This is a genomic window from Mechercharimyces mesophilus (genome assembly GCF_059818345.1).
This window is the reverse complement of the sequence record NZ_JCBAPH010000006.1, coordinates 171,532-229,202: the sequence shown is the minus strand read 5'-3', so window position 1 is coordinate 229,202 and position 57,671 is coordinate 171,532. Positions and strand designations below refer to the sequence as shown.

Annotated in this window: 47 protein-coding genes (2 of these 47 only partly in view); 34 read left to right on the top strand and 13 right to left on the bottom strand. The window is 45.3% G+C overall.

What is annotated here, in order from left to right; all coding sequences use genetic code 11:
• Positions 1-1,846, bottom strand: partial view of an SBBP repeat-containing protein gene (locus AC6RGY_RS14975; RefSeq protein ID WP_499864299.1) — the 5' portion only. Its footprint begins 11 nt before the window's first position; only the first 1,846 of its 1,857 coding nucleotides appear in the window; the start codon lies at positions 1,844-1,846; the stop codon falls past the left edge of the window.
• A 476-nt stretch (positions 1,847-2,322) separates the two neighbouring features.
• On the opposite strand from AC6RGY_RS14975, the gene AC6RGY_RS14970 reads away from it, so the two are divergent.
• Together AC6RGY_RS14970 and AC6RGY_RS14965 are read left to right on the top strand one after the other, a co-directional pair.
• Complete coding sequence (locus AC6RGY_RS14970) at positions 2,323-3,555, top strand: NADH:flavin oxidoreductase/NADH oxidase family protein (RefSeq protein ID WP_499864297.1); 1,233 nt, start codon at positions 2,323-2,325, stop codon at positions 3,553-3,555.
• A gap of 66 nt (positions 3,556-3,621) precedes the next feature.
• Entirely contained in the window at positions 3,622-4,380 is a 759-nt protein-coding gene (locus tag AC6RGY_RS14965; protein ID WP_499864295.1) for a MerR family transcriptional regulator, read from the top strand.
• Positions 4,381-4,490: 110 nt separating this feature from the next.
• Here AC6RGY_RS14965 and AC6RGY_RS14960 read toward each other — a convergent pair whose 3' ends face one another.
• The 3 genes from AC6RGY_RS14960 to AC6RGY_RS14950 all read right to left on the bottom strand — a co-directional run bounded on the left by AC6RGY_RS14960 (position 4,491) and on the right by AC6RGY_RS14950 (position 7,123).
• The gene (locus AC6RGY_RS14960) at positions 4,491-5,252 is read right to left on the bottom strand and encodes a YheC/YheD family protein (RefSeq protein ID WP_499864293.1); all 762 of its coding nucleotides are present in this window, start codon (positions 5,250-5,252) and stop codon (positions 4,491-4,493) included.
• Between the two features lie 252 nt (positions 5,253-5,504).
• On the bottom strand, positions 5,505-6,209 hold the full coding sequence (locus AC6RGY_RS14955) for a YheC/YheD family protein (RefSeq protein ID WP_499864327.1): 705 nt from the start codon (positions 6,207-6,209) through the stop codon (positions 5,505-5,507).
• Positions 6,210-6,340: 131 nt separating this feature from the next.
• Positions 6,341-7,123 carry a YheC/YheD family protein gene (locus AC6RGY_RS14950; protein WP_499864291.1) on the bottom strand — a complete coding sequence of 261 codons (783 nt, stop codon included), beginning with the start codon at positions 7,121-7,123 and terminating at the stop codon, positions 6,341-6,343.
• Between the two features lie 236 nt (positions 7,124-7,359).
• Here AC6RGY_RS14950 and AC6RGY_RS14945 point away from each other — a divergent pair, with 236 nt between their 5' ends.
• Positions 7,360-7,980 (top strand): histidine phosphatase family protein, encoded by a 621-nt coding sequence (locus AC6RGY_RS14945; protein ID WP_499864289.1) that lies wholly within the window; start codon positions 7,360-7,362, stop codon positions 7,978-7,980.
• Between the two features lie 61 nt (positions 7,981-8,041).
• On the opposite strand, the gene AC6RGY_RS14940 is transcribed toward AC6RGY_RS14945, so the two are convergent.
• A complete protein-coding gene (locus AC6RGY_RS14940; RefSeq protein WP_258840054.1) occupies positions 8,042-8,248 on the bottom strand; it encodes a cold-shock protein in 207 nt (68 codons plus the stop codon).
• Between the two features lie 343 nt (positions 8,249-8,591).
• Positions 8,592-9,155: a PadR family transcriptional regulator gene (locus AC6RGY_RS14935; protein ID WP_499864287.1), complete on the bottom strand. Its 564-nt coding sequence runs from the start codon at positions 9,153-9,155 to the stop codon at positions 8,592-8,594.
• Between the two features lie 208 nt (positions 9,156-9,363).
• Between AC6RGY_RS14935 and AC6RGY_RS14930 the strand changes: the two genes are divergently transcribed.
• The 3 genes from AC6RGY_RS14930 (at position 9,364) to AC6RGY_RS14920 (ending at position 13,953) form a co-directional block, all read left to right on the top strand.
• Positions 9,364-12,456 (top strand): efflux RND transporter permease subunit, encoded by a 3,093-nt coding sequence (locus AC6RGY_RS14930; RefSeq protein ID WP_499864285.1) that lies wholly within the window; start codon positions 9,364-9,366, stop codon positions 12,454-12,456.
• A 217-nt stretch (positions 12,457-12,673) separates the two neighbouring features.
• Positions 12,674-13,579 carry a hypothetical protein gene (locus AC6RGY_RS14925; protein WP_499864283.1) on the top strand — a complete coding sequence of 302 codons (906 nt, stop codon included), beginning with the start codon at positions 12,674-12,676 and terminating at the stop codon, positions 13,577-13,579.
• A gap of 182 nt (positions 13,580-13,761) precedes the next feature.
• The gene (locus AC6RGY_RS14920; protein WP_499864281.1) at positions 13,762-13,953 is read left to right on the top strand and encodes a hypothetical protein; all 192 of its coding nucleotides are present in this window, start codon (positions 13,762-13,764) and stop codon (positions 13,951-13,953) included.
• Positions 13,954-14,176: 223 nt separating this feature from the next.
• Here AC6RGY_RS14920 and AC6RGY_RS14915 read toward each other — a convergent pair whose 3' ends face one another.
• Positions 14,177-15,103 carry an NAD(P)/FAD-dependent oxidoreductase gene (locus tag AC6RGY_RS14915; RefSeq protein ID WP_499864280.1) on the bottom strand — a complete coding sequence of 309 codons (927 nt, stop codon included), beginning with the start codon at positions 15,101-15,103 and terminating at the stop codon, positions 14,177-14,179.
• A 114-nt stretch (positions 15,104-15,217) separates the two neighbouring features.
• Here AC6RGY_RS14915 and AC6RGY_RS14910 point away from each other — a divergent pair, with 114 nt between their 5' ends.
• The 16 genes from AC6RGY_RS14910 to AC6RGY_RS14835 all read left to right on the top strand — a co-directional run bounded on the left by AC6RGY_RS14910 (position 15,218) and on the right by AC6RGY_RS14835 (position 35,559).
• Positions 15,218-15,997 carry an enoyl-CoA hydratase/isomerase family protein gene (locus AC6RGY_RS14910; RefSeq protein WP_499864278.1) on the top strand — a complete coding sequence of 260 codons (780 nt, stop codon included), beginning with the start codon at positions 15,218-15,220 and terminating at the stop codon, positions 15,995-15,997.
• Positions 15,998-16,104: 107 nt separating this feature from the next.
• Positions 16,105-17,982, top strand: a complete 1,878-nt coding sequence (locus AC6RGY_RS14905) for a terpene cyclase/mutase family protein (protein ID WP_499864276.1) — start codon at positions 16,105-16,107, stop codon at positions 17,980-17,982.
• 13 nt (positions 17,983-17,995) lie between these two features.
• Positions 17,996-18,481, top strand: a complete 486-nt coding sequence (gene rraA, locus AC6RGY_RS14900) for a ribonuclease E activity regulator RraA (RefSeq protein WP_499864274.1) — start codon at positions 17,996-17,998, stop codon at positions 18,479-18,481.
• A 489-nt stretch (positions 18,482-18,970) separates the two neighbouring features.
• Positions 18,971-20,746, top strand: coding sequence for an aromatic amino acid hydroxylase (locus AC6RGY_RS14895; protein ID WP_499864272.1), 1,776 nt, complete (start codon positions 18,971-18,973; stop codon positions 20,744-20,746).
• Between the two features lie 120 nt (positions 20,747-20,866).
• The gene (locus AC6RGY_RS14890) at positions 20,867-21,763 is read left to right on the top strand and encodes a GNAT family N-acetyltransferase (RefSeq protein WP_499864270.1); all 897 of its coding nucleotides are present in this window, start codon (positions 20,867-20,869) and stop codon (positions 21,761-21,763) included.
• 180 nt (positions 21,764-21,943) lie between these two features.
• On the top strand, positions 21,944-22,735 hold the full coding sequence (locus tag AC6RGY_RS14885) for a sulfotransferase family 2 domain-containing protein (RefSeq protein WP_499864268.1): 792 nt from the start codon (positions 21,944-21,946) through the stop codon (positions 22,733-22,735).
• A 78-nt stretch (positions 22,736-22,813) separates the two neighbouring features.
• Positions 22,814-23,671: a DUF72 domain-containing protein gene (locus AC6RGY_RS14880; RefSeq protein ID WP_499864266.1), complete on the top strand. Its 858-nt coding sequence runs from the start codon at positions 22,814-22,816 to the stop codon at positions 23,669-23,671.
• Positions 23,672-23,869: 198 nt separating this feature from the next.
• Complete coding sequence (locus tag AC6RGY_RS14875; RefSeq protein WP_499864264.1) at positions 23,870-24,694, top strand: sulfite exporter TauE/SafE family protein; 825 nt, start codon at positions 23,870-23,872, stop codon at positions 24,692-24,694.
• A 21-nt stretch (positions 24,695-24,715) separates the two neighbouring features.
• Positions 24,716-26,152 (top strand): bifunctional metallophosphatase/5'-nucleotidase, encoded by a 1,437-nt coding sequence (locus AC6RGY_RS14870; protein WP_499864262.1) that lies wholly within the window; start codon positions 24,716-24,718, stop codon positions 26,150-26,152.
• 40 nt (positions 26,153-26,192) lie between these two features.
• Entirely contained in the window at positions 26,193-26,450 is a 258-nt protein-coding gene (locus tag AC6RGY_RS14865) for a DUF6154 family protein (protein WP_499864260.1), read from the top strand.
• Between the two features lie 91 nt (positions 26,451-26,541).
• On the top strand, positions 26,542-27,363 hold the full coding sequence (locus AC6RGY_RS14860; RefSeq protein ID WP_499864258.1) for an undecaprenyl-diphosphate phosphatase: 822 nt from the start codon (positions 26,542-26,544) through the stop codon (positions 27,361-27,363).
• 65 nt (positions 27,364-27,428) lie between these two features.
• On the top strand, positions 27,429-27,731 hold the full coding sequence (locus AC6RGY_RS14855) for a YunC family protein (RefSeq protein ID WP_499864256.1): 303 nt from the start codon (positions 27,429-27,431) through the stop codon (positions 27,729-27,731).
• A gap of 714 nt (positions 27,732-28,445) precedes the next feature.
• Positions 28,446-31,079, top strand: a complete 2,634-nt coding sequence (locus tag AC6RGY_RS14850) for a transglycosylase domain-containing protein (RefSeq protein ID WP_499864255.1) — start codon at positions 28,446-28,448, stop codon at positions 31,077-31,079.
• Positions 31,080-31,254: 175 nt separating this feature from the next.
• On the top strand, positions 31,255-32,823 hold the full coding sequence (locus AC6RGY_RS14845; RefSeq protein ID WP_499864253.1) for a cation:proton antiporter: 1,569 nt from the start codon (positions 31,255-31,257) through the stop codon (positions 32,821-32,823).
• A gap of 198 nt (positions 32,824-33,021) precedes the next feature.
• Positions 33,022-34,116, top strand: coding sequence for a hypothetical protein (locus AC6RGY_RS14840; protein WP_499864252.1), 1,095 nt, complete (start codon positions 33,022-33,024; stop codon positions 34,114-34,116).
• 147 nt (positions 34,117-34,263) lie between these two features.
• Complete coding sequence (locus AC6RGY_RS14835; RefSeq protein WP_499864250.1) at positions 34,264-35,559, top strand: CDP-glycerol glycerophosphotransferase family protein; 1,296 nt, start codon at positions 34,264-34,266, stop codon at positions 35,557-35,559.
• A gap of 37 nt (positions 35,560-35,596) precedes the next feature.
• Here the strand turns inward: AC6RGY_RS14835 and AC6RGY_RS14830 are convergent, their stop codons facing one another.
• From AC6RGY_RS14830 to AC6RGY_RS14820, 3 genes are all read right to left on the bottom strand, one after another.
• Entirely contained in the window at positions 35,597-36,622 is a 1,026-nt protein-coding gene (locus AC6RGY_RS14830; protein ID WP_499864248.1) for an alcohol dehydrogenase catalytic domain-containing protein, read from the bottom strand.
• Entirely contained in the window at positions 36,619-37,329 is a 711-nt protein-coding gene (locus tag AC6RGY_RS14825; RefSeq protein ID WP_499864246.1) for an IspD/TarI family cytidylyltransferase, read from the bottom strand. The genes AC6RGY_RS14830 and AC6RGY_RS14825 overlap by 4 nt, the downstream gene beginning before the upstream one ends.
• Positions 37,330-37,599: 270 nt before the next feature.
• Entirely contained in the window at positions 37,600-38,571 is a 972-nt protein-coding gene (locus AC6RGY_RS14820; protein ID WP_499864244.1) for an aldo/keto reductase, read from the bottom strand.
• 159 nt (positions 38,572-38,730) lie between these two features.
• On the opposite strand from AC6RGY_RS14820, the gene AC6RGY_RS14815 reads away from it, so the two are divergent.
• Complete coding sequence (locus AC6RGY_RS14815; protein ID WP_499864242.1) at positions 38,731-39,381, top strand: TetR/AcrR family transcriptional regulator; 651 nt, start codon at positions 38,731-38,733, stop codon at positions 39,379-39,381.
• A 59-nt stretch (positions 39,382-39,440) separates the two neighbouring features.
• On the opposite strand, the gene AC6RGY_RS14810 is transcribed toward AC6RGY_RS14815, so the two are convergent.
• Positions 39,441-39,908, bottom strand: a complete 468-nt coding sequence (locus AC6RGY_RS14810; RefSeq protein ID WP_499864240.1) for a DUF2621 family protein — start codon at positions 39,906-39,908, stop codon at positions 39,441-39,443.
• Positions 39,909-39,970: 62 nt separating this feature from the next.
• Positions 39,971-40,780: a delta-lactam-biosynthetic de-N-acetylase gene (gene pdaA / locus AC6RGY_RS14805; RefSeq protein WP_499864239.1), complete on the bottom strand. Its 810-nt coding sequence runs from the start codon at positions 40,778-40,780 to the stop codon at positions 39,971-39,973.
• 218 nt (positions 40,781-40,998) lie between these two features.
• On the opposite strand from pdaA, the gene fumC reads away from it, so the two are divergent.
• From fumC to AC6RGY_RS14790, 3 genes are all read left to right on the top strand, one after another.
• On the top strand, positions 40,999-42,387 hold the full coding sequence (gene fumC / locus AC6RGY_RS14800) for a class II fumarate hydratase (RefSeq protein ID WP_499864237.1): 1,389 nt from the start codon (positions 40,999-41,001) through the stop codon (positions 42,385-42,387).
• A gap of 210 nt (positions 42,388-42,597) precedes the next feature.
• Complete coding sequence (gene yfkAB / locus AC6RGY_RS14795) at positions 42,598-43,719, top strand: radical SAM/CxCxxxxC motif protein YfkAB (RefSeq protein WP_499864236.1); 1,122 nt, start codon at positions 42,598-42,600, stop codon at positions 43,717-43,719.
• Positions 43,720-43,868: 149 nt separating this feature from the next.
• The gene (locus AC6RGY_RS14790; RefSeq protein WP_499864234.1) at positions 43,869-44,102 is read left to right on the top strand and encodes a hypothetical protein; all 234 of its coding nucleotides are present in this window, start codon (positions 43,869-43,871) and stop codon (positions 44,100-44,102) included.
• A 52-nt stretch (positions 44,103-44,154) separates the two neighbouring features.
• On the opposite strand, the gene AC6RGY_RS14785 is transcribed toward AC6RGY_RS14790, so the two are convergent.
• The gene (locus AC6RGY_RS14785) at positions 44,155-45,279 is read right to left on the bottom strand and encodes an AI-2E family transporter (protein WP_499864233.1); all 1,125 of its coding nucleotides are present in this window, start codon (positions 45,277-45,279) and stop codon (positions 44,155-44,157) included.
• 538 nt (positions 45,280-45,817) lie between these two features.
• Here AC6RGY_RS14785 and AC6RGY_RS14780 point away from each other — a divergent pair.
• The 8 genes from AC6RGY_RS14780 to AC6RGY_RS14745 all read left to right on the top strand — a co-directional run.
• Positions 45,818-48,106, top strand: coding sequence for a DUF8726 domain-containing protein (locus AC6RGY_RS14780; RefSeq protein ID WP_499864231.1), 2,289 nt, complete (start codon positions 45,818-45,820; stop codon positions 48,104-48,106).
• Positions 48,103-49,038: an ABC transporter ATP-binding protein gene (locus AC6RGY_RS14775; protein WP_499864229.1), complete on the top strand. Its 936-nt coding sequence runs from the start codon at positions 48,103-48,105 to the stop codon at positions 49,036-49,038. Before AC6RGY_RS14780 ends, AC6RGY_RS14775 begins: the two co-directional genes overlap by 4 nt.
• Positions 49,035-49,919: an ABC transporter permease gene (locus tag AC6RGY_RS14770; protein ID WP_499864227.1), complete on the top strand. Its 885-nt coding sequence runs from the start codon at positions 49,035-49,037 to the stop codon at positions 49,917-49,919. Before AC6RGY_RS14775 ends, AC6RGY_RS14770 begins: the two co-directional genes overlap by 4 nt.
• A 100-nt stretch (positions 49,920-50,019) precedes the next feature.
• Positions 50,020-51,612, top strand: coding sequence for a DUF8809 domain-containing protein (locus AC6RGY_RS14765; RefSeq protein ID WP_499864225.1), 1,593 nt, complete (start codon positions 50,020-50,022; stop codon positions 51,610-51,612).
• A 40-nt stretch (positions 51,613-51,652) separates the two neighbouring features.
• Positions 51,653-52,651, top strand: a complete 999-nt coding sequence (locus AC6RGY_RS14760; RefSeq protein ID WP_499864224.1) for an AAA family ATPase — start codon at positions 51,653-51,655, stop codon at positions 52,649-52,651.
• Positions 52,648-53,541, top strand: coding sequence for a DUF58 domain-containing protein (locus AC6RGY_RS14755; RefSeq protein WP_499864222.1), 894 nt, complete (start codon positions 52,648-52,650; stop codon positions 53,539-53,541). The genes AC6RGY_RS14760 and AC6RGY_RS14755 overlap by 4 nt, the downstream gene beginning before the upstream one ends.
• 79 nt (positions 53,542-53,620) lie before the next feature.
• Complete coding sequence (locus AC6RGY_RS14750; RefSeq protein ID WP_499864221.1) at positions 53,621-55,420, top strand: vWA domain-containing protein; 1,800 nt, start codon at positions 53,621-53,623, stop codon at positions 55,418-55,420.
• Positions 55,410-57,671, top strand: partial view of a VWA domain-containing protein gene (locus AC6RGY_RS14745; protein WP_499864220.1) — the 5' portion only. It continues 687 nt past the right edge of the window; 2,262 of the gene's 2,949 nt are visible here — the first part of the coding sequence; it begins with the start codon at positions 55,410-55,412; its stop codon lies beyond the right edge, outside the window. The genes AC6RGY_RS14750 and AC6RGY_RS14745 overlap by 11 nt, the downstream gene beginning before the upstream one ends.

The window sequence follows — 57,671 nt, the reverse complement described above, 5'->3', positions numbered from 1 at the left end:
TGGTTCCAGAGATCCCTCTTGCCCCTCTGGGACCACGCGGGCCGCGTCGTCCTCGTGGCCCGCGAGCTCCTGTCGCTCCTGTGGGACCGGTTGCTCCAACGGAAGTGAGTGGACCCACTTTAACAACAAAGGAATTTGATGCACCACGAAGTTGCTTTTGGAAGGCTTGGGATGTTACAGGGAAGTTAGTCGAAGCTGTGGACCCTGTGAAAAACACTTCTTCCTTATTGTTAATGGTAATATCAAAGGCGGCTTGGGCCAGTGTTCCGCCTAAGAAAGTGGAGAAGGCCAATCCGCGTCCAGAGTAGGTTAGTTGGGCTAAAAACACAGAAGAAAAACCTAAAAACTGTCTTTGAAAAGCATCAGGGGTAAGGGGAAAATTGGTTGATGTTGTCCCGCCGACAACCCATGCTGCGCCGAAGGAATCGACGGCAATTCCTTGACTTGCGTCAAAATCACTACCCCCAAGATAAGTAGAGTAAACGAGGGATTGTCCGGTTGGGTCCAGCTTGCTGACAAACGCATCAAGTACCCCAGAGAAGGCTGTTTGGAAGGCTCCCACTGATGTCGGGAAGTCTGTGGAACTCGTTTGCCCTGTCACATAGGCAAAGCGGCGATTGTCAAGGTCGATACCAGTGGCAACGTCAACACTACTTCCCCCGAGGTAGGTAGAATATTCAAGGGAAGAACCAGCAACATTGATCTTGGTAACGAACGCATCGGTACTACCGGATAGAAGGGTTTGAAAGGCGTTGGGGGTGATCGGGAAATCCGTTGAGTCCGTAGCTCCTGCGATATAGGTATTTCGGGTAGAATCAAGGACAATGCCCGCTCCGGTACTTTTGCCCATTCCGCCGAGATAGGTCGAAAAAATAAGGGAGGAGCCAGTAGCATTTAGTTTGGAGGCAAAAGCATCTTGGATGCCTCCCAAGGTTGTTTGGAAAGCAGCTAAAGTGATGGGGAAGTTGGTTGATTCTGTTGACCCCGTTACATAAGCTTGTTGGTCGGTATCAATGGCAATACCCAATCCATTATCATTCCCATTTCCACCGAGAAAAGTGGAGTAGATAAGCGAAGTTCCACTCGCATTGATATGTGTGATAAAAGCAGCTTGCGTGGCGCCGGGCAACGTTGTTTGCAAGGCATTTGCTGTAATGGGGAAGTTGGTGGAAGGTGTATTTCCTGTGACAAATGCTTGCCCGGATGAATCAACAGCAATGCCATTTCCCTCATCATTGCCACTTCCACCGAGATAAGTGGAATAGAGGAGCGAGGAACCCATAGGATTCAGTTTACTAATAAAGGCATCATCTGAGCTGCTATTAGCGATCATCGTTTGAAAGGCACCCGATGTGACGGGGAAATTGGTGGCATCTGTTCTGCCTGTTACATAGGCATTTCCAAGGGAATCGACGGCAATGCCATTACCTAATCCATCGTTAGCATTCCCACCGAGATAAGTTGCATAAAACATGATAGGGTCAATGGTGAGTGGTAGAGAGGGAGAGTATGGCTTTTCTAAATGAAAACGGATGGTTCCATCCTTGCATAAGGAAAAGCGGGTGGGAATGGTCTCAACGATTTTCCCTGTTGGTTGAAAGCTGATGGGTTTCTTTTCGCACAGAACGCCAGAAGATGTCCAGACCAAGAGATCCCCCTTCTCATTCAGGGATATTTCTTTGACGGATTCATAGCGCAGATGGATGTCATCGATCTGTGCCCCGGGCTGTAAAATGAACTCATATTTTAATTGTGATGAATTCCCTGTTATACGCATATCAATGCCTGACCATAGCTGACGGTAGATTAGTTCTGCACAAGATGGGGGTCCGTTCTTGTTTTGCATTGAGGGAGTTTTCTGAAGATGGATGGTAGGTGTGGGAAGGGCATTAAGAAATCGTAGAGTGATCGGTGGTGAGTGAGAGAAAAGTGGGTTTTCCATGGCAAGAGGAAGGATTTGTAGTCTGTCTGAGTAAAAGAGATAGCAGCAATATTTTCCGTATGATAAGTAGTGGATTCCATGTTCGAAGGCGTCTGGTTCTTTACAAGGATGAAATTGGAGGGGAAAAAGAGCTTTTTCAGTGGGACTAGAGACGGTCCGTTGTTCTTTCGGGTAAAAACCAGGTTGTTTCATGATGATACCCCATTTACTGATTTCACTCATTTTTGTTGATTATATTCTTCTCTTTTTGGAATATGAATTCTTGAAATGAGGACATTGATTTATCACTACAGACATAGAGGGCAATAAATGATATCCTTCAATCATAGCGTTTAAATGTATAAACAGATAAACATTAAGGCAGAGAGGAAGGATGTATGATGAAAAAGGAATCGTTGTTTGAGCCTATAACGCTCGCATCGGGGGTAACCATTAAGAATCGCTTCTTTAAATCGGCGATGAGTGAAGCTTTAGGGACGGTGGATCACCGTCCTAGCCCTCTACATGTAGCGCTGTACCGTCAATGGGCTGACGGTGGAGCGGGACTGGTCATGACGGGGAATGTGATGATTGATCGCAGGGCATTGGGTGAGCCGCGCAATGTGGTGGTTGAAGATGAACGGGATTTCGCCCTGCTACAAGAGTGGGCGGCTGCAGGAACCAAGGGTGGAGCGAGTCTATTTATGCAGATCAATCATCCCGGAAAACAGGTGCCAAAAGCGTTGAGTAAAGAGCCTGTTGCCCCTAGTAGCATCCCACTCAAAGGGAAGGTGGGAAAGTATTTTGCTCCACCTCGTGCATTGGAAGAGTCAGAGATCATGGAGTTGATCCAACGTTTTGCTACTACTGCCGGTATAGCCAAAAAAGCAGGTTTTACAGGCGTACAGATTCATGCTGCGCATGGCTACCTACTTAGCCAGTTTTTATCTCCTCATCATAATCAGCGGGCAGATGACTGGGGAGGATCTTCGGAAAAGCGAATGAGGTTCTTGTTGGAAGTGTACCAGGCGGTTAGAGAGGAAGTAGGTGCTACCTTTCCAGTAGGCGTAAAGCTTAACTCAGCCGATTTTCAGCGAGGAGGCTTTACGGAAGAAGAATCAATCGAAGTGGTGAAGATACTTTCTGTGCAGGGCATTGATTTTATCGAGGTTTCGGGCGGAAACTATGAGAATCCGAAAATGATGCAGCGTGATGTGAAAGAGAGTACGAGAAAGCGCGAGGCCTATTTCTTATCTTTTGCTGAAAAGGTTCGGAAACAGGTGGATACACCCTTGGTGTTGACCGGTGGCTTCCGCTCTGTAGAGGGGATGGTTTCTGCTTTGGAGAGTGGTGCGGTGGATCTAATCGGCATGGCACGCCCCTTTGCTCTTCATCCAGCGATTCCACGTCAGATTGCCACAGGTGAATTTCAATCCCTACAATTGGAGCCGATCCGAACGGGAGTAAAGAAATTAGATGAAGTTTCTCTGCTAGAGAATATGTGGTATGAACATCAGATGAAACGGATTGCCCAAGGGAAAGAAACGAAGCAGACTCCGCAAGGATTCCTGTTTCTCCTACAAACCCTTTATACACAAGGATTGCAGGTATTTCAAAAAAGAAGGAGTAAATAAGGCGCATTTCCCCTTGACCCTGACGTTATGTCAGGGTCTACGCTATAGAAGAGAGGAGGAGAAAGGGTGTATCAGGTAAGAGAGGTGGCACAATGGGCAGGAATCAGCATCCGTACCCTACACCACTATGACCGAATACAATTGTTAACGCCAGCAGCCAAAACAGACGCAGGCTATCGCTTGTACACTGATGAAGACTTGGAGCGTCTACAGCAGATTTTGTTTTTTAGGGAAATGGGGTTTGCATTAGAAGAGATTAAAGTGATTCTAGACCGATCGGATTTTGATCGCGAAGAGACGCTTCGCCTTCATCGTGAAAGCTTGCTAGCAAAGAAACAGCGGATGGAAGTCATGATACAAACGGTGGATAAGACGCTATTAGCCATAAGAGGGGGCAAGGCAATGAAAAAGGAAGAGATGTTTCGCGGGTTGGATCAGCGTGCGATCGAAGAGCATCAAAAGAAGTATTCAGAAGAGGCCAAGCGGAAGTATGGAAGGGAGATCGTAGAGAAAACGGAACAACGAACCCAGAAGTACAACGACGCAGATTGGCAAAACATCATGGGGGAAGCGGATACGATCTATCGAGAAATTGCCGCACGAATGGAAGCAGGTCCACGTGATCCAGAAGTGCAACAGCTGATCGATCAATGGCGAAACCACATTACTTCTCACTATTATGATTGTACGCTAGGCATCTTCCGTGGACTAGGTGACCTGTATGTAGAAGATGAACGTTTTACGAAGAACATCGATCGGTATCAAACAGGATTGGCCCAATTTCTACAAGAAGCGATGCATTACTATTGCGATGAACGGGTGTGAGCGCGACGGAGGAATACAAGAATCTAACTAGCGACAAATCTACCTGTGCAAGAATGACGTGAGGATAGGAGAAATAAAAGCTACCCTTTTTATGGGTAGCTTTTTGAACCTTATGCATATGCCCGTCGGTGTAAGCGTACAACGCGTTTGAACATTTTCTTATCAGGAGATTGCCGGAAAACACAAATGCCCGGAGCCGAATTAATCTCATAAAACCACACCCGTTTATCGCCGTCAATACCCACGTCAATACCAAAGGCGCGGGTTCGGTTATAGAGACGGCCCATCACTTTGGAAGCCTCGACTGCGAACCGCTTTACATCTTGAAAGACCCGCTCTTTCTCTTCGTCCGAACATTGAAGATGTTTGGTTAAGATTTTGTTCATAGGAGTCGGCTTTCCTCCTCGGTGTCGATTGGTAACAATATAGTTTGCAGGGGCTATCTTTCCTACCATTCCAGCAACTACCCACCTTTTTCCTAATCGAACGGTATGAATGCGCAGGTCAAACGGCTCTCCCGTGTGAGTAACACTCTTAATTCCCTGTTGAATAATATAAGATTGGTTAGTCATGTTTTCTTGGAGAGATCTCTTTAACCCTTTTTGATCTTTGCAAATATAGGATCGATCAATGGATCGTAATCGATACTGAGAGGGATGTTTGTCAATACGGAGAATGCCTTTTCCTTGAAAACCGACTTCGGGCTTAAGATAGACGAATGAAAACTTGTCTAACATTTTCATTAGATTTGCCCAAGAATAGGGATAGACAGCAGGAATATATGGACTAGTGGAAGAATTTTCAGATAGTTTTCTGTTCTGATACATTTTCCCGCGCCATTTTCGCTGCTGCTTACTTATAGTCTTATCCATCCACCTAGCTCCTTTGGGTGCTTGTTTACCATTATGCTATTCAAGGTAAAGGATAGTTGTATAGGGGGAGCACGGAGGATGGAAGACCATTTTCGGAAGGTTAAGAGGCGTCTATCTAGAAGAGGGGGCTGTAGGATGGTTAGGGGTATTTAGGTGATTATAAATGCCTAAAATAGTAACGATAGATTAGCATTTTGCCCTTGCTATTATTCAGATATGGAGTCTGGATTCTTTAGTGAGGAGAGGGGGAGATTATCTTTTTTGCCTTTCTAGACGAAGGACTTTGTAGTAAGCCCTTTTATCGGGCAATACACGAAAGACATGAATTCCAGGTGTTGTATTGATTTCATAAAACCAAACTTTCCCCTGTCGGTCGATCCCCATGTCTATCCCTAAACGTTTAACGGTGGGATAAGCTTTCCCCATTTCTTTCGATGCTGTGACGGATAGTTTCTTGATTTGCGAGGTCAATTGTTTTCTTTTCTTAGGTGAATAACCTAAATGTTTCTTAAAAAGATCTGATACGGGAATAGGCTTTCCCCCGCTAGAACGATTGGTTACAATTTGATGACGCCGAGTAGCTATTTTGGCTACGATACCTGCAACAATCCATTTCTGACCTTTTCGTATCGTGTGAATACGTAGATCAAAAGGGTATTTCTTCTTTGTCAGGCTTACAATACCTTGTTGCAACATTTTTTTTCTCCGAGAGGCACTGAGGAATTGATATAACTTTTCTTTATCTTTAAATCTCCTTTTTTTACTTTTTGTCTGAACGCGATAAATACCTTGCTTGTCCCGAGAGATACGAACGATACCTCTCCCTTGTCCCCCGCCATTTGGCTTTAGATAGATAAATCTATATTTTTCAAGCATATTGGTAAGGTTCCTGCGATTAAGTGGTAGAGATTCGGGAGTGTAGGGGCGAGTGGTAGATTGGCGGGAGAGAAGACTCATTTGTAATAGCTTACTCTTTTGCCTGGCTTTATATCGTTTTTTTTGTGTCATTGCTTAAATCACCTCCATATCTCTTTCTACTATTCTACTCATTATTAGTAGAAAAGGTGTAGGTGGTGATCCTCTATCTATCAAAAAATTTTTCTAATAAAGGGAGGTTGCTTCGCCCGACGGTGCAGGGTTTGGATGCGTTCATACATCTGCTTTTCTTTTAATGCGCGAAAGACGAGTGTGCCAGGTGTCGTATTGACTTCGAAGATCCAGATATGGTGATTCTCATCAATGCCTGCATCAATTCCTAAGCGATTATTTCTTTGGTAGACGGTATGGATTACTCTGGAAACCTCAAGAGAAAGTGATTTTAGCTTGCGAAACAAGGCGACTCGTTCTTGCACTGAACAAGCAAGGTGTTCGATAAGGATGTTCGTAATGGGGACGGGGAGTCCTCCACTGTGTCGGTTGGTGACGATGTGGTCTATAGAAGCGACCTTTCCGACAATTCCCCCTACCACCCATTTATTCTGAACTCTCACCGTATGCATACGTAAGTCAAAAGGTTTTTTCTCTCGTGTTAGACTCTTGATTCCTTGCTGAATGACATAAGGGGTGAAACCCATGTGGTCATCGAGCGTCTCTAGTAGTTTGGGAAGCTTAGGAGAGTGGACAGATTGTGTGGGTGTGCGCATCAAGTACTGATCATTCCCAGATTGGACACGATCGACACGTATAATGCCAGCTCCTCGTCCACCGCCATCAGGCTTAATATAGATAAACGGATAAGTTCTTAGCATCCTGATGAGATTCTCGCGGCTATAGGGCAACGTTTGAGGGATATGAGGAGCTGTAATCGGATCGCTGGACAATAGTTGATGTTGCAATTGTTTACTTTTATAAAAGGGACCTTTTGTCGCCATCTTTTTTCTCCTCTTTTTCGTTATACGGACATTTCTATATCTTACTCAGAGAGAAGATTTCCCGTATAGGTAACTATCGAATGAGGAAAGTAGATTTTTGTCCCTTTATAGCGCGTAAAGCTGTCCTTTTATCTTCGGTAAACCATAATTTTCAGACGATGTTCCCATATACTTAAGAGAAGGATCAGAAAGAGGGTGGGATATCTTTCGATGCGGAGGGGAAATGAGGGAAGGGGATGCGATTTATCTGGGTTAGGCATGGACAATGTGAAGACGATGAGCAAGGAAGGTATGGAGGTCAACGTCAAACTGGACTAACGACAAGAGGGATGCAACAAGTGGAACGCATCGCGGCCACATTTACTGAGATTGAAGTAACAGGGTTATATTGCAGTGATTTAGTTCGAGCAGAACAGACAGCCGCTGCCATTAAGCGAATTCATCCTCACTTGATACTGCGAAAAGCTTCTCAATTACGTGAATTCTCGCTGGGTGAGTGGGAAGGGTTAACTGTAGAAGAGATTGTTCATCGTGATCGAGAGTGGCTTATTTGCTGGATGGATGATCCGTGGCATGTCTCCCCACCACGGGGGGAAACACTGGAGGAGATGGCGACGCGACTGTCCCAATGGTTGGAAAGCGTTCTTACCGCTCATTCGTTAAAAGAGACGATTATTGTTGTCAGTCATGGAGGGCCTATTCGGTGGTTTGCATCCGCTGTGCTTTATCGGGACCCACTCACGTTTTGGAACTTCTCTATTCCCAACGGAGACAAGGTGATTGCGGATTGGGATGGGAGTCAATGGGAACTCATTTCCTCCCCAATGGAAGAAACAAACTCAAGTGATCCATTATGAAAAAGAGAAAATGAAAAAGGGCGACTGACATAGAGTCAATCGCCCTTTAGTGGTTTAAGAATTAGCGGCCGAGCTTTGTAACATTGGCTGCTTGGTCACCACGGTTCCCTTGGGTGATTTCGAAGCTGACGCGCTCGCCTTCTTCTAAGGTTTTGAATCCTTCAGTGTTGATAGCAGAGTAGTGTACGAATACATCGTCACGTCCCTCTACCTCGATGAATCCAAAGCCTTTTTCAGAGTTAAACCATTTAACTGTACCTTCGATCATGGATGTGAAACCTCCAAGAATATAATTGTTGGGAACCATATCTTCAATATAAGAACACACAGTGCAAAAGTTTATAATGTCGGGACTATATTCCTTTGCACTGTGTGTGCAATATATATCAATACGTCCAACCAACTACATTATAGCACGTTCATTTTCTTTTTGCAAAGCCGAAGTAAAAAAGAAGTCGTGAGGAAATAAAGGTAGCTTCTCAAACCCTGACTTTATGAGAGTTTTGGCTCAGATACAATGAGAAGAGAAGAACATAAGAAAGGAAATTGGGAAACTGGAGTTCCTTCAGAATGAGAGGGAGCGATTGACGAAATGATGGAGAGGCAAAACGTTAATCTTTTGTCTCCATTTTCTCCTTATTACGCTTAAGATATTCCATCGCCCAATCGCACCACTGAATCCGCATTTCAGCATAGCGAATACCATATTCGGATGTGAAGTAATCACCAAAGTCCTCTGTATGTAGCGGATCATTCTCCTGCAAATAGGCTTCTTGCCATTTCTTTGTCCCTTCGTAGGCATACTGAAAAGCTTGCTGCTGCTCTCCTAGTAATTGAAGAGCTTCTTCATAAGGAAGAAGGTGAAGGACCTTTACACGCAATAAAAATTCGTCCTTGATACTAGGGGGAGGGGTTCCCTCTTCCAGTAGCCACTGCTGTAACTCTTGCTCTCCTGTAAGGGTAAGAGAGTAAAGCTTTTTATTGGGATGAGCCGATTGCGGAATCACCTCTGAACGAACCAGATCCTCCGCCTCCATCTTGCCTAACTCACGATAAATTTGTGTGTGATGTGCATGCCAATAATAAACCATTGTCTCATTAAATTGATGATGCAGTTCATAACCCGTCGCCGGTTTCTTTGATAATAAGCCTAGCAAAGCAAAGCGTAAGGACATATTGAACTTCCTTTCTTACGATCAAACTAAGAATATAGGATTTTTCCCCTTTTTAGTTTATCGAAAAAGAGTGTCAGGTACAAAGTTTGCTGTTTTTTCTCATTGTCATACAGAAGCGGACTTGCTATAATGAGTTTGCACATATGAGATTTTGCACATATAAAATTATCTTTGGAAATTTTCTATAAAAAGTGAAAGGAGCAGGAGCATGAATTTTCTTACGCGCTTTTCTTTGAAGAATTGGGTGGCAGTCATGATCTTCGCTGTCTTACTCGTGATTGCTGGGTTGTTCTCTTTTCAAAACCTAAAAGTTGACCTCTTGCCAGATATTGAATTTCCGCAACTTTCCGTTGAAGTGGTTTACCCAGGAGCCTCTCCGCAGGATGTTGAGGAGCAAGTGACAGGTCCCTTGGAATCTAAGTTGGAGAATCTTGCGGATCTAAAGAAAGTGCAGAGTTCTTCTTATGAAAGTACGGCGATGCTTAATCTTGAATTTCCTTTTGATACAGATATAGAGGATCGGAAGCAAGAAGTGGAAGGGATCATTCAAGAAGCAGACCTTCCGGAGGAAGCAGAGCTCAACGTCAATAGTTTCTCTTTTGGTTCCTTTCCCATCTATAGCATCTCCTTATTTGCGAAAGAAGGAACGGAACTAGAGAAGGTATATGAAGAGGAGATAGAGCCAAAGCTGACCAAGATTCCGGGTGTGGGAAGTGTGTCCATCGGAGGAAATAAGGAAGAAATGCTGACCATCACGGTGGATAAAGAGAAAGCAGCGCGAGCGGGTCTTACATTAACTCAAGTGAAGGAAGCGATTAATCATAAATTTCTCTCTTTTCCTGCTGGTTCTGTCGAGAGTGAGACAATCGATGTACCGGTTAGGGTAGAAGAAAAATTGGGTTCCATGGAAGAGTTAGAAGCGATTTCTCTTGTAAGTTCAACATCTGAGCAAGATGACCTCTCTTCTGGTACGGTGAATCCTGAAGAACAAGAAAGATCGGCTCCATCTGTGGTGACGTTGGGGGATATCGCCACGATCGAGCCGAAAAGTGAACGCGAAGAAATCACGCGTTTTAATCAAAAGAGCTCCCTAATGTTAGCAGTGACCAAAAAGCAAGAGGCCAATACGGTTGAAGTATCGGATGAAGTGATCGAGGTGTTGGAGGGTTTTTCTGACAAGGTAGAGTATAAGATTGGCTTTGATCAGGCCACTGGAATTAAAGAATCGGTCTTTACGCTTATTCGAGAAGGATTGTTGGGTGCCTTGTTTGCCTCCCTAGCCGTTCTGATTTTCTTACGTAACTTCCGAGCAACGGTGATTGCTATCACATCGATCCCATTATCGCTCGTGATGACGGCGATCTTCTTGGATCAGCAAAATATTACATTAAACATCATGACATTGGGTGGGATGGCCGTCGCCGTTGGACGAGTGGTGGATGATAGCATTGTCGTGATTGAAAACATCTTTCGTCGCATGCGCTTGCGGGATGGAGAGGAGGATCAAAATGAATTGATTGCCTCTTCTACCCGAGAGGTATTAAAAGCGATTGTCTCATCCACCTTTACGACTGCGGTGGTCTTTCTCCCCTTAGCCTTTGTGGGAGGGATTACTGGTGAGTTTTTTCGCCCATTCGCTTTTACTGTGGTCTCTGCCTTAGTCGCTTCCCTATTGGTATCGGTTACGCTAGTTCCTATCTTTGGTAGATTCTCTTTTAAGAAAGAGCAGAAAGCAGAGCGAGAAGGCCACTTGCAGACGATATATCTACGTATCATTCGTTCGCTTTTACAGCGAAAAGGTTGGGTGATCACTGCTTCCTTATTGCTATTGATAGGTTCGTTAGCGGTGGTACCTACTCTAGGTTTTACTTTTCTTCCTAATGAGGAGCAACAAACGATTGTGGGCACTGTAGAGATGCCCTCTTCGACACCATTGGAACGAACCCATGAAGTATCGCTAAAGATAGAAGAGATGTTCGCAGAGAAAGATGCGATACAGACGGTCACCACCGGTGTTGGTGCACGCGATTATACGAGCGGCTTACAGCGTGAGAATAAAGTGGAATACTTCATCGGATTAAAAGATGGCGTCGAGATCCAAAGTGAGATTGCTACCTTGGAGCAAGAGATAGAGAACATCGTTCAATCCTATACGGATAAAGGTGTTGTCTCCTTGCAAGAAATGCAATCAGGTGGACCCCCGACTAATACCAATGTGGATATCAACCTCTACTCTAAGGATTTAGACGCTTTACAGGAAGCGTCCGCTCGCGTGGAAGAGTATATGTTGTCTTTAAATGAGGTAGAAGAGATCCAGAATAATTTACAAGATAAACAGAAGCAATGGTTGGTGGAGTTAGACCCAGTAAAGACATCGCAGTTCGGTGTGTCCAACACGATGGTATTGGGATTGGTTGCGGATCTGACTCGTCCTGTATCTCTCCAAGACTTTGATTTCATGGGTGAAAAACAGGCATTGCAACTTACTTATGATGAGCCAGTGATGGCTAGGGATGAATTGGAAGAAATTGAATTCCCGACTACGAACGGTATGGTTTCGCTATCTGAAGTAGGAGAAGTAAAAGAAGTGGAACGTGTGGCCTCGATCCAAAAACTAGATGGGGAAGTTTTTGCGCAAGTAACCGGTCAAGTCAAGGGAAATAATGTCCAGCAGGTATCACAAAACGTAATTCAACAGGTCAAAGAAAATGTAGACTTACCGGACAACGTTTCTCTCGATGCGGGCAGTGGTAGCGAAGAGACGATAAAAACGTTTCGTGAATTGGGATTGGCAATGATTGTGGCCATTGGTTTGGTCTATTTAACGATGCTGATTACCTTTGGCCAGGCACGTATTCCGTTTATTGTGTTGTCCTCCCTCATTTTTGTACCGATCGGTGCGATTGGTGGTTTATTTATTGCAAGGGAGCCCTTGTCAGTTAGTGCGATGATTGGACTGCTCATGCTCATCGGGATTGTTACGACGAATGCGATTGTATTGGTGGACCGTGTAGGGCAAAACCGTGAAAAGGGATTAACCATTCGTGAATCATTAATGGAAGCTGGAAAAACACGTTTGCGTCCGATCTTGATGACGGCTTTTGCTACAATTGCAGCCCTACTCCCACTTGCATTTACCACTTCTTCTGGCACCTTGATTTCTAAGGGATTGGCAGTGGTCGTGATTGGAGGGCTGACAACTTCCACCTTGCTCACGCTCATCATTATTCCTGTAATCTATGAACTGTTTTACTTCCAACAAGTCAAAAGAGAAATGGCTTCGACAAATACGAGTGAATAGAGAACAGGTGAATAAGTTGTAATACAAAGGGAAGCAGGGATTTGATCCGGCTTCCCTTTGTTGGTTTAATCGAATGAAAGGATCTGAAAACGCTTTCTAATTGTTAACTTACTTTAAAGAGAGGGATGTATAAATTTTAAAAAATACATGTTAGGCTGAGTATGTACTTCTTTTTTAGTGGAAAAGTGCAACTAATATATAGAAGGAGAGTGATAAGGTGAGTAAGAAGTCGGTTGTCAGCTTGTTTTTAACCGTTCTGCTGTGTACCCTGGCTCCTTTGTCAGTGACAGCAACTCCATCTGAAACGAAGGAAGTAAAGGGATCATTTGATCTTCTCAATTACAATATTGCCGGGTTGTGGGAGCCAATTTCAGGCTCGAAGCCATCCAAGTACACCGAACTTATTAGTCCCAAACTAAATGAGTATGATATCGTTACCTTGCAAGAGGATTTTAATTATCATGACGAACTTGTTTCTGAGGTGGAGCATCCGTATATTTCAGAACATGATGGTTTGCTTGGATTTGGGACAGGCGTGGGAGACGGCCTGACTCGTTTGTCCAACTTCGAGTTTGATGATTTTAAACGCAAGGAATGGAATGATTGCTACGGTTATTTTAGTAACGGGAGCGATTGCTTAACACCCAAAGGATTTACTTTTGCTCGCCACGAAGTAAGCGAAGGTGTTTTTATTGATATCTATAATATTCATGCTGATGCATCCCGTAAAAGTGGAGACTTAAAGGCGAAAAACAAGAACTTCAAGCAAGTGCTTTCGAAAGTGGAACAGTGGTCTGAAGGGAATGCGGTGATCATCACAGGAGACTTTAACAGCACTTACTATCATGATCGGTACAAAGATCATCTGTATCGCTTCATCGATGCTGGTTTCTCTGATGCTTGGGCGGAGATTGAAAACGGTGGTGTAATCCCAGAGAAGGGTGCAGAGGCGGTAGAAGGAGATACGATTGAAAAGATCTTTTTCCGCAGTGGAGATGATCTAGAATTAAATGTGAGTGATTACGAGTATGTAACGGGTGTATTTGTGGATGAGAAGGGCAATAACCTCTCCGGCCACAATCCTGTTTATGCACAATTTGAATACGACTATTCGTCTAATTAAAGGATAGGCGCTAGCCAAAGCCAGTTCTAAGAGGCTCTCTTCTTGGGACTGGCTTTTTTTCATGGATCAGATCATCAGGAGAAGGGCTCTTTCTTTAACCCCTACATAGATCATTATCATATTGGATAAATTACTCTTATTTACAGGGATAAGTTTTCACAGTTAGTGAGGAGGAAAGGAAAGTGGAAAAGAAAAAGAGGATTGATGAGTGTCAAGCACAATCTGAACAAAACCAGCAAGGTATCAATAATGCAGAATCAGTGGATAGCGATGGTGAAGAAGTTATTCATAGCGAAGATGAAGCCATTCAATACTCACTGGAGCAGTCAGGTCCAGTGAAGAGTATGGAGTCGCAGAATGAGCAGAGAAAGTAAGAGGTTGATCCATGCTTGGAGGATTCGACGGGTCTCTAGGACGAAGTGGATTTGATCGGATTGTCGTTCGCATAAGACTGACATCAATGTTTAAGATGAGGATTGGATGAGTACTTGTTGGGGTAAAACTCTGGCGAGCAAATCCAGTCCTTTTTTGTACGGTTGAAAAGACGGGGACTTGATTTAGCGGGAATCCGCGCTTGTCTGTTTTTAACAATCGATTCTACTCTGTGAAATGTTCCTTCCAATCTTCTTCTACCATCTCGTGATGAAGAGCGACACCGCTTTCGTAGCCTTCAGCAGCAGCTCCAATTAGACCGGTAAAGGTATTGACGGCATCTCCTACTATATAGAGGCCAGCGATGGCTGTTTTACCATGCTCGGATGTTTCGTACCGACCCTTTGCATTAAGCTTCACCCCCAATTGGGAAGGAATGAGGGATGCTTGTGTCGCATGGGTGTCAAGGAGGAATCCCGCACGGCGTGGGATGACGTCACCATTTTGCAAGATCACTTCTTGTAAGTATCCTTGATGGGAGTGAAGAGTGGCGATAGGTTCTTCGATCAGGAAGATATGTCGTTTCTCCAATTGATAGCGTTCACTGGAGGAGAGAGAGGCAGGACCGTGAGAGAAAACGATGAGATCATGACTCCATTCATAAAGCAAGCGGGTGAAGGATAAGAGTGAGTCCCCATTTCCGAAGAGAGCGATCGATTGTCCCCTAACCTCCCAGCCGTCGCAATAGGGACAGAGAAAAACAGAAGTTCCGTACACTTCCGCGAGACCAGGAATAGACGGAAGGTGGTCCACCATTCCAGTGGCAAAGATGATCTTTCTCCCTCTAAAAGAGTGCCCTGTAGCGAGATGAAGGAGGAAAGTGTGTAATTCTTTATGGACTGCACTTACTTTTCCTTGTACAAACGTAACATTGGGATAGGTGCGTAGTTGATCGCGAGCAATGAGACGAAACTGAAAGGGATCGACACCATCTCGTGTCAGAAAACCGTGTGATTCCCATGTAACCTCATTACGAGGTCTACCTTCATCAACCAGGATCACCTTACGGCCGGTGCGACCAAGAATCAAGGCACTACTTAAGCCACCTGGTCCACCCCCAACAATGGCAATATCGCAAAAGGAATGCTCCACTTTTATAAACCCCTTTTTTGGACAGTAAGAAAATTATGGTATAATAAGAATAAGGTACGATGTTACCCTTAGTATATAAAGAAAGATAGCATTTCATGAGACGGGGGAGAGAGAATGGATACAATTTCCTATCAGAAGAATGGAACAATTGCTAAGATCACCTTTCAACGTCCACAGGCGATGAATGCGTTTAATCGGCAGATGCATGAAGAGGTTTTTGAAGTGCTATCAATGGCCGAGAAGGATGAAGAGGTGCGTGCCATTATTTTAACGGGTGATGGACAAGCTTTTACTACTGGAGCTGATGTGAAAGAGATCGTAATGAGCTCTCAAAATATCAACATCGGAGAAGAATTAGAAAAAACATACAATCGCTTGATTTTAAAGATGGCGAACATGAAAAAGCCAACGATATCTTCTATTCATGGGCCAGTAGTGGGGGCAGGTTTAGGAGTGGCATTAGCGTGTGACTTTCGTATCGCGACTGATCAATCTATTTATAGCATGGCTTTTATTAATATTGGCTTGGTTCCGGATGCGGGTACATCGTTTTTCCTTCCGCGCATTGTGGGATTAAGTCGCGCGATGGAGTTGGCTAGCTTGGGAGAAACGATAGATGCAGGCGAAGCTCACCAGCTGGGACTCGTGAACAAGGTAGTAGCAGCAGGCACGCTGGAAGAGGAAACAGAGAAGTTTGCCACTCGATTGGCACAAGCACCTACAAAAGCCATAGGTGAAATCAAAGCCATGATGATGAGTAGCTTCGAGAACAGCTTGGAAACTGTCCTGCAGAATGAAGCTAAAGCCCAGTCGATTCGTGGGAAATCGCATGATTTTCGTGAGGGGATCACTGCCTTTGTTGAAAAACGAAAACCCCACTTTCAAGGTGACTAAACGGTCATGACACCTCTTCCCTTCTTGATGAATAGGCTTACTGTGAACGAGAGGTTGGAGATGCGCACCTCACCTACGTTCACAGTATTCATCGGGAGAGAAGGAACATGCCAATCACGGATGAACAAATCAGCGAAGTGATCCGTCGACTTCAGCGTGGCCTATTGTCCAGACAGACAACAGCAGGTCGCTTTTTATTCTGTTTTGAAAGTGGCACGATGACAGATGCTTATCGCCTCTTATTATCAAAATGTTTCAATCTTAGAGAAGAAGAGCTACAGCAACGATTAATAGAAAGAATCCTCCATAAGCAATCAAGTGACGGTGCATGGAGACTATACCGTGACGAAAGAGAAGGAAATTTGGGAGCCACTGTCGAAGCTTGTTTGGGGTTGTTGTACGCAGGTGTGGATTGTCAAGCTCCCATGATCCAGCGTGCACAGGAAGCGCTTCGTACCATGAACGATACGGGAAAAAAAAGCTTAGGTTCCTATACGCAAGTGATGCTTACCCTGCTGGGTCACCGAGCCTGGTCACGGCAACCGGCGATCCCCGTGGAATTTTTTCTTCTCCCGCCCTCACTGCCAGTTAACTTTTTTGACTTTGTCAGTTATACGAGGGCCCATCTGGCGCCGATCATCTTGACTGCCAATAAAAAGTTTTCTGTACGCCTTCCTGGGTATGAACGGGTTTGCCACTGGTTAAACGAGGGACACCTCTCTGCTAGTCTGATGGCTTCCAATCATGAACGGAATGGGCTACAGGAGCATGTTTCCACTATCTTTCCTTCTGCTCACCGGTGGGGGAGGAGGACAGCCGAACGATGGGGAGAGGGGTATCTGCTTCATCGATTGGAAGTAGATGGGACATTACTCAGCTATTTTAGCACCACGTTTGTGTTTGTGTTTGCTTTGTTAGCGCAAGGGTATATGAAGGAGCATCCACTGTTACAACAGACCATGAGTGGACTACAGCGCTATCTCTATCCGACGAGGGAGGGATGGCACCAGCAATTGACAGATACGGGTGTATGGGATACCTCTCTTTCCCTTCATGCCCTCTTAGAAAGTGGAATGGATCCTCAAACCGAAGAGCTAGAGAGAGGGGTACGTTACTTATTAGAACGTCAGCAGACACGTATCGGTGACTGGTCGCTTCGCAATCCGGGTGTGCCTCCGGGAGGATGGGGTTTCTCGGATGTAAATACCTTTCATCCCGATGTGGATGATACCTCTAGTTGCTTACGTGTATTAGCACCTTATGTACAGAGAAATCAGTACCGTGAGGCATGGGAAAGGGGAAGTAAGTGGCTGTTATCGATGCAGAATAAAGATGGTGGTTGGCCTGCGTTTGAGAAGAACACGGATAAGAAATGGATGAACCTTCTTCCTTATGCAGATGGAAAAACCGTATGGACCGACCCTTCCATGCCTGATTTGACTGGAAGAGCCCTTCACTTTTTTGGCAGGGCACTGGGCTGGACATCAACGCATCCGGCAGTTAAGAGAGGCATCCAGTGGTTAATCCAGAACCAGGAAGCGAGTGGCTGTTGGTTTGGCCGGTGGGGGGTGTCGTATCTGTATGGAACGTGGGCCGCACTGACCGGATTGATTGCTGTCGGGATAGAACCTACTCAGGAAACAGTGGCAAAAGGTGTAAAGTGGTTTTATTCTCAGCAACGAGAGGACGGCGGATGGGGAGAATCGTGTCGGAGTGACCGCGTGGAGAAGTATGTCCCGCTGGAAGGTAGCACTCCCTCCCAAACTGCGTGGGCGTTGGATGCACTCATTGCAACGCATGAAAAACCAACGGCGAAAATGAATGCGGGAATGGAGCGCCTGATGGCCTTTGTGGACAAAGAGGACTGGCAAACCCGCTACCCGACCGGAGCTGGTTTTGCGGGCCAGTTTTATGTTCAATATCACAGTTATCGCTATGTATGGCCGCTCTTAACGCTGGCCCATTATAAAAAGAAATACCTTTGAGGAGCGATGGAAGATGAGCTACAAAACAGCAGATTTATGCGACCACTATGCCGATAAGCTGGCCGTAGCGGAATCGATTTTTCACTCATACGGAGGGAAAAGGGATTTTCACGGACCCATAGCGACGGTAAAGGTGTTTGAAGATAATGTCCTTGTAAAAAAGGCAGTGCAATCGCTTCCACCTGGAACGGTGCTCGTCGTCGATGGTGGAGCATCGATGCGATGTGCTCTCTTGGGAGACCGGGTTGCTGATCTGGCGATGAAGCAGGGGTTGGCGGGAATTATTATTCATGGATGCGTTCGCGATTCAGAAGAACTAGCGCAGATGAATATTGGAATCCTAGCGCTTAGAACCTCCCCCCTAAAGAGTAAGAAAGAAGGGAAGGGCGAAGAAGAGGTTCCGCTTTCCTTTGCCAATATCACTTGGCACCCTGGAAATTATGTGTATGCTGATCGAGATGGCGTGGTGTTGGCCTCACAGGAACTAGAGTTGACTTAAATAACGCTTCCCCCTTGCAAGGCAAAAGAACGTGGTCGTTGGAAGGGGAAAGAGAGTTGACGACGGTGGATGCTTGTAATTTGGATAAAGGTATTGACAGAAGTAAAGGTTATTCGTTATAGTTACTTTATCACTTAAAAGCAAACATGCACACAAGTGCGAAAGTGCGAAAGTGCTTATGACCGAACTGAATACAATCCATGAGCAAGACAGAAGTAGCAGACGCATGAGCAGAGAGCAGAGACTGGATGGTGGGTGAAAATCCAGGCAGTGCGACTGGCGAATTACACTTGCACTCGATCCATGGAAGGTAACCAAGAGTGGATGAATAGCTCAAGGCTCATTCATCAAGTAGGGTGGTACCGCGAAGCAATGCTTCGTCCCTATCGGGGATGAGGCTTTTTTGTGTTTAGAAGGGTATTTTATTTAAGAAGCGATAGAGAATTGGCTTTTAGCCATTTAGTATATGCATAGAAAAGAGGTAAAAAAATGTTGAAGACACAGAAGAAACGGAAGATTCCTGCCCATTTAAAGCCCTATGTTGTGGAGCAAAAGTATGATCAATACATTCCTACAAATCAAGCAGTATGGCGCTTTGTGATGAGACAAAACACTCACTTTCTCGAAGGAAAAGCACATCCGGCTTTTCTCAAAGGACTAGAGTCTTCGGGTATTGGAGTGGAGTCGATTCCACATGTCGAAGAGATGAATGCTTGCTTGGAGCCATTTGAATGGGGAGCCGTGACGATCGATGGTTTGATTCCCGGCGTTGCTTTCTTCGATTTTCAAGCGCATGGTCTCTTGCCGATTGCCACGGATATGCGTACGTTAGGGCATATTGCCTATACACCGACACCGGATATTATTCATGAAGCGGCTGGACATGCTCCTATACTATGTGATGAGAAATACGCCGAATATGTAAAGCTTTTTGGTGATATCGGAGCAAAAGCGCTCGCCAGTAAAGAAGAGCATGAGGCATTTAACGCGATGCGTCACTTATCACAGTTGATGGAAAACCCCGCATCGACCGAGGAAGAAATTGAGGCTGCGCATCGCCAATTAGAAGAGAAACAAGCACAAATCCATGAAGTATCAGAAGCGGAGCAAATCTCGCGCTTATACTGGTGGACAGTGGAATACGGGTTGATTGGCGAAGTTGCAAATCCCCTTATTTATGGGGCGGGCCTGCTATCCTCTGTAGGTGAGAGCAAGTACTGTTTATCTGATGAGGTGAAGAAACATCCTTTCTCCTTAGAGGGGTGCATAGAGACAGGTTTTGATGTGACTCGGCCTCAGCCTCAGTTGTTTGTATGCCAGGACTTTGATGAGTTGATTGCCGCTGTTCAACAGTTTGCCCAGCAGATGGCTTTTACAGTTGGGGGAACGGAGAGTTTACAAAAAGCGATTCGTTCACATAATATGGCTACGATGGAATACAGTTCTGGCCTACAGGTGACAGGAACACTAACGGATCTGATCCTGGATGAAAAGGAAGAAGCCATCTATTTGAAAACAACCGGTGAAACGGCATTGGCTGTAGAGCGAGAGGAGCTTTCAGGGCATGGAAAAGCGACCCACCGCGATGGCTTTGGGGCTCCTATCGGACGAGTAGAGGGGCTGGACAAGCCATTAGAGTTGCTGACGGATGAAGAGTTAGCGAAACAAGGAATCACGGTAGGAAACCGGGTGAAATTGAAATTTGTCAGTGGAGTTGAAGTGGAAGGGATTGTTCGCTCCTGGGAGCGTGCACAAGGGAAATTGGTTCTCCTCTCCTTTGATCACTGCGATGTTCACCATCAAGGACAAGTCTTGTTTGCACCTGAGTGGGGCACCTATGATATGGCTGTAGGAGAAAGCGTTGTTTCTGTGTTTGCAGGTGCTGCTGATCGAGAGAGTTTCTTTGCCGACGAGGAAGCAGGAGAAGAGCAGGTAGCAGAAGGGAATCATGATACTGTGGCTCTTCGACAGTCATCATCAGAATTGCCCCTGTTAGAGCAGTTGTATCAATCAGTCCGAACCATTCGCGAGACAAGTCCGGACGATGCTCCTGCGCAAATTTTGGAAATCCATGCCACGGTGAGTGAACATCATCCAGATGATTGGCTCTTGCGTGTAGAGATGCTCGAAATCCTTACGAAGCAAGGGGAGTTACCGCAGTTAATCGAGAAATTGGAAGAGGAATTAACAGCGTTGGCTACCAACGATGAGGAAAACGGTTGGTTGATTGAAAATGGAATAGCATTAGCGAAGAGAGGGATTTAATCTCTCATCAGATAACCGAGGGGACGAATGTTCTCTCGGTTTTTATTGTGCGGTTAAGTTCGGTATACTGAAAAAAGAGAAAAGATGGAGTAGTGGTTAGATTATGAAGGGAGAATGAACATGGAGATTCAGCCAATATCAACACTTGCTTTAGATGAAATTGTTTCGCTTTGGAATGAAGGGTTTCAAGGCTATTCGTTGGATATGACGATGACTGTGGAAGCGTTGCAATCTCGTATAGCAAGGGAATCGTTATCTTTAGAGAAGTCCTTGGTCGCTATAGAAAATGGAAGAGCCGTAGGGTTTGTGATGAACGGTTATCGAAAACTTGGAGAAGAGAAAGTGGCATGGAATGGAGGTACCGGAATGATCCCCAGATACCGACGCCAGGGGGTTGGGAAGTACTTGATCGAAGCTTCCCTGAGATATTATGAGAAAGAAGAAGCAGACGTCGCGAAGCTGGAGGCACTACATAAAAATCAGGCTGCCATCCACTTGTATAAAAGTTGCGGGTATACCATAGATGACTCGTTGCTCTTTTACAAAAGATCAGGGGTGCTTTCCCCTGATGTATGGACATATCAGACGGAGGACTATCAGGTGTCCGTTGTCTCTCCCGCAACTTTATCTAGCTTATCTTTCTACAACTGGGGGAGTGCGTGGCAAACGCAGTGGTCAAGTGTTCGTGATGGTGAAGCCTTGGTCGTACGGCGGAAAGGAGAACACGTGGTCTTAGGGTATGCGCTCTATAAGAAAAGCCGAAAGGAAGATGGGGAGCAGACGGCTACCGTCTTATATCAATGTGAGGCTCACCCGGAATTAAAGAGAAGAGAAAGGGATGATGTAACCTCATGCCTGTTAAGCCATGTTTTTGGGCCCTCGGAGAAATCACTTGTCCGCAGTACATTTAACCTTTCTCAATCTAATCGTACCGTAATCAATCTCCTGAGATTAGCAGGATTTCTTCCGTTTGAACAACAAGTACAAATGGTTAAGCGACTGGGGGAAGGGAAATGAAGGTTCTCACCCTTATCCGTCACGGAAATGAGCAGAGAATGACTTCATAGCCCCACGTTCCCAGCGGTTATATTGTATGGACAATACAATACCACGGATGGTTCCGAGCAGGATAGTCATCCAGCCTGAGTCTCCCAAAATTCCATGGTTGTTCTAACACCGGCTTAGTAGGCCATTAATATGATGGTAGGAGCATGGTTTACTGGGAAGGGGAGAAAGGCAGTGAATAAGAGGAAACCTATAGTGATATTCCTTCACATCCCCAAGACAGGGGGAGTGACGATGCGTAGAATCATGGAGAAACAATACCGCAAGGAGGAGCTACTGCGCATCACTCCTATGCAGCCGATAACAAAAGTGAAAGAGTTGACCCTACCGCAACAAGCAAACATTAAAGGCGCTTACGGTCACTTTTTGTATGGAGTTCATACTTATTTTCAACGACCCGTTCACTATATGACCCTGGTTCGGCACCCGTTTCATCGCATAGTCTCTTTATATAATTATATTTGCTGCCGTTCCCAAAATCCGATTCATGCCCCGATTAAGAAGCTCAGCTTTGCAGAGTTTATTGCCGACCCTCGCTATCAGATCCCGCTACGAAACCATCAGACACGCTTCTTAGCAGGCGATTTACGAAATTTCACATTAGAACAAGCCAAAGAGAATGTTCAACGTCACTTCGCTGTAGTTGGAACGACCGATTTATACGGGATGACTTTGGAGGTGATAAACCGCAAGTTGGGTTGGCAAACGGTTCCGTATAAGAAGGAGAATCAAAGTGTACAACGGATACGTCGGGCGAATGTACCGGAGAAAATAAAGCAAGAGATTATTCAAAATAATCTAATGGACCTCTTTCTCTACCGTTACTGCAGGGAACGCTTACTGGCGCAGCATCAGAACCTTGGGACGGAACAACAAGTAGCTGCCAGTAGTCCTGACAAAACGGATGATGAGCAGTTGAAATAAAGAGATGTCTTCGTTCATGTTTTGTGTATATGCTACAATGCGAATAAACCAAGTAGAAGAAGTGAAAGGTGAATAGGGATGAATCGCATACAAGTAGGTGTCTGTGGTTGGGGAGACCATGATCTTCTCTATCCAGGCAAAGTTCCTTCAAATGAAAAGCTGGCTACTTACGCTGGTCATTTTCCTGTAGTCGAGGTAGATAGTAGCTATCATGCTATTCCTCCACGGGCTCGATGCGAACATTGGGTGGAGGAAACCCCTCCTTCCTTTCGTTTTGTAGTGAAAGCTTACCGAGAGATGACGGGACATGGGCGTCCACAGGGAGCACCAGAAAGGGAGATGAAAGAGATTTTCTCCGCTTTTCATGAGAGTATTCAACCGTTTGTCGATGCAGGAAAGTTGGTGGCTATTTTATTTCAATTCCCGCCTTGGTACGACTGCCAACGAGACCATGTTCAATATTTGCGTCGGATACGAAAAACGTACCCTCACTTGCCACTAGCCATTGAGTTTCGTCATCAGAGTTGGTACGAGCCTGCTTTTCGTGAAAGGACCTTGGCCTTGTTGCGTGCAGAAGGCTTTATCCATGTGGTCTGTGATGAACCGCAAGCAGGAGTCGGCTCGGTGCCACTTGTTCCGGTTGCAACACATCTAGAACACGTCATCGTCCGTTTTCATGGGCGTAATCGGTTGGGTTGGAATGGGAAAGGGCGTTCAGATTGGCGTGAAGTTCGTTACGCCTATCGTTATTCTCACGCAGAGTTGGAGGAGTGGACAAAGCACATTGAAGAGCTTCAAGAGCAGTCGAAACAAGTGACGATCCTCTTCAATAATAATTCAAAGGGGGATGCAGCAGGAAATGCCAAAGAGTTGATCGATTTGCTTGATATACAATTCGAAGGGCTTGCGGATCGTCAGTTATCCCTTTTGGACTAGTCGGAGTTGGACATTCTCTTGGGTAAGGCGTCGCTCGAATGTTTTTGTTGCGGTATAATGACACTAGTTACTCTTAATGAAGTGAAGATCCGAGTACGAGAAATGAACCAGTTTACATTACCCGGTTTTGTTCATACCGATAGGGAGTGGCGGTAAGGAAGAAATCTTGTTATCTGGAGTCTGTTGGAGGAACTGAAGATGTTGTTAGAATGGATTATCTTACTATTTATTGGGTTGATCGCTGGTACGATGGGAAGCCTAATCGGACTTGGAGGCGGCTTTATTATTGTTCCGGGTCTGGTCATGATGGGTGTTTTTTTTCCGCAGTATGCTGGTTTGACCCCGCAAGAAGTGGTCGGCACTTCCCTAACATTGATTGTCCTAACGGCGCTTTCTTCTTCCTTGTCTTATGCCAAACAGAAGAGAGTGGATTATACAAGCGGACTTTTATTTTTTGCTGCGAGCGGTCCAGGAGCGATGCTCGGCGTCTATCTTTCCGGATTATTTGATGCCGCTCAGTTTTCCCTCGCTTTTGGTTGTTATATGTTTTTTGTCGTTCTGATCTTGACCTTGCGCAAAAAGCTACAGCCTCGTGAACAAGTAAATTGGAGTATAAAGCGTCAATATACGGATGCAGAAGGTGTTATTCATACATATGGGTATAATCGTTGGACGGCGCTTACACTCAGCTTTATCGTCGGTGTCATTTCCGGTACATTTGGCGTAGGTGGAGGGGTTTTCCTCGTTCCGATGATGCTGATCTTCTTTCGTTTTCCTACCCAGGTAGCGACCTCCACGTCGATGTTTGTCATTCTCTTTTCCTCACTACTTGGGAGTTTGATTAGCATCTATCACGGGCATATAGTGTGGCAAGCGGCACTACTGATTGCCCCAGGAGCGTGGTTTGGTGGACGGTTGGGAGCTTGGGTTTCAGAGTATCTGTCTGGTCGAGCGTTATTTCGCATCTTGTACGTGATGATTTTACTGATTGCCTTACGCATGGTTTACAACGGTTTGTTTTAACGTTAGGTGAGGAGGGTAGTTGTGCAGACAAACAAACAGATTCACATCTTGCATACGAACGATCTCCATAGTCATTTTGGACGCGTGCCACAAATTCATCGTTGTCTCCAGCGACTACGCCGGGAATGGACAAGACCAGGTGAGGCTTGTATCACTGTTGATATCGGTGATCATTTGGATCGCAGTCACCTGACGACAGAAGGAACGGATGGATTGGCCAATCGCAAAATATTGGAGATGAGTGGCTACGAAGTGATTACGTTAGGAAACAACGAGCTACTCACTTTTTCCAAGGAGCACCTGGATGCTCTCTACCACGATACACCTTTTGCGGTTGTGGGAACCAACGTGGATGAAATGATGGGACGACCTTCTCCTTCGTGGTTGGAATCGTATTCACTTCAGACTCGCCTGGGTGTGAAAGTGGGCTTTCTCGGTGTGACCATTCCGTATCAGCCCTTCTACCATCTCCTTGGGTGGGATGTAAGCGATCCTTTTACCTTCTTAGCAGAAAAAGTAGCTACGCTTAGGCAAGAGGCAGATGTCATTGTTCTTCTCTCCCATTTAGGCCTGCCCAACGATCGACGAATGGCAGAGGAAGTAGAAGGCATTGATCTCATTCTTGGTGGTCATACCCATCATCTGCTAGAACAGCCGGAACGAGTGGGCTCTACGTGGATTGCAGCGGCTGGGAAATTCGGTCAATATGTAGGGCATACTGTTATTGAGGTGGATGGGGATACGCATGAGGTAGCTGAAATATCAGGACGTTGCCTGGCAACGGAAAACGAAGAGCGGGATGAGGAAATCATTCGTGTTCTAGAAGCGGAAGCGAAGCAGGCAGACAGCTATTTATCCACTTCCGTAGTGGAGCTAGAGGAGCGCTTGCCGATTGACTGGTATCGGGAATCCCCGTTGGGAAACCTGTTAGCTGATGGGTTATGCCGCTGGGTAGGTGCTGAGTTGGCTTTGGTGAATGCCGGACAACTATTAGGTGACTTAGACAAAGGATCGATTACACGTAAGCGTATTCATGAAATTTGTCCCCATCCGATCAATCCATGCATGACCGTTCTCAAAGGAGAACAGATTCGGGTGACATTAGAAGAAGCTCTCTTAAAAGAGTTTCAAGAGAAAGAGATTCGAGGCTTTGGTTTTCGCGGAAAACGTTTAGGGACGTTAAATATTTCAGGGATCACAGTAACGTATTGTCCACAAAGCCCGGCGTATGAAAAGATTGAGCGGATCGAAATAGGAAATGATCTCTTACAAGATGATCAGTTGTATCATGTGGCAACGATCGATATGTTTACCTTTGGTATCGGGTACCTTAAGCTGAAAGAAGGACAGCAGGTAAATTATGAAGTGCCGGAGTTTTTACGGGATGTGTTAGCCGATGCGCTTCAGCATACGAAAGAGATTGCTCAAAGCCATACGTTACGCTGGCTTGAAGTATAGAGTAATAGAGCTTTAAAAATAGAAGAAAGGGGATCGGAATATGCGTTTTGTTGATGAAGTTTATTCGCTTTATCGAGATGAGTTGGAAGGGGACGAAGAGACCGCCGTAAACATTGTACTCAGTATCCTAGAAGAACAATCACGGGCAGATATTTTGCAATTGATTGAGGAGATGGGTGACGATGAGGTCATGCAAATGCTCGGTGTCTATTTGGTGGAAATGTTGAAGATGAAGATGGTGCAAGACGGGAAGATCGTCTTCAAAAAAACCTCTCCTCAGTCGTCACAAGTACACTAATTTTGCAGGAAGGGATTTCATCTGAATTCATTCTCATATACAATGAAAGAGTTGCTGTCAGATTAGAAAGTAGAGATAGAGGAGAGGTCAGATGAGCAGCTTGGAAATGTGGGTCGAGGCGATTATCCTCGGCTTGGTGCAAGGTTTGACTGAATTTTTACCCATCAGTAGTTCGGGGCACTTAGTGATAGCGGAAAAGATACTGGGAGTAGACGAACCAGATCTTGCTTTTGAATTGCTTCTTCACTTTGGTTCACTCATTGCAGTTTTTGTTTTTTTCTGGAAAGACATTCTTGATATTTTGCTCGCACTCGTACGGTATCCGTTCACCCGGAAACACGATGACAAGAACCCCTTTATGATGGGGGTCTATCTGCTTATTAGCACAGTTGTTACGGGAGTGATGGTGGTCTTGTTCCAAGATACATTGGACCAACATGCCAAATCGCTACCGGTGATAGCGGGTTCTCTCTTTATCACAGGAATTTTTCTGTGGTGGTTGGATGGAAAGAGTGGAAGCAAGCGTTCCGGAGACCTACGGTTTTCTGATGCACTCGTCATTGGGCTCGCTCAGGGCATTGCACTCATTCCGGGAATTTCACGGTCGGGTGCAACCGTCGTGGCCGGTCTGATGAGAGGGTTGGACAAGAAGACGGCACTTAACTATTCTTTTCTATTGGCCATTCCCATTATTGGTGGGGGAGCCTTGTTAAAACTCTTGGAGTACTTTGAAGATGGTGGAGGCACCTATTTCTCTGTCGGGCCCTATGTGGCAGCGGTTGCCGTTTCGTTCTTATCCGCTGTCGTAGGGATTAAGTGGTTTATGAATTTAATGGATCGGACACGCTTACGTCCGTTTGCCTTGTATTGTTGGGGTGTGAGTGTGGCTATCGTCATTTCCTTTGTTGTATAGGGCGAACCCCTGCTAGCGCTTATACATATCGTATAAAGAGCGGGAAGTGATAGGAGGGGTTGGCGATGGTGCGTGTTACACCCATGGAAGTAGACGGGCAACAAGTTGTGGGAATCGAAGTGGATCTTCCGAAAACCACCTTGTTGGTCCTTTCTACTGAGAAGGGATATATTATGTGTGGTGCGCTCGATGTTGCGTTGCTCAATGCGAAGCTTGCTGATCGGCAAATTCTTGCGGGACGAGCGGTAGGCGTTCGTAGTTTGGAAGATTTATTGGAGGCACCATTGGAATCGGTGACGATCGCGGCAGAAGAGCGTGGTATTACTGTAGGAATGTGTGGTCGTGAAGCCATAAAAAAGTTGAGATAATGGAGTTTTTTCGAAAAAGCGGTTCCTATCGATAGGAACCGCTTTTTGTATGGATGATGAATGGATTAGGTCATCCTTACTTTTTTTATTAAAGGAAGGATTTTCAATAAAAAAAGAGAAGAATGGAAGTCGACCATAAATAAACAAGCACATTGTCATGTGAATAGACCAATAAAAAAACTGAGGGTGAAAGGTGATAAATGACTAGAACGGTGGAGACATAAGAGATGCAGGAGGTGTTTTCAGAGACTTGGCTGTATTGATGGTTACGACAGGGGGTGGAACACAGAGTACAATGAGTATTTTTCGCGGATTTGAAGGTAATGGATGACGGTTGTTGTAACGGAGAAGGTGCAAATGGCTAGGTTAGTTTCTTGTTCTTAAAGGTATACTCCTGTTCATTTGGGATTATTTCTTTACTAATTTTTATTTTTGCTTCATCAGAGAGTAACACTCTTAAGATAAATTTAACCATATATTCTTTTATTGGTTTTTAAATTATGGAAAGGATTATCAAAGATTATGTCGAAGTGATACTTGTGAAGAAGATGGAAAAATAGAAGGAAGAAAGAGAGAAATCTTACTCATTCGACGTGAAGGAGCATATATCCAATATGATGCCATAGACATGAATAGGATGGTCTTAAAGAGAATAAAAGGAAATGATAATTCCAAATTTCTTTGATCCAGGTGATTGAGGGAGGATTGCAGTTCATGGGTTTACGTAGGCGACTTGCGTATATTCTAAGAAAGATAAAGATGAAAAGGGACTCCTCTCGTTGGCAGGCGCCTTGGAAGAGAAAGCTATGGAGAGGTTCCATTCTATTTTTGAAGGGATTCGCCTCGTTAACGGCCCTATTGATTGCGATCCCCATTATCTTTTTTACCTACCTATATTACACGACAGACTCTGTACCTTCTGAGCAGATGAATAACATTCAATTTGGTTCCACTATCTACGATAAAGATAATGAAGCGATTGGGGTTCTTGGTCCACGACGTGAACATGTAAACATGGATGAGGTTCCCTCAAAAGAGATGTTGATGAAGACATTCGTGGCAGTAGAGGACCGTCGTTTCTACGATCATGGTGGAATCGACTACAAGGGTTTGCTACGTGCTTTTAAAACCAATATACAAGAGATGACTAAGGCAGAAGGGGCGAGTACAATCACCATGCAGGTGGCACGTAATGTGGTGATGGGGACTCGTAAAAAAACATATGAACGAAAAATCAATGAATTGGTGATCTCGAAGAAAATTGAAGCCGAGTATAGTAAAGATGATATCTTGGAAGCGTATTTAAACTATATTCCCTTTGGCAATCAAGTGATGGGTATTCGTATGGCAGCAAAGGTTTACTTTGGTAAAGATATTACCCAAGAAAAGTTGGAACCACAGGAAGTTGCTTTATTAGCGGGTTTGCCAAAGGCTCCTACTAACTATAACCCGTACAAGGATCCCGAACGGGCAAAGGAAAGGCGGAATGTCGTTCTTTTTATTATGGCGCGCGAAGGACTTATTGCCCAAGAGGATTTAAAAATGTACCAAAACAAAGAATTGGGAATAAATGATGACTACTATGATCGCTACTTCGATGCCGAATATCAGAGTTATACCCATTACATCCTCTTAGAAGTACAAGAACGGTATGGGTTGACAGCGGAAGAAGTAACGACGGGTGGTTATGCGATTTATACGAGTTTGGATCCTGCTATCCAAGAAACGCTGGATGAAACACTAAAAGATGACGAGGTCTTCGATCATCACGAAGGTATTGATGCAGGAGCGACCATCTTGGACCCGAAAAAAGGTGAGATTTTGGCCATTGGAGGCGGTCGCTATTACATGCGTACTGTCGCTGAAAGCGAAGAAGAGCAAGCTAAAAAGGAAGAAGAGAAAAAGAAAGAGAAAAAAGCGGTCTCTTTGCCCAATGAGCTTAATTTCATGCCTAGTTTTCCTTTGCGATCGATGGAAACCCGTGTTCAACCCGGAACAGCGATTCGTCCTCTTTCCGTCTATGCGCCATTGATTGAGGAGAAACAGTACAATGAATATAGTATTGTGCAAGACCCTGCTACCTTTTCTGTCGAGCAGTGGGAGCCACAGAATGAAGGTGGAACGGCATATGGAAACGTCTATCTGAAAGAGGCGGCTGCCAAGTCCTTAAATGTGAGCTCCGCTTGGTCAATAGAAGATCAGCTTGGGGTGAAGGTTTCTTCTAATTATGTGGAACGATTCGGCTTGTCCTTAAGTGAGATGGAGGAAGCTTCTGTCGAGGTGTTGTCGATGGGTCATACAAAAGAAGGCGTAAATGCGGTAGACATGGCAGAAGCGTATATTCCATTTGCCAATAATGGGATTGCCATTGAAGCACATGGCATTCGGGATATTAAATACAATGGAGAAGAGTACGAGCTGAAAGAGGTCAAAGAGGAGCAGATGGTAGATGACAAGACGGCTTATTATATGACGCGTATTCTTCAGCACCATGTGACCACAGGTGAAGGACGGGAGGCCCAAATTGAAGGACACGAAGTGGCAGGATTTTCCGGAGCGAATGGGGATTACTCCGCCGGTTGGTTTATTGGCTATACTGATCGCTACTTGATGTCATCGAACGTCTTTAAAATGAATGGGAATATGAAAGTGAAGGGTTCTCACTATCCGGCCAAGCTTTTTCAGGTTGTTATGACGGAGGTACTAAAGGACGAGGAAAAATCTCACTTTGCCAATCCCGGTGTGCAAGAGCCTGTTCCTCCTTTTCAATTACAACCCGTTCCCTGGCTTACTGCCGAGTACCGTGCTCGCAATCACGATATTATACTTAGTTGGAAGGATTATCATCCGCGGGTTCAGTATCGCGTGGAACGTTCCTTGGACGGAGTTCATTGGGAGGAGATAGGGTTTACGAGTAAGGATCAGTTTATTGATTCCGCCTTAAAGCAAGGTTCGATTGCCTATTTTTACCGTGTGGTTTCGTTGGACACGGATCAGCCTCAACAATCTGGTCGATACTCCTATACAGCAGGAGTGACGTTGCCAACTCTGTGGGTTATGGATTCTGAGGAGAATCAAAGAGGAGCAAGTGGCGAACACAACGAAGAAGAGGAGAGAAGAACTTCCTCACCGCCAGTGCGTGAGGCGGGGGTTGACGAAGAAATAAGAGAAGAGCCAACAGAGGAAGAACCAGCTTCTGAGGATGAGGAAGCATCGGAAGAAGAGCCACCAAGTGAGCCTCCCGAACAGGAACCAGGGGAGAGTAATTCAAGTGGTGGAGCACAACAGCCATCATTTGCTGTTCCTGAGTCTGAAACCCTTAATAGTGAGGGAAGGGAAGACGAGTAAAGGGTCAGGGAGAAAGGAAGTAGAGATTTTCCTTTTTCAACAAAGAGATACTTAAACACGATGACGTGAGACACGCCTCTTAAAAGGCGTGTCTTTTTAGAGAGATTTTTCGAATCTCTTCGGTTAAAATGGAAAAGAATATAGCCTTACATAGTAGGAGGTCTTTTGAAAAACGATGGAAACACAATTTGAGCTTATTTTGGTTTTGTTAGCGATTGCCTCCGCAGTGACAGCTGTTGCAAAGAAATTAAATATTGTTTATCCAATCGCTTTGGTTATCTCCGGAACAGTAATCGGATTGATCCCTATTACTGGATTGGAAGAATTAAAAGATTTTGTGGCTGAAGATGAGGTCTTTCGTTTTGCTGTTATCTCTATATTCCTCCCTGCTCTGTTAGGAGAAGCCACACTTAAATTGCCTTTCTCTCATTTGCGAGAAAACAAATGGCCGATTTTATTGTTGGCGATTGTAGGTACACTGATCTCTTTCGTATTGATCGGCGTGTTGGCCATGGAGTGGATCGGCTTATCCATCGCCTTGGCTTTTACCTTTGCCGCATTGATGGCAGCAACAGATCCCGTAAGTGTATTATCCATATTTAAAGGGCTGGGTGTGGATCATCGCTTATCCACCATCATGGAAGGGGAAAGTTTGGTTAACGATGGGATTGCTGTCGTCCTCTTTACGATCTCGTCAACTAGCCTGTTGGTATACGTAGATGCGGGTGTGGTCGGACTTGGCATGGGATTATGGAAATTTCTCATGATGGCGGTTGGTGGTTTGGCTATCGGAGCAGTATTTGGTTATCTTTTTTCACAGCTGGTTCGTATTTACGATGACTATCCTTTGGAGATCATTTTCTCGATGATCCTGTTTTATGGCGTATTCTTTGTTGCTGAGCATTTTCATCTTTCAGGTGTCATTGCAGTTGTAACAGCAGGTCTCATTTTTGGTAATTACGGTGCTAAGATTGGCATGACGCCGACGACCAAACTAAATATCGGTACTTTTTGGGATGTACTAGCTTTGCTTGCCAACTCACTGGTTTTCTTGATGGTAGGATTAGAAATTAACCGCATTGATGTGAGTGATAAATGGGGTATGGCTTTGCTGGGAATAGTGGTTGTAGTAATTGCTCGGAGTGTAGCGGTCTATGCCAGTATCGGCTTCTTAAAGAACATTCCATGGAAATGGAAACATATCGTTAACTGGGGCGGACTGCGTGGCTCACTTTCCATTGCCCTTGCGCTTAGCTTACCCACCGATTTTCCGGGGCGGGAAGATGTCTTGATCCTCGCTTTTAGTGTCGTTTTGTTCTCATTGATTATTCAAGGTTTAACGATCGGCCCCTTAGCGCGTTTCTTCAAATTGAAGAGTAGTAGTCAACAGGAGGCCCACTATGAGGAAGAGATTGCCCGCATTCAACGCTCCCTAGCTGGGGAAAAGGAATTGGCAAGGATGAAGGAGCAGGCACTCATTTCTCCTACGATGTATCAAAAATTAAAGCAGCAATACCAGGAGCAGTTACAAAGTGCGCGTCTTGAGATTGAGCGTCTGTATGAAGAGCGCCCAGAACTTCAGGCAGAACAGAGTGAACGTGCTATCAGGCAAGCGCTCTATGCAGAGCATGAAGCCATTCATGAACTGGAACAACATCATACAATTTCGTTGGATGTCGCAGAGCGACAACGGACAGAGATCATTGACCGGTTGGAAAAGTTGGAAACGAAGCAAGAGAAGTAGTTCGTATATAAGGAGCGGTTTTTCGGTAGAAACAGACGAATTCTAACTCAAGAAAAGTATTTCTCCTACTCAACGCAAACGCCATGAGTGGACGCTTACTTCCATCAGCTTTGATATCGTGGGAGTATGGCAGAAACCATGGCGCTTTTCATTTCTACAGTTTTGCATGTTGCATCCATGGAAAGGAGATTTTCTATCTTGAATAGGCTAGCTGAAAAAGTGGATCAAGCTTTATTTCATAGTGGTTATGGCAATCTGTTCGCCGAAAATAATATTACACCGTTAGGAGAAGGGGCATGGCATCAAGCCTATCTCTTGCAGTTAGCTAATGGAAAAAGTATGGTGATTCGCTTTCCCAAAAAAATAGCTTACGGCAAGGAAGTTGAATACAATGAAGGATCCCTTTTGTCGGAGTACGCAAGTGTTCAAGCTTATTATCAGGTAGCGAACCAAGCAATGGAGGGAATTTGTCCACAAGAGTATCATTATCAAGTGGACCCAAATCTTACTTTTACGATTGAGAGTTACATGGGAACTCCACTATCATTATCCCGATTGACACCGAAGAAGTCTTTTTCCATTGGTGAACAGATAGGTCATTTTTGTGTGCGCTTGTCTAAAGTTTCGTATGAATTAGAAGAGGCAGGGGAGCTTAAATGGAATGGACAAACAGTGAGCGGTGTGAAAAAGCAGGATCGTGATTGGCTTTTACAACAAGAAAACGCCGAACTCTTCTCCATATTGGATGAACTGAAGGAATACGGAGTTGACTTTGCAACTTCGTCAATTGAGAAGAAAATACATCAAATTGTAAAAAGACGTGAAAGTGAAGCTTTATCATTAAATAATCAAGATCTCTCCCCGGAAAATTTGGTTTTCCATCAAGGTCGAATACATGTTATTGATCCTTTTCCCATCATTCACCGTTCTGCCGCCTGTATGGGGGATTTTCTCTGTAATTATCGAATACTTTTCCCGAGTTATGCTCATGTTCCGCGGTATCAAAAACATCATTTTGATCGTTACCACAAAGTTCTACAATTCATTGCAGAAGGCGCTTTTTCAAGCTTTGTCTGTAAAGATGATCGACGCGCTACCCTGGTACAGGATGAAATGTTCATTTCCCTGCTCCGATTGACGGGGGATCATGTGAAGACGCTTCGACAGAGAGATTTGGAGAAAAAAAGCGATGATGAAACATATCTTCGTATGGGAACGAAGAAGGAGATTGTTGCTCGCATTCCTTTGTATATAAGTAGACTGGAGGAGCAGGCTATTAAAATGAAATATTAATATATAAATACTTAAAATGGATAAAAAATTTATCTCTTGATTTAAAAGCTATGGGAAATAAACATTGACAATGATAGAAAGGAAGACTTATAATGATCTATTGTTAGCCCTCTGATTTGATCTAAAATGACACCGAGGTGTTCATAAATGAAAAATAGACTAAAAAAAGTAGTGAAACGGATAGTAAAAACGAAGGCGATGCAGATGTTGTTGAGGCCTTCGTTTTTAAGGCAACATACCTGGCTAGGGCGGTACTGTCAACGAGAACTGACACCAAGCCTGGCACGTATGATGCAAAGATTTGTTAAAGTTGAGAAGGGGAAAGTTTTATCTCTTGGCTCTGGTGGTGTTAGCCCGCTTCAATATAAGCTTTTGAAAAAACAGCTAAACGAGTACGAGGGATTTAAAATACGTCGCTATAATAATTATTTTGGACAGAGTATTATCACGCGCTTGATTCGGATGCCATACTTGATGGCATCAAGCGAAATTATACTAGTGGAAGATGTTTGTCGCTTAATTAAATATCTGGAGAGAAAAGATGACCAAATCATTATCCAAACATGGCATGCACTTGGTGCTTTTAAGAAGTTTGGTCTGGCCAATGTAGATAACTTGGTTCGATTAGATAAAGAAGATACAGATGAACTACAGATTATCCACGTTTATGATTACGTGCTTGATCCAGGAAGAAAGTTTCGAGAGAAATACCAGCAATCTTTTGCACAGGGGAAGATCGTAGAAGGTGTCTTTAATCCTCGAGTGGACCTACTCTTTGATGAAGAATATATTAACGAGAAAAAAGAACAACTTTATGAAAAATACCCTGAACTAGAGAATAAGAAGGTATTATTATACACTCCGACTTACCGTGGCTTTTCCAAACGAGGAAATGCTGAACACTTTATGGATTTTGATGAGATCTTAGATAAGCTGGACGACGACTATGTACTTGTATTAAAAAAGCATCCATCGATGAAAAAATCGGGTTATCAATTACCCAGTGAGCGAAACGCACACAAATTCTTTGATATCAGTAATGTGCATGTGAATAATTTGATGTTAATTGCAGATATACTCATCAACGATTATTCCTCTACCTTCTTTGAGTTTGCTTTGTTAGGAAAACCGGTCATCTTTTTTGCGAAAGACCTTGATCATTATTTGGATAGTCGTGGATTTTACTTTGATTATCAGTCTTTTGTTCCAGGGCCTATCTGTCAATCGGAGGAAGAGTTACGGCAGGCGATCGAGATGAACTTGGGGAACAATCAATATGTTACGCGTTTTGTTGAAGAGTACTTTGGTGAAGTTCCGAGCAACAGCGCACAGCGTCTGGCCATGTTTATAGTAGATTTCATTAATCGTGAAGGACAGGAATATGTTCGTTTTAAAGAGCAAGAAGTACTACCCATTGAGTACCAAGAATATAAAGCAGTTTAGTTTCCCACTAAAAAAAGAGCCGTTCTCGGCTCTTTTTTTAGTGGGACTCAAGGTCCCATTTCATAACGGTTTTAAATTGGTGTTTTCCAGCCTGGCTAAAGGCTTGATGAATGTCATCTAATTTTTTGACGGGCTGGATATATGAGACGCTTTTCGCGATATGCTGCTGTACTAAGGAAGAGCGCTCCATGAGATCCACTACGTCTTTAAAATCTTGATAGGTGGAGCGATGGCTTGTCAGAATAAGAATTCCTTTTTCCATCCAGCTACGTGTGTTTACATGGAGCTCTTGTTCACTTACACCTAGCATAAGGATACAACCAACAGGCTTTACGATATCGATTGCATTGGTCATGACTGTTTGTGTACCATACCCTCCGACAGCTTCTACAACAAGGTCAAATTCGTTCTTATAGTCCATGTCTTGATGGAGAATGGTTTCATCTGCAAAGGAAAAAGATTCCAATTTATTGGGAGAGCGACCTATAACTGTAATATGGGCATGTGGCAAGTATTCCCGTAATAAGAGGGCAGTCCAAAAGCCCACAGATCCCGTCCCCCAAACAGCGATTTTTTGCGGAGTACGATTATAGAAACGCTTGAGGCGTCTAACGGCTTGCATGGCGATGGTTGCCACTTCGATTACCGTTCCGTATTGCGGATCAATATTAGTAAATTTCACTAGGTTATTTCTGCTGAGGGGTAATAAGGTCTGCATGCATCCATCAACGGAACTAGACATAAAGGTACTTCCAGGATAATCATAATTATACTCATCCTCAAGTGGCGAGACATGCCTGGAAATAGGGACCACAGCAACATTGTCTCCTTCTTTGAAGTCAGGGTCATCACTAAATACAACATTCCCCACTGCTTCGTGAATCAAGACAAGCGGTAGCTTCTTTTTTAACACTTCGCTAGGACGATCCCCGTAATAGTAACGCAAGTCAGCGTTACAAACAGATAAATAACTGGGCTTTACAATTACCCCTTTTTTTTCGATATCAACCGTTTCTGTTTTCAGCTTTTCTGGTACATAAAGCTGTACTTTTGTGCTTTTCACGCTTCCCACTTCCTTAAGTGTTCTTTAATTAAGTTTGCATCTTCTGGGACCGTTACCTTGTGAATGGGGTAATCGGTTACGTAGAGAGTAATCTCACAACCTGCCGCGGCCATGAGAGAACAGGCGCAGGTATAAGGAGTGTTCTCTCCTCCTACTCGCTCGTATGCATGAATGTAATCACGCGCTACGAATGATTGGGGGGTAACTCCAGAAAAGAGGCGGTCGCGATCAATGAAGTTTGTTGTCCCATCTTCATTCTGATAAAGCATGGTGTCATATACACGCTTCACTGTATCCACTGTTTTCCCAGGTTGGACGAGCTCTAGGTTTTGTTTGATCACTTCTTTTGGTAACAGAGGGCGAGCGGCGTCATGACTCACAATTTTCGCTTCATCGGTATCAAATTGGCTGATGGCGAATTGTACACCGTTGTATAGGGACTCTTGTCGTGAAGAACCACCAGCACATACGTGAAGTTTCTCTTTTTGTTCAGCAAAATATTGATCGATCATGCTTTTTCCGAAATCCATGTAGGATGGTGAAAAAACAATGACGATGTGGTCAAGAATGTCTGCGCTCAGCATCGACTGAATTGTATAGTATAAAATGGGCTTTTGGTCGATATGAAAGTACTGTTTGGGTTGGTCGGATTGAAAGCGATTGCCGACCCCTGCTGCTAGTATCATTCCGATATGGATTGGAATCATCCCCTTACTTTATAGAAACCCCTGTGAGGCTATTCGTAGAACCTACAAAAGGATCATATCATTTCCTAACCTTATCCTCACACTAACATGATCTTCTTTACACACAGATAATATTAGCATTAACCCATATGACTGACAACAAATAGATGGGAATGCGAAAGTGATTCTATTCTGACTATAAAAAATACTCTTCCCCACAAATAGGGACGTGGGGAAGAGTATTTTGCTTCTTTGATTCGGGAGAGAGCGATTGATTCTTGCTAGGGTAAGTTAGTATCGCTCTCCTACAGCGGCTCCGATGGGGGCCCATTCATTTACTCGTTGTTTGTCTTGCTCGGTTATGGGAACTTGCAAGGCATCGATGTTTTGCTCGAGATATTTCACACGCTTGGTGCCAGGGATGGGGACGATCTCTTCTCCTTGAGCGACTACCCAAGCCAATGCGAATTGGGCGGGTGTACAACCTTTTTCCTGAGCGATCTCTTCGATTCCTTGTACAATCGCTAAATTTTGTTTGAAAGCATCTTCTGAGAAGCGTGGATTATAGCGTCTCCAATCGGTTGATGGAAGTTGTTCTCTGTCTTTGAGTTGGCCAGTTAAGAAGCCACGTCCAAGAGGACTATAGGGGACAAAGCCAATTCCTAATTCACGGCAAGTGGGGAGAATCTCTCTTTCTACTTCTCTTGACCAAATGGAATACTCTGTTTGGAGTGCAGAGATGGGGTGAGTCGAATGGGCTTTCTTTAGCTCCTCGACCGTTACTTCGGATAAACCCAGGTAACGAACTTTTCCTTCTTCGACTAAACGGCTCATTGCCCCGACGGTCTCTTCAATAGGGGTATGCGGATCCACCCGGTGTAGATAATAAAGGTCAATATAATCGGTGCCTAATCTTTTTAAACTCGCTTCGCATGCTTCTTTCACATAACGAGGTGACCCATTATAACCCAGTAACTCTGTTTTGTTACGCACTCCCCCAAATTTAGTGGCTAAGATAACTTCTTGTCGAATAGCAGATAAGGCTTTTCCAACAAGAACTTCATTGGTTCCCATCCCGATCTCATCGTTATATCCATACACATCGGCAGTATCAAAGAAGGTAATTCCTTTTTCCAGCGCACGGTTAATCGTTTCAGTGGCGGATGCTTCATCACCGGGACCATAAATCTCTGTCATTCCCATACAGCCTAATCCAAGAGCAGATACTTGAAGGCCTTGGGAGCCCAAACGCTTGCTTTCCATAGACGCCACTCTCCTTATCATGCTAATGTCTGCTTGCAAAAAAAGTGTAACACAGTCCCGAAACTAAGTAAACTAAAAAAATATATTTAGTTCATTTCGTTTTTATTTACTCGCCACTTTAAATAAGGTACAATCCATTTAATGGAGGAGGATCTGATCATGACATTAGGAGAACAACAAGTAAAGTGGATAGAGAAGGTCATTCCTTTTATACGGAAGAATGGATTTCGCAAGATGAATATGGATGAAATGGCTTCCTATATGGACATAAGTAAAGCCACTTTGTATAAATACTTTTCTTCTAAAGAGGAAATCATTCAAGTTACGGTAGATATGTATATCGAGTATATTTCTCAATCTGGTGCGTTTTTAACCCGAGAGATTGATGACCCGCAAAAGTTTCTTGATCAATTCCAGCAATCATTTATACAGATACTTAATATGCTCATCTATATATCGGATGCCTTCTTAACGGACCTTCATCTTACTTATCCGGACCAGTTTGAACGTTTGTTTGGGGAAAGAAAGAAGTTTTATCGTGCTCTATCTGACGCCTATGAGAGAGGGATAAAAGCGGGTGTTTTTTATGTTGCCCATACAGGACTGATGTTCGAACAAGATGAGTTGATGATGAGAAAGGTGATGGATTCATCCTTCTTATTGGAACATGACTTAACTTTGAAGCAAGCGCTTTTGCACTATTACCATCTAAGAAAGCAACAGACCATTCTAGCACCTTGGCTTCCTCAAGTGGATGATCATCCTCTTGAGGAAGTATTGGATAAAGTGATGCGAAAGATGTCAACGTGAACCCAATGGGATTTATACGAAGAAACCTCCTAGCCAAATGAATGGATAGGAGGTCTTTGTTATTGCAGTAACTCCTGATAGGGAGTCAAGTCAATTCGTTTTTTTTCTAAGGTTTGTACGAGCCATTTATGGTCACGTTTGGGTGTGGCTAAAATGTAACCACGTACAATTAGATCTTCCCGCATGGCTTTCGCTTTCTCTTTATAAGCCAATTCGCCAATTTTGCCTGCGATGGTTAGTTTGGCCGTATCACGAAAAAGTTCAGGAACCGGCTGGACGAGTTCATTCAGCAGGGCTTTCTGCTCTTCGCTCCAGAGGTGCTTGGTTTTATCGATGTAGTAATCTTGCCAGTCTAAGGTAGACTTCCCATCCTGTTTCGGCATCGATTTTAAAAACTTGCGAAACATAAAATAACCGCCAGTGGCGAAAAACCAGAGCATAAATAAGGCCCATGGTACAAATATCCAAATAATCCAACCAGGCATAGCAGAAGGCACGATTCTCACCTCAATCAAGCTCAAATTCATACAATCTCTCTCTTTTCATTATAGAGGGATAAAGAATGAATTCAAGTAGATCGAGGAAGGCGTCACAGAATCATGGGATCTATCGCTTGTTCCATGCGGAAATCATCTAAACTTTGGAATTGATATCCTTCTTTTTGTAAATCATCGATCACGCGCGGAAGCGCTTTCGCATTATCTTTTGATACGGTGTGTAAAAGTAGGATCGCACCAGGATGGGCTTGTTGCATAATCTTACGGTAAGCGTAGTCTGCTCCTTTTTGTTTGTCGGTTTCCCAATCGCGATAAGCCAGTGACCAAAAAACATTGGTATAGCCAAGATGATGAGTGTGAGCAAGTGTTCGCTCACTGAAAACACCACGAGGCGGGCGGAGGTAGTTCATTTCTTGGTCTCCTGTGACGCGGGTATACGCTGACTTTACTCTCTCTAGCTCTTGCGTTATCTCTTTGTTGCTTACGTCAGTAAAATCGGGATGGCTCCACGAGTGATTTCCAACGATATGTCCCTCATTCACCATCCGTTTCACCAGTTCGGGTTGATCTTTGATATAGTGTCCCGTTACGAAAAAAGCGGCAGGGACATTCTTTTCTTTGAGCGTATCCAGTACCTCGGGGGTAAACCCATTTTCATAACCATTATCAAAGGTAAAGTAGACGACTTTTTTGCTCGTGTTCCCTATATACCATCCTCCATGTTCATCGAGCATCTTTTTGAAATGTGGCTCTGTTTTAGCGGGTTGATGGTCTTTGCTTCTGGTAAAGTACCAATCATGCTTGATGTTGTTGATATCTTTTGCTGTAGCCATGGTATGTGTGGGAAAGCCAAACAGGATGAAGAGAGAGAGAATGAAGAAGAGAATGGAGATCCGTTTCATTTTTTCACCTTACCTTAGCAGAAGTGTTGGTATGTACCTATAGTCTCAATCCTCAAGGCGACGTCATACGAGGTATTACTTGTCGATAAAGGATTATTGGTGTGAAAGTGATAATTATTCCCTTTGTTTTTCCATCAAGAAAGAAAAGAAAGGTCGTTTTTCCTCCCCAACAAATGATAAAATACGGATGGATACATAATTGACAAGGAGGCAACACGATGGAATATCGGATTGAGAAAGATACCTTAGGTGAAATGAAAGTACCGAAAGAGAAGTTATGGGCGGCTCAGACGCAACGCAGTCTAGAAAACTTTAAGATTGGCGAGGAGAAGATGCCACTAGAAGTGATCCGGGCGTTTGCCATTTTAAAGAGAAGTGCGGCCATCAGTAATCATGCACTCGGGAAAATGGCAGAGGAGAAGGCGAAAGCGATTGTACAAGCTGCGGATGAAATTATCGAGGGCAAGCTGAATGAACATTTTCCTTTGGTTGTATGGCAAACCGGCAGTGGGACCCAATCCAACATGAATACGAATGAAGTCATCGCTCACCGAGGAAACCAACTTTTATCTGAGTGGGGCAGTGAATTACGCCTTCATCCCAACGATGATGTCAACATGTCGCAAAGCTCCAACGATACCTTTCCGACAGCCCTGCATGTAGCAGCAGTAATGGCTGTAGAAGAGAAGCTGTTGCCATCCATTACTACTCTCAAGGCTACCTTGAAAGAAAAAGCAGAATCTTTTCGTGAGATTATTAAAATTGGACGTACCCACTTGCAAGATGCTACCCCATTGACATTGGGACAAGAAGTAAGTGGTTGGCATCGCATGATGGAGAAAAGTGAACAAATGATCTTAGATAGTGTACGCTACTTGAAAGAGTTGGCAATCGGTGGAACAGCAGTGGGCACAGGCATCAATGCTCATCCGGAGTTTGGCGATCGTGTTGCCAAAGAGATTAGTCAATTTACTGGGAAAGCATTCACATCAGCTCCCAATAAGTTTCATGCGTTAACCAGTCATGATGAAATGGTTCATGTTCACGGTGCTTTCAAGGCGTTGGCTGCTGATCTAATGAAGATTGCTAATGATGTTCGCTGGCTGGCGAGTGGCCCGCGTTGTGGCATCGGTGAGATTACGATTCCGGCTAATGAACCGGGTAGTTCCATTATGCCTGGTAAAGTGAACCCAACCCAAAGCGAAGCATTAACCATGGTGGTTACGCAAGTGATGGGGAATGATGCAGCCATCGGTTTTGCGGCTAGCCAAGGAAATTTCGAGTTGAATGTGTTTAAGCCTGTGATTATCTATAATTTCCTACAGTCCGCTACCCTGTTGGCAGATGGCATGCGCTCCTTCCATGATAAATGCATCGTGGGTATGGAGCCGAACCAAGAAAAAATTGCGGAGTACCTCAATAATTCCTTGATGTTGGTAACCGCTCTAAACCCTCATATCGGGTACGAGAATGCAGCGAAAATCGCGAAAAAAGCTCATGAGCAAGGGCAAACGTTGAAAGAAGCAGCCCTTCAGTCCGGCTTGTTAACAGAAGAACAATTTGACGAAGTGGTACGACCAGAGAACATGATTTCCCCAAAGGCATAGTGGACACAGGGACAGGATCGGTGAGATTGCTTTTAGCGAATTTACAATCATGGTGATTCGCTTGCTTGAATAAAAAAAGAATAAAGTAAGAAACAGGGGAGGCTGACTTCACTGCAAACAAACGAGTATGTTTGCATGAGGGAACACAGCCTCCCTGCTAGTGTTGGTTCTATAAGAATGAAATAGAGATCGATGTAGGAGAGGGATTATATGACAACTGTAACCAAAAGACCAATGAGCCCTGTATGGGATCCATGGGACCCTTGGTATACTCGTTTGCAAGAGAAAAAGTATGACCTAACAAGTGTGGAATTTACCGTGACACAATTGTGTAATCTACGTTGTGAGCACTGTGCGGTGGGCGAAAGCTTGATTGCCAAAGAAGGAATTCCGATTCCGGTGGAGCAATTGATCCGCCGATTAGATGAAGTAGATACGCTACAAACGTTAAGCTTGACGGGAGGAGAGCCGATCCTTAATCCACGGGTGGTCAAAGAAACCATTCGTCCCTTATTGAAGTATGCGAAAGAGCGTGGGATCTACACCCAACTTAATTCCAACCTTACTCTTCCTCTATCCCGGTATGAAGATTGGATTGAGGATTTGGATGTCCTCCATATCTCCTATAATTATCGCGATGCAACCGACTTTCATCGAATTGTGTTTGCCCGCTCCGCTCGAGAAGCTACTTACCGTCAAGCAGAAATCTTGTTTGACCGGATGGTGGAGAATGCGAAAAGCTTAACCAAGCAAGGAGTGTTTGTGTCTGCAGAGACACTCCTCAGTCCTTTTACAGCTCCGCATATCGAAGGGATGCATCGGGATATCGTGGAGATGGGATGTCAGCGGCATGAGGTGCATCCCCTTTATCCAAGTGACTTTGCCAGTGGAATGGAGACGCTCTCCCTGGACACTTTCCGAGAAACAATTCAGCAGCTGATAGAAGTACGTGATCCTAAGACGTGGGTGTTATTCGGCACCCTGCCCTTTTATCCTTGCAGTGACAAACAAGTGGATCGAGAATTATGGCAAACCCTGCATGAAGCAGACAATGTGACTGTCCGTCATGATCCAGATGGCCGCAATCGCCTTAATGTTAATGTCTTCTCTGGTGATATCCATGTGACGGATTTTGCTGATGTACCCGCCTTAGGAAATATGAAGAGGAATACTTTTACATCGGTATTTGAAGAGTGGCTAAAGCACCCATTGGCGCAGAAAACCCATTGTTTCTGTCCAGCGGCTCGCTGTAGTGGACCCAATATCTTAGTAGCGGACACGTATTATACCGAGTGGGATTTCTTAAACAGAAAGGCAAAAGTAACTTTATAGAGAAGTATATATAGAGGAAGATCATAAAGATGACCTTTACATGTTCCTTATCCATGAAGCGAACTCGACACCCCCGTGCTACATCTATGAGCGTGTGGCATCAACCATGCTTCTGTGCGTTGCGATAACCGATGAGGAGCGTGAAGGAGATGAATGAAGAAAAGGCGATGAAGGAACAGCGAGCAGAAGAGGATCGAGCTCCCTTTAATGATGCACAACATTTTTTTGATAGTGTGAATGGCTACCAACGAGTAAAACAATTTCATCAGTACCCTCGTTTTTTTAGAAGGTTGCTCCGTATCGTTTTCATCGTGTTCTTATTGGGAATGATGGCAACCTTGTTGTTTCCGATAGGGCAATGGTTGTGGGATATCCTAAATTAACAAAGAGCCGGTTCATTCACGATGAATCGGCTCTTTGTTTGAGGTTGGCTAGTTAGTTACTTTCTTTTTGTTGCATACGTAATAGCCATAACTTATACGCGTGACTGACGACGACTTTAGAGACAGCATAAGTAGGAACAGCCAACAGTAATCCGAGGAAGCCGGCTAAACTTCCAGCGACCAAGAGAACGACAATAATGGTGAGGGGATGAATATTAAGTGTTTTCCCCATGACTACCGGTGAGATTAAATTTCCTTCTAATTGTTGCGCGACAACCGCCACAATGAGCACGTACAAGACCATGATCGGTTCATCGATAAAAGCAACGATGACCGCGGGAACCGTTCCAATGAACGGACCGATATAAGGGATGACATTGGTGAACATCGTGACGAGCGCAAGTAAGAGCGCATAATCGAGTCCGATAATGAGGTAACCAACCAATACCAGGAGTCCGACACAGATGCTGACGGTAACTTGTCCCTGGATAAAGGAACTAATGGCGCGATCCATGTCTTGGATAATGGCACGTCCAGCATTGCGCCGGCTCAGAGGCAAGAGCTTCAGCACTTGGGCGGGGGCTTTTTCACCTTCTTTTAGCATGTAAAAGAGAATAAAAGGAATGGTGACAAAAGCGAGCACAATATTGGTTATGATACCGACCAGACTGGCCACATTGGAACCCACCATCGACAAGGCATCATTTAAGTATTGTGATGCTTGTTGTGTATATTGTTCGAAGTCTAGCTGTTGTTGAAGATCAATAATCCAAGGATCTTTTTGTAGCTCAATCAGCTGTTCCTCCACCTCTTCGATCAGACCGGGAGCACGTTCGATTAAGTTGTCAAACTGTGCTTTTAAAATGGGACCGATGAGCCATACCAACAGAGTCATTAATCCCACAAAAGCGAGATAGATTAAGAGAATGGAGAGGGGTTTTGGTATGCGATAGCGGTGTAAGAGATTGACGACAGGTCGAAAGAGATAGTAAAGAAGCCCTGATAGGAGAAAGGGAAAAAATAGTGTTTGAAACATCACCACAACCGGATGGAAGACGAAATTAATCTTCATACCCAGGAAAATGATGAGAAAAAGCAAGATGATCGCGTACAAAGTACGGAAGAATTTGGTCTGTGGCATGTCTTGTTCACCCAATTCATCGATTGATACTTCCATTATAGGCACTCATGTGTTCACTTACCAGTATAGCCAGATCGTTTATTCATAAGCACCACTCTTTTCTACGAAACTATTCCCATACCTCCTCGAGTATGTAAGATAACGCTAATCCAATAATGAAGAGAAGAATGGGGCAGGAGATTATTTTACTATAGTGAGCTATTATAAATTATGCAGTTTACAAATGCTGAAGCAAAGAGACCCTCTCTCCTAACGGATTGTTGTGGGAGTATGTCCAGCATCAGATACGATGGCGACTTTCTTAAGAAAATCTTCAGAACGATCCTATCTAGTTATAAAGAATTTATCGATAGAATAGGAAGTATTCTTTCTTCATGCGAAGAGAAGAGAGAATGAGGATATCGACTATAAAGAGGGAGAGGGGCTGTCGGATATCCTATTACTATGAGTGATTAATATTTTCTGGTAGAATGGAAGGGGAAGAATTGAGGAAAAGATTGGAGAGATGGTAGTTTCATCCCATGTGGATGGTTGTTACATAATCAGTTTACATTTACGTTAGGGAGGGTGTTGGATGACTCATAGATGGTGGATTGCCTTTAGTGGGGTGCTCTTATGTTGTTTTATACTCTTATTGATGCCATTAGCGGACGTGAAAGCAAACTCAGATCAAGCGATTCAGTTAGAAGTGGATGCTGGATTTAATGGTACATTTAAGGATGGAGGGTGGGTACCCGTTGAGGTGACGATCACCAATGAAGGGGCGAATCTCTCTGGTGAAGTGATCGCTAAAAGTAACGAGCAATGGCCTACAGAATCCGGCTTTGTTCGTCCTTATCAGTCGGTTGAGATTGCTGGGGGAACGACCAAGCAGGTTTCGCTTATGGTGCCATTTGACTTCTTATACGAAGAGAGCTTGATTCAATTTGAGGCAGAGGGAGAGGTGAAAGCTTCCGCTAAATTAAAGGGAATGTCAATCGGTATGGATGATTGGTTGGTGGGAATTGTAAGTGATCAACCGAAGACGAAAGAATTTTTAAGCGAAATGGAAGATCACCTGAGTGGGAGCTTTGTCGTTGAATCCATTGAGGAAGAGAGGCTCCCTTCTTCCGCAGTTGCGTTGTCTGGTCTTGATGTATTGGTGTTTAATCATGTTGCGCTCTCCTCTTTGGATGAAGAGCAAAAACAAGCAATCTCCCTGTGGGTAAGTGATGGAGGCATCTTGTTACTAGCCGGCTTGCAAGGGGGACAAGGCCTCAAAGGTTGGGAAGAGCTCATGCCGGTAGAAGTGACAGGAACGAAACAAATAGAAGAGCTCACTGCTTTATCACAATGGGGAGAGGCTCCTCGTGTAGCTAATTGGTCGATAGGTACCTCGCGAGTAGTGGAGAATGGGGAAGCGGTGGCATTAGCTGGGGAGGATCCTTTGGTTGCCAAACGGTCTTTCGGCAAAGGGGAAGTGTATTACGCCGCCTACGATCTCTCGCTGGAACCACTTGTTAGTTGGAAAGGAAATGGATCGTTGTGGTCCTCTCTATTTCAGAAAAGGACATCCGATATGATGGGACAAAGTGGCGATTTGTTTCCCGGTGCCTACTGGAATTTATCGGAGAGAATCTACAACATGCCTCATTTGAAACTTCCAGGTCTAGGGGCCATGGTGCTTTTCTTTGCTGTATACCTTCTACTGATCGGTCCGCTATTATACTGGGGATTAGCAAGGTGGAAAAAACAGATATGGATGTGGTGGCTCGTCCCTGCACTAGCGATTGCTGTTACCGCTGGGATGTACGGTTATGGGAATATGGTTCGTGGAAACGAAGCGTTGTCAAATCACCTGGCTTACGCTCATGTCGACGAAAGAGGCATGGCTTCGGTGGAAGGCTTCTCTGGATTCATCGTTCCGCGTGGTGGAAATTATGAGGTAAAAGGGAGCGGAGGCCAGTTTTTATGGCCTGATTCGTCACAGAATATGGGGATGCCTTCTTCAGAGAATGCACCATTGGTATCAGATAAAACCATTATGTATCCGAAAGTGGGACATTGGTCGATTATACAGTCCTATGCCAAGTCGAAGACAGAGGTCGGTCCGATTAAGGTGGAGTTGCGCTATGAAGGGGCAGATCAAGTCGTTGGAACGGTGAAGAATGAGTCCAATCTAACCTTTGATGAGCTGTTTCTTCATTTGGGTAATCGAGATGAAGAGATTGGGCAGTTAGCTCCTGGTGAAGAAAAAGAAGTGGCCATGACCTATCAACCAACGGTATCAAATATAGACGATCCGTCTTCCTCGATGGCGTATAGTTCAATCAACACCGGCTCCATCTTGGAAGATAACAAAGATGCCTTGATAAATGCTTTCGGAGCAGATTTGCGAAACACCAATTTGGTTTACGGATGGACAGAAGATCCGCTCTACTCCCTCCAGCTCGCAAGTGAAGGTCAAGAGATCTCACAAGAACAAAGACACTTGACCTTGGTGTCAGCACCTGTAACGTTTGAATGGCCGAAAGCAGGGGAGAGTCAGTGGTTTCCTGAAAACCTTACACCAGAGATTATAGAAGGGTCTGTTGATATAGAACCCGACGGAATGGTTTTTGCTACCAGTAAACAATTAATTTTAGAGTATGAGTTGCCAAGACAGTGGAAGGTAGAACAAATAGATATCCTTGATTCGGGACTTAATCTGGAGTTATACGATTGGGAAAAAGAAGAGTATGTGGCTATATCAGAAGCGGATGATCTGACCGATATAGCGTCTTACTTATCTCCTCATCATCGAATTCGGGCGAAGATGGCAAATGCAGAAGGTTGGGGCGGTATCCTTCCTGCCCTTGCAATAAAAGGGGAGGTGAAACCATGATTCGCACAGAGAATCTGAGTAAAGTGTATGGGAAAACCGAAGCACTCATCGATCTAAATCTGCATGTTCCGCGTGGAAGTGTCTTTGGTTTCATTGGTCCTAATGGCGCAGGGAAGTCGACCACGATGCTCATCTTATCGACTTTACTGGCTCCTACGGAAGGGAGAGCATGGATCGATGGGATGGATGTGATGAAACAAGCGACAGAAGTGCGCCGGATCATCGGTTACATGCCGGATTTCTTCGGAGTGTATGATCGATTGACTGCGATGGAATATCTGGATTTTTATGCGACGGCCTATGGGATCGAGGCACAACATCGTAAGCGCATTGCGTCTGAACTTCTGGAGCTGGTTAACCTGGGAGAGAAGCGTGATGAATATGTTGACGATTTGTCGCGGGGGATGAAGCAACGGCTTGGATTGGCACGTGCCTTGGTACACGATCCAGAGCTTCTGATCTTAGATGAGCCCGCTTCTGGGTTGGATCCGCGTGCACGCATTGAATTTCGCGAAGTACTGAACGAGTTGAAGAGTATGGGGAAAACAATCATGATTAGCTCGCATATCTTGCCAGAGTTGGTTCATTTGTGTGATCACATCGGAGTGATGGAGCGGGGGGAACTGGTGGCAAGCGGTGATGTGGAAGAGATGAGTACGCAGCTTCATGGAGGAAGTATGGTTGAGTTGCAAGTGCTAGCGCGAGCGGAAGAAGCAAGAGAGGTGCTGCAAGCGCAATCACAAGTGCAATCTGTCCATCGTGTGGGTGATGCACTCAAACTGTTATTTGCAGGTGGCGAAGAGGAACAAGTAGCGCTTTTGCGGGCACTTGTAGAAGCAGAAATTCCTGTACTGGACTATAAACGAACGGAAGTTAATCTGGAAGAAGTCTTTTTGCAAATTACAGCAGAGCGAGAGGAGGCAGGAGAATGAATCGACTACGGTCTCTACTGAGGCATCCCGTATTGGAGAAAGAACTGCGTCAACGAATGCGACGCAAACGCACACCATGGATGATCTCGCTTTATCTCTTGATTACGGGCGTGATTGCTTTTGCTTTTGCGTATCTCTTTAGTATGCAGGGTCAATTGCGTCCGGAGCAGAGTCAAACCCTCTTTTTTGCGTTGGCTATGATCCAATTGGTGACAATGGCTTTTGTCATCCCAGGCTTGACAGCCGGGCTCATCAGTGGGGAGAGAGAGCGACAAACATTGCCTGTTCTCCTTACGACGCCTTTAAGTTCGAGTAGCATTATGATTAGTAAATTGATTTCTTCGCTCAGCTTCATGCTGCTTCTCTTATTGGCGACTCTTCCTTTGTACTCTGTGATGTTTCTGTTTGGTGGAACCTCGCTGACGCAGATGGGGCGTGTGTTGGTTCATCTCTTAATATCCATGTTTTTCATGGGGAGTTTAGGAATTTTCTATTCCAGCCTCATCAAACGATCAGGCATTGCGACAGTGGTTACCTATGTGACCGTCGTTCTCATCGGATTGGGGACCTTTTTGTTGTTGCAATTTGTCGGGATGTATTACGGAATGCAGAGCATGACCTCCCCCGCCCCGCCCCCAGAGATACTGGAATGGTTAGAGGGACTGAATCCAATGTTGGCTTTAGCTGAGTCTTACTATGGTGAGTCTATGAGTAACATGTATTCATTTTCTGGACAAACGAATGTTGTTAATGGCTTTGTTTTATTCTGTGCGACATACGGCGGATTAGGGTTGCTTCTACTTTTGTGGAGCATTTATCTGCTTTCACCACTACGTTGGCGTCCGTGGAAATTGCGTAGAGCCAAACGCGAAACAGCATAGTTAGAAGGAATGAGGGGGAGGCCTCCTTCATCCATGCTTCATCTTAAAGGGGATGCATGTGAAGGGAGGTCTTTTCTTTCTCTTAAAGGAGGGAAGGGAAATGGGATACAAAGGTTGGAGTGGAGCTGAAAGAGAGTTGGGTCGTTTGCGGCGTCGCTTGTGGCTACAAAGGTGCTTACATTGCTTGAAATGGGGAATCTTCATTGGGTTATTACTCGCACTTGGCTGGCTCCTGTGTGCACGGGTGGTTCCTCTTCTTCATGTGACCATGTTTTCACTTCTCAGCTTGGTGGCAGGAGTGATAGGAAGTATGCTGGTGGCTCTGCTTCAGCGCCCTAGCTGGAAGGAGACAGCGCAACTGGCAGATCGATTGGGGCTAGAAGAGCGAGCAATCACCGCTTACCAAAAGCGAAAGGAAGAACATCCTTTTGTCTTGTTGCAACGAGCGGATGCGACAGCGGCACTGGCTCGATTGGTGAAAGTTTTGCCACAGAAATATCCATTCTCCCTTCCTTCGTGGAAAGAGGGGGTGGGCAGTGTGTTGGTGGGAGTAGGGGTCCTCTTCTTGCTCCTCTATCCCAATCCACTACATGAAGTGGCGCAAGAACAGGATAAGGTGAAAAAAGCGATTGCAGAGCAAGAAGAAAAAGTAGAAGCGATGCAAGAAGAGCTCGCTTCGAATGAAGAATTAACGGAAGAAGAGAAAGAGGAATTAGCACAAGTATTGGACGATTTAAAGGAAGAACTGGCGGAAAGCGATCGCTTAGAGGAGAGCATGAGCGCGATGGCTCAAGCGGAAGAGAAATTGCAGCAACTAGAAAAAGAAACCCAACAAGTGGCACAGTTACAGGAGAAATTAAATGAAGCACTCACTCAGAACCCTGCTACTGCGGAGTGGGCGCAAAAGATGAACGAGGGAGATGCGACAGCGAAAAAAGAAGCGATGGTTGCTTTAAAGGAAGAGTTAGCTACTTTGACAGAAGACGAGCGGAACGCACTGGCAGAGAAGTGGAAGAAACAGGCGGAAGAGCTCGCTCGATCTGGAGATAAGGAAGCAGAAGAGATTGCAAGGCAATTGCAACAAGCGGCGTCGAGTCTCCGGCAGTCGTCCCCACAGGTAGCGGACCAACTAGCCGATGCATTTGCATCGGCGCAGGAGGCAACAAATTCATCTGCTTATGCAAATCAGTTGGCTCAAGCGAAGTCGCAAGTGCAGAATGGGAAGCAGACACTGGCGAAAAAAGGACAATCGGATAATGAAGTAGCGAAGCAGCAGAGTTCGGATAACGAACAGGGTTCGCCCACTTCTCAAGACGGGAATGGAGATAGCAGTGGCAATGGGGGGGCAGGAAGCGGTTCTGGGAATGGAAATGGAAATGGAAATGGGAGTGGCTCAGGCAGTGGTGCTCCGGGTAGCGGAAGCGGTGCTGGAAGGGGAGAAGGAAGTCGCACGCAAGTAACCGTCCCTGATCGAATCGATGGGGGAACAGATCCGGATGCAGTACAAGGACCACTCGGAGACGGAGTAGATGGCCCGCAAAGTGACTCTCCTAACCTACCGGGTGTCCCTCGATCGTATGAAGAAGTGTTTACTCAATATGCGGAAAAAGCACGACAAGCAGTGGATCGAAGGCAATTGGATCCTTCGATGCAGGAGCTGATTCGACAGTACTTCTCCTCCATTGAACCGTAACGGTGGTTAAATAGGAAGAGGATGAAAGGGAGGAAAGAAAATGGAACGGACAGAAGCAGATTGGCAAGAAGCATTGGCTACGTATCAAGAGAAGGTGTCCGTGGTGCGTAAAGAGATTGGAAAAGTGATCATCGGACAAGAAGACGTGATCGAACAGGTATTGATTGCCCTCTTGGCGGGCGGGCATGCCTTATTGGAAGGCGTGCCTGGTTTGGGAAAAACCTTGTTGGTGCGGACAGTGGCCCGTTGTTTTGCTCTACCCTTTTCGCGTATTCAATTTACCCCTGACTTAATGCCTGCTGATATTACGGGAACGAACATGATTATGACGGATGAACAGGGAAGACAAGGTTTTCAATTTCAGCAGGGTCCCATCTTTGGCAGTTTTGTGCTTGCGGATGAAGTGAATCGTGCCACGCCCAAGACGCAAAGCGCTCTTTTGGAAGCGATGCAGGAACACACGGTCACGGCAGCAGGTAAGACGTACCCCCTACCGGAGCCTTTCTTTGTTTTGGCAACTCAAAACCCACTGGAACAAGAGGGGACCTATCTGTTACCAGAAGCACAATTGGACCGCTTCTTGTTAAAAATTCATGTTCCCTTTCCAACAGAAGAGGAATTACGCCAGTTGGTGGAGAGGACAAAGCCACAAGAAGTGGAGCGAGTAGCAGATGGTCCGACCTTAGAAGCGATTCAAGATTTGGTGCAGGAGATACTCGTTCCTGACGAAGTGATGGATGCCGCAGTTTGGTACTTGTTACACTCCCATGCGGAACGAGAAGAGGCCCCGGCGATGGTGAAAAAATATGTGCGTGCGGGTGCTGGTCCAAGAGGATTACAAGCATTGATGCAAGTAGTAAGAGCACGTGCTTTCCTACAAGGACGCCTTAATGTCTCGCTGGAGGATTTAGAACAGATGGCTTACCCGGTACTGCGTCACCGGATCTTACGCAATTTTGAGGCTGAAGCAACGGGTGTGAACACCGATTCCATTATAGAGGAGCTTCTGACGGTGTGGCGTAAGGAGCGATTGAAGTGAGCACTTCACCGTCTTTGCTGGATCCCGCTTTTCTCTTGCGGTTGGAACGCTTGCAGTTAGTGAGTCGACAATGGATGAGAGGGAGTCAGGTGGGACAGCGGTTGTCACCTCTTCTGGGGAGTTCCTTGGAGTTTGCTGATTACCGCGCGTATACCCCAGGTGACGATATTCGTCTATTGGATTGGCAAGCCTATGCCCGTCTGGGAAAGTGGTATTTAAAGCGTTACTTAGACGAACAAGAACTGGCTCTTCATCTCTACATCGATACCAGTCAATCGATGGACTTCGGAGAGGGGGATAAGGGGTATTTCACCAAACAGCTTGCAGCTGCGATGAGTGCGATTGCCCTTACCAATCTGGACCGGACGGCCCTTTATGCCTTTCGAGATCAGGTAGAAAGTTATCTTCCTCTACAGCAGGGGAAAATCGGAATCCACCGTGTTTTGTCCTTTTTAGAAGGGTTGTCCTTTGCGGGGAAAGGCGATTTGAATGAAGCGCTTAAAAGACGACAAGCATTGCCTAAACAACCGGGGATGACCTGGGTGTTAACAGATACCTGGTTTGAAAGTGGATTAAAGGATGGACTCGCCTCCTTGCAGCATGCAGGGCAACAGGTTTGTCTGCTACATATTACTCTAGCAGAAGAACGAGACCCTTCCTATCATGGGGACTTGCGTTTACTGGATAGTGAGACCCGCTCGCAGCGCGAGGTTTCCTTATCCACGTCCATTCGTGCGCAATACCGCGAGACATATGTGGAATATGAAAAGGATCTGCGGGAGTGGTGTTTTTCTCGCGGGATGGTCTATGTCCCTATAGCGGTGGAAGATGGATTGGAACAAGTGATCTTTCAAACATTGCGTCTAGCTGGTCTAGTACGATCAGGATAGGTGGAAGCCAAGGAGTGCGAATAGGCTCGATCAATTCCATATAAATAGTTAGTTAGCTCAAGAGAAAGGAGGATGTTTGATGCAATGGTTACAACCGTGGAGCGCATTGCTTGCCTTATTCCTCCCACTGATTCTCCTTCTTTATTTGTTAAAACGAACCTATATCGATAAGCCCGTCACTAGTACACTCCTATGGGAGCGTGTCTTATCTCCGTTTGAAGCGAACCGACCCTGGCAACGTTTGCGCAGACACCTTCTCTTATTGCTGCAATTATTGGCGATGATCTTTTTTGTCTTGGGATTGGCTCGACCAGCGATTCCAGCTGAGGGAGTGCAAGCGGCACATACGATTCTCCTGATCGATGTTTCTGCCAGTATGTCTGCGCAAGAGGGGGAAGCAACGCGTTTGGAGAAAGCGAAAGCAGAATTGGTTGAGTGGATTGAAGCGAAGGGTGTGGAGCAGACGATGACACTGGTGACCGCAGGGAAGGTCCCACGTGTCATTGCTTCTCAAACGGCGGATGGAGAGCGTTTATTGCAAGCCGTAGCAGAGATAGAAGGAGAGGTCTCCCCAAGTGACATACGTGCTTCCCTCTCCCTTGCACATGCATTGGCCCAAGGAGAAGAGCGTTCCGAAATCGTCTGGTTCGGAGATGGAGCGGGCTTTCCTAGAAATACGCCCCTGCGCCCGCATCGGGTGGTATCGATAGGAGAATCAACAGAGAATCTAGCGATCGCCTCTTTTCATGTAGCAGTAGAGGAGGAACAAAACAGGGGATGGGTGCGTGTGGACCATCTAGGAACGGAGTCTCAGACAGCGAATGTGACCCTATACGATGCGGAGGAACAGGTGGTGGATGCGCGCTCACTCGCTATCGAACCGAATACCAGCGCTACGCTCTCCTTTGATCAATTGCCCGACTCTCCTTACTATCGGGTACAGCTATCTCATAAGGAAGATGGGTTGCTGATGGATAACGAAGCTTGGGCAGCTCCCTCTTCTTCCGCTTCCACAGAAGTTTTATGGATGAACGGAGGAGAAGGGGATTACTTCCTCGGGAAGGTATTGCAACTACAGCCACGGCTGGAGGTGATTCATGGGGAGTCAAATTCAGAGGCAAAAACGTACCCACTTACGATTTTGGACAAAACAACCTCACCTTGGCCCACACAAGGGGCTTTATTCATCATGGGTTCCAGCTCTGCCCCTGAAAAAATAACCGTTGCGGGGGAAAAGGAAGTGCAAGGGGAGATCGAAATCAAGGATCACCCGATCGTGCGAGGATTGGAGCTATCTGATTTACATGTGGCGAAGGCGCAAGCGGTGACGCCTCCCCCATGGGCGGAAGTAGTGGTACAAGCAGGCGAGACCCCTCTTGTGTTGGCGGGAGAACAAGCAGGACAACGCATTGTCTGGCTAACCTTTTCATTAAATCAGTCGGATCTTGCCTTGAAGCCGGATTTTCCTCTCTTGATGCATCAAGCACTTACGTGGTTGTTGCCAGAGGATCAGTCACTCCTTAAAGGAATGCCCGGTGAACAAGTGCAGGTTCCGCTTACACAGCCTATGGATAAGGTGAATATCCAAACCCCGGGGCAACAGGTGATGGAGCGAGTGGGTACAAGTGGTACAGTTTCCTTCGTTCTTCCGCAACAAACCGGTCTTTATCAGGTGGAAAGCGAGGCAGAGGTGCGTTATGTGGCGACCCACTTCCCATCAGCAGAATCCAATATCGCCCCAGCAAAGGTCCCTGTCAACCCTATGACAGCAGAAAATGAAGAAGAGCAACCAAGTCAACGGGAAATATGGTGGTGGCTGGCGCTTCTAACAGGTACATTAATCGGAGTGGAATGGGTGGTGTTTACGCGTGGCGCTTAAATTTCTTCTTCCCTGGATGCTCCTTCTCCTCATTCCAGCAGGCTGGAGTCTCTGGTGGTGGTGGCAGCGTGACCAACGCTGGGGTAGAAGGAAGAAACAAGCGATTCTCCTTCTACGTGCACTCCTTTTCCTTCTCCTGATTCTGGCTTTGGCACGTACGTCTGTTTTGTCTCCTGTTCAGGGAGAGACCGTCGTGTTTGTAGTGGACCGATCGGCATCGATGAACAATGAAGCCGAGGTGATGAAGCAATTAGAAGAAGCCGTTGCGCAAAAAAGTCCGGATGATACATACGCGATCGTATCTGTAGCGGAAGAAGCCGTCGTGGAACAACCACTAACCACGTCGGCAGTGGTAGCACCACTGACAACCCAATTATCTAATCATGCAACCGATCTATCTAAAGGTGTTCGTCTAGCAGAAGCGCTCATTCCGACAGATGCGCGTGGACGCATTGTCTTGTTGACCGATGGCATAGAGACGCAGGGCGACTTAAGCGCGGAAGCAGCCATCGCGGCGAAACAGGAGCTTCCATTGCAAATGGTGAAAGTGGAGAGGAAAACAGCCACAGAAACCTTGATTCGTGCGGTAGATGTTCCTGGAAGGTTGTATAAAGGCGAAGAATATAAAGTGGCCGTTGAAGTGGAAAGCACCCACCAGACGGATGGGGTCTTGCGATTGTACGAAGGACAGCGTCAAGTGGGAGAACGGAGCGTAAAAATTGAACCGGGAAAAAGCCGGTTTGCCTTTACCGCTACGGCCCAAGAGAGTGGCTTTCTTCGTTATCGGGTGGAGTTAGAGGCCAATGAGGATACCGTGACTCATAATAATGAAGCCTTCTCTTTTAGTCAGGTCGAGGGAGAGCCGAGAGTGTTGGTGGTAGAGGAGAATAAGGGTGCAGCGAGCAACCTGATCTCTGCACTCCGGGCTGGAGGCATCCAGGTTGAGAAGAAGTCACCGGCGATGCTCCCTGCCAACTTAGAGGGATATACACCTTATTCCACCGTGATTTTAGCAGATGTCCCTGCTTTTTCGATTGATGACGAGCAGATGGAGCAATTGCGGACAGCGGTTCGTGATTTTGGCATTGGCTTGATGATGACAGGAGGCGAAAACAGCTTTGGCGTGGGGGGATGGTTTCAAACTCCAATTGAAGAAGCGCTCCCAGTCAATATGGAGCTGGATCCACAACGGAAGCCTTCTTTAGGGTTAATGCTGGTCATTGACAAATCTGGGAGTATGGATGGGAAGAAGATGCAACTTGCCCGTGAAGCGGCGATACGATCGACACAAATGCTTAGCCCGCAGGATCAGATCGGTGTGGTTGCCTTCGATGATGCGCCATGGTGGGTGATGGACCCTACACCAGTGGAAGATCGGCAACTGATTGAACAAAAGATCGGTGGCATTCCCGCTGATGGCGGAACCAATATTTTTCCGGCCCTCAAAGAGGCTTATGAGCAACTGGCCACGTTGGATGTGAAACGAAAGCATATTATCTTGCTGACAGATGGGCAATCGGCCACTGGAGGAGAGTATCAAGAGCTGACGGCGCAGATGAAAGAGACAGGAATGACACTATCAACGGTTGCAGTTGGACAAGGAGCCGACCAGAATCTCTTGCAAACTTTGGCCGATGCGGGTGAAGGGCGTTACTATTTCGTTGACAGTGCAGGTTCTCTTCCCACCATTTTTAGTCGTGAAACCGTGATGGCGACCGACTCGTATATTAAGGACGAACCCTTTCGTCCCCGGCAGGTAAGTGGTAGAGAGTGGTCTCCTCTATTTGCAGACGGAATTCCTCCCTTACGTGCCTATGTAGCGACGACGCCCAAGCAGACAGCGGAAGTGGTATTGGCAAGTCCCTATCCGGATCCTGTGTTGGCTCGTTGGCAGTATGGACTGGGGCGCAGTGTGGCTTGGACGAGTGATGTTGATGGAAAATGGTCTGCTTCCTGGGTGGAGAGCACCTTATTTCGTGATCTCTTTCAGCAAGCGGTAACTTGGACTTTTCCCCAATACCCGAGTGCACGTGCCGATGTTCGTTCGGAATTGGTGGATGGCAGGGCGCAGATAGAAGTGCATTTGACGGATGAACAACGACAACAAGCAGACTCGCTTAGGGTGACAGTGGTTGATGATCAATTACGAAAGCAGGAAGTGGAAGTGAAAGCGACGTCTCCTGGTGTCTATCAAGGCAATTTTTCGGGAAATGAACCGGGAACCTATCTCCTCCAACTAACCGCTATCAAA

What these genes read in the sequence shown, in the direction of transcription:
- AC6RGY_RS14750 (WP_499864221.1), top strand. Translation starts at nt 53,621, where the DNA reads ATGCAATGGTTACAACCGTGGAGCGCATTGCTTGCCTTATTCCTCCCA.
- AC6RGY_RS14820 (WP_499864244.1), bottom strand. Translation starts at nt 38,571, where the DNA reads ATGGAAAGCAAGCGTTTGGGCTCCCAAGGCCTTCAAGTATCTGCTCTT.
- AC6RGY_RS14935 (WP_499864287.1), bottom strand. Translation starts at nt 9,155, where the DNA reads ATGTCCTTACGCTTTGCTTTGCTAGGCTTATTATCAAAGAAACCGGCG.
- AC6RGY_RS14865 (WP_499864260.1), top strand. Translation starts at nt 26,193, where the DNA reads ATGCGTTTTGTTGATGAAGTTTATTCGCTTTATCGAGATGAGTTGGAA.
- AC6RGY_RS14905 (WP_499864276.1), top strand. Translation starts at nt 16,105, where the DNA reads ATGCCAATCACGGATGAACAAATCAGCGAAGTGATCCGTCGACTTCAG.
- AC6RGY_RS14835 (WP_499864250.1), top strand. Translation starts at nt 34,264, where the DNA reads ATGAAAAATAGACTAAAAAAAGTAGTGAAACGGATAGTAAAAACGAAG.
- AC6RGY_RS14860 (WP_499864258.1), top strand. Translation starts at nt 26,542, where the DNA reads ATGAGCAGCTTGGAAATGTGGGTCGAGGCGATTATCCTCGGCTTGGTG.
- AC6RGY_RS14850 (WP_499864255.1), top strand. Translation starts at nt 28,446, where the DNA reads ATGGGTTTACGTAGGCGACTTGCGTATATTCTAAGAAAGATAAAGATG.
- AC6RGY_RS14775 (WP_499864229.1), top strand. Translation starts at nt 48,103, where the DNA reads ATGATTCGCACAGAGAATCTGAGTAAAGTGTATGGGAAAACCGAAGCA.
- AC6RGY_RS14760 (WP_499864224.1), top strand. Translation starts at nt 51,653, where the DNA reads ATGGAACGGACAGAAGCAGATTGGCAAGAAGCATTGGCTACGTATCAA.
- AC6RGY_RS14955 (WP_499864327.1), bottom strand. Translation starts at nt 6,209, where the DNA reads ATGAGTCTTCTCTCCCGCCAATCTACCACTCGCCCCTACACTCCCGAA.
- AC6RGY_RS14780 (WP_499864231.1), top strand. Translation starts at nt 45,818, where the DNA reads ATGACTCATAGATGGTGGATTGCCTTTAGTGGGGTGCTCTTATGTTGT.
- AC6RGY_RS14810 (WP_499864240.1), bottom strand. Translation starts at nt 39,908, where the DNA reads ATGAATTTGAGCTTGATTGAGGTGAGAATCGTGCCTTCTGCTATGCCT.
- pdaA (WP_499864239.1), bottom strand. Translation starts at nt 40,780, where the DNA reads ATGAAACGGATCTCCATTCTCTTCTTCATTCTCTCTCTCTTCATCCTG.
- AC6RGY_RS14910 (WP_499864278.1), top strand. Translation starts at nt 15,218, where the DNA reads ATGGATACAATTTCCTATCAGAAGAATGGAACAATTGCTAAGATCACC.
- AC6RGY_RS14790 (WP_499864234.1), top strand. Translation starts at nt 43,869, where the DNA reads ATGAATGAAGAAAAGGCGATGAAGGAACAGCGAGCAGAAGAGGATCGA.
- AC6RGY_RS14785 (WP_499864233.1), bottom strand. Translation starts at nt 45,279, where the DNA reads ATGGAAGTATCAATCGATGAATTGGGTGAACAAGACATGCCACAGACC.
- AC6RGY_RS14885 (WP_499864268.1), top strand. Translation starts at nt 21,944, where the DNA reads ATGATGGTAGGAGCATGGTTTACTGGGAAGGGGAGAAAGGCAGTGAAT.
- AC6RGY_RS14875 (WP_499864264.1), top strand. Translation starts at nt 23,870, where the DNA reads ATGTTGTTAGAATGGATTATCTTACTATTTATTGGGTTGATCGCTGGT.
- rraA (WP_499864274.1), top strand. Translation starts at nt 17,996, where the DNA reads ATGAGCTACAAAACAGCAGATTTATGCGACCACTATGCCGATAAGCTG.
- AC6RGY_RS14895 (WP_499864272.1), top strand. Translation starts at nt 18,971, where the DNA reads ATGTTGAAGACACAGAAGAAACGGAAGATTCCTGCCCATTTAAAGCCC.
- AC6RGY_RS14855 (WP_499864256.1), top strand. Translation starts at nt 27,429, where the DNA reads ATGGTGCGTGTTACACCCATGGAAGTAGACGGGCAACAAGTTGTGGGA.
- AC6RGY_RS14845 (WP_499864253.1), top strand. Translation starts at nt 31,255, where the DNA reads ATGGAAACACAATTTGAGCTTATTTTGGTTTTGTTAGCGATTGCCTCC.
- AC6RGY_RS14770 (WP_499864227.1), top strand. Translation starts at nt 49,035, where the DNA reads ATGAATCGACTACGGTCTCTACTGAGGCATCCCGTATTGGAGAAAGAA.
- AC6RGY_RS14970 (WP_499864297.1), top strand. Translation starts at nt 2,323, where the DNA reads ATGAAAAAGGAATCGTTGTTTGAGCCTATAACGCTCGCATCGGGGGTA.
- AC6RGY_RS14930 (WP_499864285.1), top strand. Translation starts at nt 9,364, where the DNA reads ATGAATTTTCTTACGCGCTTTTCTTTGAAGAATTGGGTGGCAGTCATG.
- AC6RGY_RS14815 (WP_499864242.1), top strand. Translation starts at nt 38,731, where the DNA reads ATGACATTAGGAGAACAACAAGTAAAGTGGATAGAGAAGGTCATTCCT.
- AC6RGY_RS14960 (WP_499864293.1), bottom strand. Translation starts at nt 5,252, where the DNA reads ATGGATAAGACTATAAGTAAGCAGCAGCGAAAATGGCGCGGGAAAATG.
- AC6RGY_RS14945 (WP_499864289.1), top strand. Translation starts at nt 7,360, where the DNA reads ATGCGATTTATCTGGGTTAGGCATGGACAATGTGAAGACGATGAGCAA.
- AC6RGY_RS14765 (WP_499864225.1), top strand. Translation starts at nt 50,020, where the DNA reads ATGGGATACAAAGGTTGGAGTGGAGCTGAAAGAGAGTTGGGTCGTTTG.
- yfkAB (WP_499864236.1), top strand. Translation starts at nt 42,598, where the DNA reads ATGACAACTGTAACCAAAAGACCAATGAGCCCTGTATGGGATCCATGG.
- AC6RGY_RS14880 (WP_499864266.1), top strand. Translation starts at nt 22,814, where the DNA reads ATGAATCGCATACAAGTAGGTGTCTGTGGTTGGGGAGACCATGATCTT.
- AC6RGY_RS14825 (WP_499864246.1), bottom strand. Translation starts at nt 37,329, where the DNA reads ATGATTCCAATCCATATCGGAATGATACTAGCAGCAGGGGTCGGCAAT.
- fumC (WP_499864237.1), top strand. Translation starts at nt 40,999, where the DNA reads ATGGAATATCGGATTGAGAAAGATACCTTAGGTGAAATGAAAGTACCG.
- AC6RGY_RS14950 (WP_499864291.1), bottom strand. Translation starts at nt 7,123, where the DNA reads ATGGCGACAAAAGGTCCCTTTTATAAAAGTAAACAATTGCAACATCAA.
- AC6RGY_RS14890 (WP_499864270.1), top strand. Translation starts at nt 20,867, where the DNA reads ATGGAGATTCAGCCAATATCAACACTTGCTTTAGATGAAATTGTTTCG.
- AC6RGY_RS14940 (WP_258840054.1), bottom strand. Translation starts at nt 8,248, where the DNA reads ATGATCGAAGGTACAGTTAAATGGTTTAACTCTGAAAAAGGCTTTGGA.